Source organism: Serratia sp. CY27727, from assembly GCF_052169275.1.
GTDB lineage: Bacteria > Pseudomonadota > Gammaproteobacteria > Enterobacterales > Enterobacteriaceae > Serratia > Serratia sarumanii.
Genome location: NZ_JBJNLB010000004.1, coordinates 57,672 through 115,342, shown reverse-complemented (window position 1 = coordinate 115,342; position 57,671 = coordinate 57,672). Strand labels below are relative to the sequence as shown.

The window sequence follows — 57,671 nt, the reverse complement described above, 5'->3', positions numbered from 1 at the left end:
CGAAGCGCTGGTGGTGCCCGATACCGCCAACGACCCGCGCTTTTTCGATAATCCGCTGGTGATCGGCGGGCCGAGGATCGGTTTCTACGTCGGGCAGCCGCTGCTGTCGCTCGACGGGCTGCCGCTCGGCACCCTGTGCATTATCGACAGTCACCCGCAGCCGTTTTCCCCGGAACAACTGGCCGATCTGCATGATTTCGCCGCCGTGGTGGAGGAGTATCTGCAGAGTATTGAGCGCCACGTCTATACCGAAAACCTGAAGTCCGACCTGCGGCGCACGGAGGCCCTGTTCGAACAGACCTTCGCCCAGGCGGCGGTAGGGATGGCGCTGGTTTCGCTGCAGGGGTATTGGCTGCGGGTGAACCCGCGCATCTGCGAAATGCTGCACTATTCCGAGCGCGAACTGATGGATCGCACCTTCCAGGACATTACCTATCCGCTCGATCTCAATACCGACCTGGAAAAGCTGCAGCAGCTGTTGAAAAATGAAATCAGCACCTACTCGATGGAAAAACGCTATTTCCGCGCCGACGGCTCGATCGTTTGGGTGCAGCTGACGGTGGCGCTCAATCGCTTGCCGAACGGCAAACCGGACCATTTCATCTCGGTTATCGTCGATATCAGCGAGCGCAAGGCGGCCGAGGCCGATCTGTTCGCGTTGCAGCATGAGCTGGAGGAACGCGTCGAAACCCGCACGCGGGAACTGAACGTGGTGGTCAAAAAACTCAACGAAGAGATTGAAACCCGCGTGCTCGCCGAATATCAGCTCAGTGCGGAGAAGGAGCGTCTGCGCGCCATTACCGACAACATGCCGGCCTTAATCAGCCAGATCGACGGCAATGAACGCTACCTGTTCGCCAACAGCGCCTACAAAACCTGGTTCGGTCTGGAGGAGTCCAGCCTCAGGGGGATGACGGTGCGCGATTTCATGGGGGAAAGCGTTTATCGGATAGCAAAACCGATGATCGAACGGGCCCTCGCGGGCGAAATGGTGAGTTTTGAGAATGAGCTGCAGACCCGGCAGGGGCTGCTGATGATCCACACCACGCTGGTGCCGTGCGAAGCGCAGGGCTTTTACATTCTCGCTATGGACATCACCGAACTGAAGCGGCTGCAGCAGCGGCTGGAATATGACGCGACCCACGACATGCTGACCGGATTGACCAACCGCCGCGCGTTTCTGCGCCGGTTGTCGGGCACGCTGCAGGCCTGTTGCCATCAGCGGCAGATGGCGCTGCTGTTTATCGATCTCGACGGCTTCAAAACCCTTAACGACAGCTATGGCCATGACTTCGGCGACGCGATCCTGAAAACCTTCGCCACGTTGCTCAGCGCTTGCGCCGGCGAGCGCCACAGCGTCTCGCGTCTGGCCGGTGACGAGTTCACGGTGATCCTGTGGCCGTTGACGGATCCGCGGCGCGAGGTCAGCGAGTTTTGCGAAAACGTGTTGGCGCAACTGGCCACAATTACGCAGATCGGGCCGCAGAAGGTACGGCTTTCCGCCAGCATCGGCGCGGCCATTTCCCCACGCGGCGATGTGACGGAGGAGATGCTGCTGACCCGCGCCGACGGCGCGATGTATCAGGCGAAATCGGCCGGAAAGGGCACTTACGCCATCTGCGAGCTGTGAGCGTGCAACCGCGGCAGTGTCAGGGTAAGCTGTTTTTTCTTTTCCTGTGAGCAGAACTCCGGACTGATTGCATGGCGTCAAATCATCAACATAAAGACTGGCTCGAATTGCGACGCGATGACGAAACCGGTATTGAGAGCGTCAACGCTCACTTTCAGGGGCATGCCTACGATCCTCACGATCATGATGAAATGCTGGAAGGCGCCTTCCACAGCACGTTGACCGACGATCCGATGCTGGCGACCGCGATCCACCAGGCGTTTTTTGCGTTGCATCAGGGGGAAGGCCGGCTGGCGCGCGATCAAAGCCTGGATCAACTGCTGACGCTTTTGGCACGGCATATTCGCGTTCGGCCAACTTCCCAAAGCGATGACGCTTTAATTGAGATGAATCGCTTGCGGGACTACTTGCATGCACATATGGCGGATAATCCCAGCCTGGATGAACTTGCTCTTCAGTGCGGCCTGGATCGTTTCCGCCTGACTCGCCAGTTCACCCGGGCTTTCGGCCAGTCGCCGCACGCTTATTTGGTTCGGTTGAGGCTGCGGGCTGCACGCTTGCTGTTGGCGCAGGGGGAAGAACCGGCGCAGGTCGCCATGCAGGTGGGTTTTGCCGATCAGAGCCATTTGGGCCGCTGGTTCCAGCGCGCCTACCGATTATCGCCGGCGGCCTATCAACGCCAGTGCACAAACGTTCTATACCGTTGACTTGCCATCTCCGATGATGCGCGTTTAACAGCACAACGGAGTAGAGCGAAATATGTTTGATACCAAGATAGCGTTTATCGTGCGTGACGATCTGCCAACCTGGCAGCGGCTGAACGTGGTGGCCTTTCTGGCGACGGGCATCGCCGCCGCGGCCCCGGAAATCATCGGCGAGCGTTACGTGGATGCGCAGGGCAGACGCTACGGCGCCATTTCCGGGCAGCCGATGCTGATTTTCGCCGCGGATCTGCCGGGCCTGCAAAATGTGCATCGCAAAGGATTGGAGCGGGAATTAACGCTGATCCCCTATGTGCACGCCATGTTCGCGACCGGGCACGATGAAGCCAACCGCCAGGTTTTTCGCGCTGAAGACGCGGACAATCTGGATTTGGTCGGCCTGGCGCTGCGCGGGCCGAAGAAAGCGGTGGATAAGGCGATAAAAGGCCTGGCGCTCCACGGCTAGGGCTGGAAAGTGCGCCGCCCGGCGGCGAAAGCAGGGGGCCCGTCCCATGCCGTCTGAATGGCGGAATGGGGGTTTTGGTGGCAACACTTGAATGAGGTTCGGGCATCATTAAATGATAAGAACCGCGGTTTTTTGCGCCGTCGGCGAGGCTCTTATATATTTAGTAGCATGCCTGAGGCAGGTTAGGCATGAAACGGCGGTCGGTCGGGCCGCTGCAAGTACGACAGTTAATCCGTTCGCCAAGAGGCTGCGAGCCTGTGCTTTCGGTAGGGACAGCCGCCAATCGTTTTTACGGCGACCGAAGGCGGAGCAGCTACTCACAGGACACGAGGACACTTACCATGCATAAGAGAACACTGGCGTCACTGCATTACGAAAACATGCCTTACGATGGGGTACACTTTCATATTTTGAAACGGGAAACGCCTGGCCATACGGCGTTGCTGAAGCTGGATGCGGGCAGCCGGCAACCGGCGCGTTTTCATCCGGGCTGGGTGAAACTGATGGTGCTGAGCGGTGAACTGAAGGTTGACGATCAGACGTTGCAACCCCATGAGATGTTAATCATTCCTGCCAATACCGCCTATACGGTACAGGCCATTACGGAAGTGATTTGTCTGGCGATTTCCGAGCTGGACGGCGCCGAGCTGGCCCGTTGATGAAATAACAACTCTGGATGGAGGAGAGCCTAGGCGCTCTCCCTATCCCTTCAGCATTAAGCCGCCCCCCCGGGCTGAGCTGCCTGCTGATTGATGCGTATACCTCCTGATTATGCCACCGCGCTTTCCCTATCCATCACTTTCGGCCACGTCGCCCCCGCAACGAGCCGCCATTGCGCAGCGCATGCGCAACGCCTGCGTTTTACGCAGAACGATGAAATTTTGGTGTAAATAGTGAGTTTCTTCGCATAAGGCCCCTGGTGTGGCTTGCGACAGCGTCACTATATGGAGGATCATGCGGCCTCTCTATCAAATAAAAGACATTCGCGTTATCAAAAGGGACAAAGGCCATGGGATTCGAAGTCGACAACGCCGAAACGAAACGCATCGACCTCAGCAGCCACGAAAACTCCTCGTTCGAGGTGACGGGGCTGGTGAAACACTATCCGGCGGGCTTCGTCATTCCTTACCACTCGCATAGGCGCTGCCACTTGCTCTATTCGCAGCAGGGCGTTATGGCGGTCGAGGCGAGCAGCGGGCGCTGGATCGTGCCGCCCACCACCGCAGTCTGGCTGCGGCCGGGGGTAGAGCATCAGATCGTCATGCAGAGCAACATCTGCGTTTACGGGATTTTGGTCGATGAAATCACCGCCGCGCGTTTGCCGCTGCGCGACGGCGTCTTGCAGGTCTCACCGCTGCTGCGAGAGCTGATCGCTCAGCTGGCGACGCTGGCGCCCGAAGGGGCGGAGACCCAACGCAATGCGCTGCTCAGAGCGTTGTTCCTTGAGGAGTTGAGCCTGCAGCCGCAGCTGGCGCTGCACCTGCCTTGGCCGGCAGAGGCGAGAATGGCCGAGATTTGCCGGCAGTTGGTCATCACGCCGGCCGACGATCGCGGCATTGAGGCCTGGGCCGATTCACTGTCGATCAGCGTAAAGACCTTTCAACGCCATTTCAGCCAACAAACCGGCATCACCTTCGGCCAGTGGAAACAGCGTCTGCGGCTGCTGTCGTCCATTCCGCTGCTGTTGGCCGGCCACTCGATCATCCACGCCGCCTTCGAAAGCGGTTACGAGAGCCACAGCGCCTATTCGGTGGCGTTCAAAAAACTGTTTGGCGTTTCGCCTTCGCGCTTTACGCTATAGCCTTATGGCATAGCGCGCTTCTCCTATAGATTGAAGCAACCTAATGACGTATAAAGCAAAGCAGTCAACCTCCGAGGCCGCTTCCCGTGATAAAAATTGTCGTGTATCTGATTCTCGCCGTGACGATCGCCATTATTGCGGCCAGAGTCATTTTTCGTTTGCCGAATATCTCCCAGCGTCTGCCGCAGGCGGCATTGCCGGCGGATCCTGCCGCCCAGCTGCCGGCGCGCGCCGCCGAACTGATGGCGGCGCATCCGGGCCTGAGCGGCGTGGTACCGCTGGCCAGCGGGCACGATGCCTTCGCCAGCCGCCTGGCGCTGGCGCGGATGGCGGAAAGGTCGATCGACGCCCAGTACTACATATGGCATAACGACACCTCCGGGCAGATCCTGCTGAAAACCCTGTATGACGCGGCTCAACGCGGCGTGCGCGTGCGGCTGTTGCTGGACGATAACGGCGTCGCCATGGACGAGACCCTGGCGGCGCTGAACGCCCAGGAAAACGTCGAGATCCGCCTGTTTAACCCGTCAACCGTGCGCACGCCGAAGCTGGCCGGCTACGCCTTTGACTTTATGCGCATGAACCGGCGCATGCATAACAAGTCTTACATCGTCGACGGCGCCGTGGCGATCATCGGCGGCCGCAATATCGGCGACGAGTATTTCCAGGTCGGCGACGAAAACTATTTCCTCGATCTCGACGTGCTGAGCGTCGGCAACGTGGTGGCGGAGACCGCCGAGGTCTTCGATCGCTACTGGAACAGCGCGTCGGTGTTTGGCGTTGAGCAGATTATCCGGGGCAAAGGCGACCTTTTCGCCTTCCTGGCGCAGGCCACCGCGACCGAAAGCAGCGAACGGGCCCGCAAACTGGCGGTGCAGCTGGAAACCAGCGCGGTGCGCTTTCGCGATGGCGTCGTCCAACCGGAATTCACCCAGGTAGAGCTGGTGGCCGACGATCCGGCGAAAGGGCTGGGCAAGGCTTCGCGCGATCGTTTGATGGTGACGCAGCTGAGCAAGATTATCGGCGGCGTCGGCCGGCAATTGGATCTGGTCTCCGCCTATTTCGTGCCGGGCCGGGAAGGGGCGAGCTTTTTTGAATCGCTCGCCAAACAGGGAAAATCCATTCGCGTGCTGACCAACGCGATGAACACCACCGACGTGCTGGTGGTGCATGCCGGCTACGCCAAATACCGGCGTGAACTGCTGCAGGCGGGCGTCGAGCTGTTTGAGCTGAAGCTGCGCGCCGGCCAGCCGACGGGGCGGCAGGAACTCAAACCGCTGGGGCTGTCCGGCGCGGCGCTGCACGCGAAAACCTTCGCCATCGACGATAAACGGGTGTTTATCGGCTCGTTCAATTTCGATCCGCGATCGGCGCACCTGAATTGCGAAATGGGCTTCTTGATCGACAGCCCGACGCTGGCGGCCGACACCCGCCAGCTGTTTGATGGCCCGCTCGAATACGCCGCCTACCGCCCGGCGCTGACGCCCGCGGGCAAAATGGTCTGGAACGAAGCCTTCGAAGACGGCCACACCGAGATCCATCAGCAAGAGCCCGGCGCCGGCTGGGTAAAACGCATCGTTCTCATCGTGGCCGGCTGGCTGCCGATCGAATGGATGCTGTAACGGCGCGGCGGTAGGGAAAAGCGCCCCTGTCTCAGGCACGTTTCTTGCTTTATCCAGGAGTCTCCTCTTATCAGCAGGTTACTCCATGGCCCTTTCTGCTCTGAGCTTTGTACAGGCGTCGAAAAAAAGCGAAATCGCGGGTTTGCAACAGCTGTTGCAGCTGGGTGAACTGGTTGGTGCGGTCAGCCTGATGATCCACGCACTGCAACGGGAACGAGGCACCTCGAACATCTTCTTATGTTCTCATGGGAACACCTGGGGAAAGCAACTGAGTGAGCGGGCACTGGAGGTCCGGAAGGCAGAGGAGGCCGTCAGTCAGTGGCTTGCGTCTCAGGATCTTACCGGCCCCAACCTGGCGAATGCACCGCGATTACTCAGCCGCATTGCCTCGGTGTTGCATAGCCTCAGTACGTTACCGCAACTGCGTCAGCAGGTTCTTGGACTGTCTATCAGTCAGCCTGATGCCATGAATGCCTACAACGAGGTGATTCGCTCGCATTTGTCACTGGTTTTCGAAACGGCGGATATCTCCGGCGATCCGTCAATTTCACGGGCATTGCTGGCGATGTTTAGTTTTATGCAGGGAAAAGAGCTGGCCGCACAAGAGCGGGCCACGGCCGCCGCCGGTTTTGCGGCAGGGCATTTTGATGTCATCGCGCAACAGCAATTCACAGGCTTAATCGAGAGCCAGGAGCGCTGCTTTCAGACCTTCATGGAATTCGCGGCTCCCCGCTGTCTGGCAATGTGGCGGCAGCAGATGAACCAGGACAGCAGTGAATTTGAACGTTTCAGGAGAATTGCCTGCACGCGCGTCAGGCCTGGCGGTGAGACGACGGATACCGCATTACGCTGGTTTGACGTTGCGACGGCGCGAATCGATGGAATGAAAGTGGTGGAGGATGAGCTGCAAGCTGCGCTGATGGCCTCCTGCCGCCAGCGTATCCGTGAAGCACAGGCCGCCCTTGCGCTTCAGCAGCAGAATATTGACCAAATCCCACAGTCTGAAAGCCATTACTCCGCGCTACTCTCGCCGCAGCTTAGTCGTTCGGTTCTTGAGCTTGTTGAACAGCAGTCCCGCCAGCTGCAGGCGCTCGATGCCGAACTTTCTCAACTTCGCGTCACGCTGACCGAGCGCAAGCTGGTTGAGCGGGCAAAGGGCCTGCTGATGCAGCATCAGGGCTTAACGGAACCCCAGGCGCATAAGGCACTGCTTGAGATGGCAATGAATCAGAATAAGAAACTTTCGGAAATTGCTGACGCGATGCTTGCCGTGTCTGCGCTGTTAGGCAAAAACGGGCACAAACCGGGCCAATAACTGCACCTTCTGTGTGCAATTACGCTGTGCAGGATGTGCAGTTCCGGTGCACCAGAAAGGGCGTCAAAGCGACAGAATAAGGCTAACCCTCTGATTTTTTTTTGATACCGCAGGTTGGCACACAAGCTGCATTCTTTTTAATAGCAACAGCACTAAACCAATGGCGGTTTAGTCAGCATTACGGATAAAGGCGTCCGTTAGCGTTCAGGAAACTGAGCGCTAACTGGACGCTTTTTTTTTCATTTTTCAACCTAACGGGAAGCCCTGATGACACAAGACGACAAAAAGACTCCGGGACAACTCTCCCGCCGCTGCTTTCTTGCGGGGAGTGCGGTGCTCGGCGGCAGCATGTTGATGTCAGGATTCATGAACCGGGTCTGGGCTGCCGGTTCCGACACGCCAGAGAAGAAAGAGATTCGCGTCGGGTTCATTCCCCTGACCGACTGCTCCTCAGTGGTGATGGCGGCGGTAAAGAAATTTGATGAGAAGTACGGCATTAAAATCATCCCGAGCAAGGAGTCGAGCTGGGCGTCAGTACGCGACAAACTGGTGTCTGGCGAGTTGGATGCGGCGCATGTTCTGTATGGGATGCTCTATGGCCTGCAGCTTGGCGTGTCCGGCCCGCAGCATGAGATGGCGATGCTGATGTCTCTCAACCAGAACGGGCAGGCCATTACGCTCTCTGAGCAGTTAAAGCAGGCGGGCGTGACGGATGCTGCATCGCTACAAAAAGTGGTCCAGGCCAGTGCGAAGGGGACCTATACCTTTGCGCAGACGTTCCCGACCGGCACGCACGCGATGTGGCTTTACTACTGGCTGGCAAACGCCGGTATCCATCCCTTTAACGACGTGCGCAATGTCGTGGTGCCTCCGCCGCAAATGGTCATGAACATGAAAATCGGCAATATGAGCGGTTTTTGCGTGGGGGAACCCTGGAACCAGCGCGCGATTCAGGACGGCATTGGTTTCACTGCTGTCACCTCACAGGAAATCTGGCCGGATCATCCGGAAAAAGTGCTCGGCACAACCTCTGCCTGGGTGACTGAAAACCCGAATGCGGCTCGCGCGCTGACCGCCGCGGTGCTGGATGCCTCCCGCTGGATAGACACCTCTGATGCCAATCGTAGTGAAACCGCTCAGGTCGTTGCGGCGCGGGCGTACATCAACACGCCACTCAAGACGATTCAGGGGCGGATGCTCGGCGACTACGAAAATGGGCTGGGGAAAACGTGGAAAGATGCCCACCGCATGCGCTTCTTCAACGATGGCGCGGTCAATTATCCGTATCTCTCCGATGGCATGTGGTTCCTGACTCAGCAGAAGCGCTGGGGATTGCTGGACAGCGATCCTGACTACCTCGGTATCGCCCAAAAAATTAACCGCATTGACGTCTACAAACAAGCTGCCGCCGCGGTTGGCGGGATCAATTTGCCATCCAGCGACATGCGAAGCAGCACGTTGATTGACGGCAAAGTCTGGGACGGCAGCAACCCTGCTGACTACGCCAACAGTTTTGCAATGAAACGCTAAGTGAGGCCACAGATGTCCGTAAATTTGAAAACCAATGTCGTCACGTTGACGGAGCCTGCCGCGGTCAGCGTTGAATCGCCCGCCAGCGCAGAAGTGATCACGATCGAGAGAGCCGCCCCGGTAGCCAGAACGGATACCTTTATTGTCCGGCTTCGCGCGAGCATTCGCCGCTTCATGCAGAAAATGATCCCCGCCATTCTCGGGGCCTTCGTGCTGCTGCTCCTGTGGCAAATCGCCGCCAGTAGCAGTAAAGGCTTCCCGACGCCCGCTCAGACCTGGGAGGCGGCGAAGGTGATTTTTGCCGATCCGTTCTATATCAACGGGCCAAACGACATGGGCATTGGCTGGAATGTCCTGGCCTCGCTACAGCGAGTTGCGATTGGTTTCGGGCTTGCCGCGCTGGTCGGCATCCCGGCCGGGTTCCTGATTGGCCGCTTCAGCTTCATCGCCAGCATGTTCAACGCCATTATCTCGCTGCTGCGCCCGGTCAGCCCGCTGGCGTGGTTGCCGATTGGATTGCTGTTGTTCCAGCGCGCGGAGCCCGCCTCGTCCTGGACCATTTTCATCTGTTCTATCTGGCCGATGATCCTCAATACCGCAGAAGGGGTGATGCGCATTCCGCAGGACTATCTCAACGTTGCGCGGGTGCTGAAACTCAGCGAATTCACCGTAATGCGCAAGATCCTGTTTCCTGCCGTGCTGCCGTACATTCTGACCGGGGTGCGGTTGTCCATCGGTATCGCCTGGCTGGTGATTGTTGCGGCTGAAATGCTGACCGGCGGCGTGGGCATCGGTTTTTGGATCTGGAACGAATGGAACAACCTCAACGTGGAAAACATTATCGTCGCCATTCTGCTGATTGGTGCCGTGGGGATGTTACTGGAGCAGGGGCTGATGGCCGTTGCCCGTCGCTTAAGTTACGACAATCACTAGGAGCCCGCGATGAAAAAAGAAAAATCGATTATCAGCGTCCAGAGCGTCACTCAACGTTTTCCTTCAGCGAAAACCACCTTTCTGGCGCTCGATAACGTCAGCTTTGATATCGCAGAAGGCGAAACGGTCAGCCTGATTGGCCACTCAGGCTGCGGAAAATCGACGCTGCTGAATTTGATTGCCGGGCTGAGTCGCCCGACGGAAGGCGTGCTGCTGTGCGACAACAAAGAGATTACCGGGCCGGGGCCAGAGCGCGGGGTCGTCTTCCAGAACCATTCGCTGCTGCCATGGTTAACCGCTTTTGAGAATGTCGAACTGGCGGTGCGGCAGGTCTTTAAAGACCAGATGAACAAAAACGAAATGCACGACTGGATTTTGCACAATCTCGAACTGGTGCACATGGAGCATGCGGCCGATAAGCGTCCGGGCGCCATTTCAGGCGGCATGAAGCAGCGTGTCGGTATCGCCCGTGCCTTGGCGATGAAACCGAAAGTTTTGCTGATGGATGAACCTTTCGGGGCGCTGGATGCGCTGACGCGGGCGCATCTTCAGGACGCCGTTATGGACATTCAGGCGCGTCTGAAAACCACCATTTTGCTGATCACCCACGACGTTGATGAAGCGGTGCTGCTGTCTGACCGCGTGATGATGATGACTAATGGTCCGGCGGCGAAAGTCGGTGAAGTGTTACAGGTTGAGCTGTCACGCCCCCGCAGTCGACTGGCTTTGTCGAACGATCCTCTGTTCCACCAGTATCGCCAGCAGGTGCTGCATTTTCTCTATGCAAAACACCGGGCAGTGGCCTGATTCCATGAGGGGAGTTGTGCAATGGCTAAACCGACTCTAATCGTTATCGGCAATGGTATGGCAGGCGTGCGGCTGGTGGAACATCTCTGTGAGCTCGCACCAGATCGTTACCGTATCATGATCATTGGCGATGAAAAGCACAGTGCGTACAACCGTATCCAGCTGACGCCGGTGCTTTCCGGTGAGAAAGATTTTGGCCAGATAGTCACGCATGACGCGCAGTGGTATGAGCATCACAACATCACATTGATCGCAGGCACGGCGGCGACGGCAATCGACCGTCACGCTTGCACCGTCACGGCCGCCGGGCAGATCTATTCATACGATCATTTGGTTCTGGCCACTGGCTCACGGCCATTTCTGCCCCCCCTGCCTGGGGTCGAATTGCCGGGTATCTACGGGTTCCGCACTCAGCAGGATGTCGAAAATATTCTGCAGGGAACCTACGCAGGCCAACCGGTTGCGGTGATCGGCGGCGGCGTGCTGGGCGTGGAGGCGGCGGCGGCCCTGGCGCGGCGTGGAATGCGGGTGAGCCTGCTACATCGCGGCACACATCTGATGGATCAGCAGCTGGATGAACACGCCGGAAAACTGTTGCACGAGGGGCTCTCATTACGCGGCATCAACGTCATTTTGCAGGCTGAAACGGTGTCATTCAGCGCTGATGCCGCTGGCAACGTCAGCAGGGTGAATCTTAATGATGGGCGCGGAATAGCGGCGGAGCGGGTCGTGCTCTCTGTGGGCGTGCGGCCGGACATCGCGCTGGCACAACGGTCCGGCTTGCCGTGCGATCGCGGTATTCTGGTGAACCCGCAGCTGCAAACCGCTGACCCGCACATCTCGGCAATTGGAGAATGTTGCCAGTGGGGCGAACTCACTTTTGGCCTGGTGGCCCCGTGCTGGCAGCAGGCTGAAACGCTGGCCTCGCGGCTGGCGGGGGGCGATAAAGCCACTTCATTCGAGGTGCAGAATGTCCCGCTGCGTCTCAAGGTCACAGGCCTGAATTTGTTCTGCGCCGGTGAATTACACAGCCGCGATGGCGCTCAGACCCATACCACCTTTGACCCGTTTGACGGGCATTATCGCCGGCTGGTGCTCTGCGACAACCAACTGAAAGGGGTGTTGCTGTGGGGCGATATCAGCGATGGCCCGCAATACCTCCAGCGGATCGGCACGCCCGCTGGTCAACCGTTGCCCTTCAGCGTCTTCAGTCCCGGTAATGAGCCGGATGCCTCTGGCTTACAGCCTGTTAAATCAGAACCGTTACCCGTCGAGGTGGCGAGGAGTCATTCAATGTCGAAACCCGTATTGGTTATGGCCGGACACGGCATGGTGGGCCATCATTTTTTAGAGCAGTTGGTTGCGCGTGAGCTGCATCTGCAATACCAGGTGATTGTGTTTGCCGAAGAGGCCTCGCCCGCCTACGACCGTGTGCATTTGTCCGAATACTTCTCTGGCCGCACGGCGGAATCCCTCTCAATGGTTGAAAAGGGATTTTTCGAATCGACCGGGATTGAACTGCGTCTGGGGCACAGCATCGGGCTCGTTGATACAAAACACCGTTTTGTGGTCGATCACCAGGGGCGGCAGACGGCTTACGATGTACTGGTGCTGGCAACAGGATCCTATCCGTTTGTGCCGCCGATCCCTGGCAATGATGCGCCGGGCTGCCTGGTTTACCGCACGCTTGACGATCTTGCGGCCATTCAGGCCTGCGCGGCAAACGGCAAAACAGGCGTGGTTGTCGGCGGGGGATTACTGGGGCTGGAGGCGGCCAACGCGCTGAAACAGCTCGGGCTGGATACGCACGTGGTGGAGTTTGCACCGCGGCTGATGGGGGTTCAGCTCGACGACGACGGTGCCGCGATGCTGCGCCGTAAAATTGAAGCGCTGGACGTGAAGGTGCATACCGGGAAAGAAACCCAGGCCATTACTGCGGGCGAGGAGAGCCATTACCGGATGGTGTTTGCCGATGGCAGCTATCTGGAAACCGATCTGGTGCTATTTTCCGCAGGGATCCGCCCACGCGATCAGCTTGCGAGAGCGTGCGGGCTTGAAGTGGGGCCGCGCGGCGGCATTGTGATTGACGATCGCTGCCAGACGTCCGACCCGGCTATTTATGCGATCGGCGAATGTGCGCTGTGGAACGGGCAGATCTTCGGCCTGGTGGCGCCGGGTTATCAGATGGCCCGCGCGCTGGCGGATACCCTGACGGGCGGCGACGCCGTCTTTAAGGGCGCGGACATGAGCACCAAACTTAAGCTTCTTGGTGTTGAGGTGGCATCGATTGGTGACGCGCATGGGCGTACCCCCGGTAGCCAGAACTACAGCTGGGTAGACGGTCCGGCGGAAGTGTATAAGAAAATCGTGGTATCGCAGGATCGCAAACGGCTGCTGGGGGCGGTGCTGGTGGGCGACAGTGCGGAATACAGCACGTTGCTGCAAATGATGCTCAACGATATGCCGCTGCCAGCCAAACCTGAATCCCTCATTTTGCCTGCCGGGTCGGGCGCAGACAAACCTGTGCTGGGCATCGCAGCCCTGCCCGATAGCGCGCAAATTTGTTCCTGCCACAACGTCAGTAAAGGCGATGTCCGTAACGCCGTGAAGAACGGCTGCCACGATATGGCGGCGATAAAAGCCTGCACCAAAGCGGCGACGGGCTGTGGGGGCTGCGCCGCACTCACCAAGCAGGTGATGGAATATGCGCTGTCCGACATGGGCGTCGAGGTGAAAAAAGACATCTGTGAGCATTTCGCGTATTCGCGCCAGGAGATTTATCACCTGGTTCGGGTAGGCAATATCCGCACGTTCGGGGAACTGATTGAAAAGCACGGCCACGGCAGCGGGTGTGAAATCTGCAAACCGCTGGTCGGATCGATACTGGCATCATGCTGGAACGACTACCTGTTGAAACCGCAGCATTTGCCACTGCAGGACACCAACGATCGTTATTTCGCCAATATCCAGAAGGACGGGACCTATTCCGTCGTGCCGCGCGTTCCGGCGGGAGAGATAACCCCCGAAGGGCTTATCGCCATCGGCGAAGTCGCCAGGCGTTACAAGCTCTACACCAAAATTACCGGAGGGCAGCGAATCGACCTGTTCGGCGCGCGCCTGGAGCAACTGCCGGAGATCTGGCAGCAGCTGGTTGATGCCGGTTTTGAAACCGGTCATGCCTACGGCAAATCTCTGCGTACGGTGAAATCCTGCGTCGGGTCGAGCTGGTGTCGCTACGGCGTACAGGACTCCACCTCGCTCGCGCTGCAATTAGAGCACCGCTACAAAGGGCTGCGTTCGCCTCACAAAATCAAAATGGCCGTCTCGGGTTGTACCCGCGAGTGTGCCGAAGCCCAAAGTAAAGATGTGGGGGTAATTGCCACGGATAAGGGCTGGAACCTGTATGTCTGCGGCAACGGGGGAATGAAGCCCCGCCATGCTGATTTGCTGGCGCAGGACATGAGCACAGAGCAGCTCATTCGTACCGTTGACCGCTTACTGATGTTCTACATCCGCACCGCTGACCGGCTGCAGCGCACCAGCACCTGGATGGATAACCTCGAAGGGGGCATCGACTACCTGCGCCAGGTGATTCTGGACGACAGTCTGCAAATTGCGGATGAACTGGATCGTGAAATGTCTGCGGTGGTGGCGACGTACCAGTGTGAATGGCAGAGCACTCTGGCCTCGCCGGATCGCCTGGCGCTGTTCAGACCGTTTGTAAACAGCGAGGTCCCTGACGAAGGGGTCGTGATGGTGAGCGAACGTCAACAACTGCGGCCTGCAACGCATGAGGAGCGCAGCATGCTCGCCGTGCCTGCCGCAGAAAATACGCAGGAGCCCGCACCGGGCTGGGTGGAAGTGTGCAGCCTGAGCGCCATCCCGGCGAATGCGGGAATGGCGGCGCGCCTGGCGAGCCAGCAGATTGCGCTGTTCTATCTGCCCGGTCATCCACAGCAGGTTTTTGCGCTGAGCAATCATGAACCAGACAGCGACGCCAATGTGCTGGCGCGCGGGCTCGTGGGGGATGTCAAAGGCGAACCGGTGGTGATTTCCCCGCTCTATAAACAGCGCTTCAGCTTACGGGACGGCCGCAGCCTGGACAATTCGCCGCATGCGCTGCGAAGCTGGGCGGTGAAAGTGGAAGATGGCCGCGTCTGGGTTCAGGCACAAATGCAGGGCGTTGCGTCCGCCAAAATCATTGAAACGGTCAACCTATGAAAACAGCGTCTCCGGTCGTGAAAACCACCTGCGCCTATTGCGGCGTGGGGTGCGGCGTCAGTATGCAGCCACAGGCTGATGGCTTCGCCGCCAGCGGCGACCCGGCACATCCGGCGAATCGCGGAAGGCTGTGCGTGAAGGGCAGCGCGCTGGGTGAAACGCTGGGCTTACAGGGGCGTCTGCTCCAGCCTGAAATCCATCATCAACCCGTGAGCTGGCCGCAGGCGTTAGACGCTGTCGCACAAGGGCTACAGGCGACGATTGACGAGCATGGACCGCAGTCGGTCGCGTTTTATGGCTCGGGCCAGCTGCTAACGGAGGATTACTACGTCGCCAACAAGCTGATGAAAGGGTTTATCGGGGCGGGCAACATGGATACCAACTCCAGGTTGTGCATGGCCTCCGCCGTGGTGGGTTACAAGCGGGCGTTCGGCGCCGATGCCGTCCCCTGCAATTATGATGATCTGGAGCAGGCAGACTGCGTTATTCTGGTAGGTTCGAACACCGCCTGGGCGCATCCGGTGGTGTATCAGCGGCTGGCGAAAGCCAAAGCGGAGAGGCCGGAGATGCAGATTATCGTCGTTGATCCGCGTAAGACCGCCACCTGTGATATTGCCGATCTGCATCTGGCACTGCGTCCGAGCAGCGATGCGGCGCTGTTCTGCGGCGCACTGAACGAGATGGCAGCGCGCGGAAAACTGGATACCGCTTTTCTGCAGCACCACACGAACGGGGCAGAAGAAACCTTACAGACAGCAAAAGCGTGGAGCCTGGAGAAGACGGCGGACTATTGCGGGATCGCCTCCTCGCAATTACAGGCGTTTTATCAACGGATAGCCCGGAGCCAGCGGCTGGTCACGCTGTATTCGATGGGGATCAACCAGTCCAGTTCGGGCGTCGACAAATGCAACGCGATAATTAACCTGCATCTGGCAACCGGCCAGATTGGACACGCTGGCAGCGGGCCATTTTCGATAACGGGCCAGCCGAATGCGATGGGCGGACGTGAAGTCGGCGGGCTGGCAAACCAGCTGGCCTGCCATATGGGATTTACCGCCGAAGAGATTACACGGGTCGGGCGTTTCTGGCACAGCGATAACGTCGCGCAGAGCCCTGGACTCAATGCCATCGATCTCTTCCGCGCTATCGAGAAGGGAGAGATAAAAGCCGTCTGGATCATGGGCACCAATCCGCTGGTGTCACTTCCGGATGCCGATCGCGTGCGGGCCGGTCTGGCGCGCTGTCCTCTGGTTATTGTGTCCGACATTCTGCGTGACACGGACACCACCCGCGCCGCGCATATCCTGCTGCCCGCCCTGGGCTGGGGGGAGAAAAATGGCACGGTGACCAATTCGGAACGCTGTATCTCCCGGCAACGCGCGTTTCTGGCTGCACCTGGGGAGGCCAAACCTGACTGGTGGATCCTCAGCCAGGTTGCGCAGCGGCTGGGGTTTGCGGAGGCCTTTGCCTGGCAGCATCCGGCAGATATTTTCCGCGAACATGCGGCCTTGTCCGGCTTTGAAAATGCAGGCACTCGGGCGTTTGACATCAGCGGGCTGGCGCAGTTGTCCAATGAACAATGGGATACCCTGCAGCCGATCCAGTGGCCGGTTAATGCCGCACGGCCGCAGGGTACGCCGCGACTATTTACAGATAAAACCTTTTTTCACCCTGACGGTAAAGCACGGTTGATCGCCGTCACCCCGGCGCTGCCCGCCAGCCAGCCCACTGCGGCTTATCCGCTGATCATGAACACCGGAAGGGTGCGCGACCAGTGGCACACCATGACGCGAACCGGCAAGTCTGCTCGCCTGATGCAGCATATCAGCGAGCCGTACTGTCAGTTTCATCCGGATGATGCGCCGGGCATTCAGGCGGGTGAGTTGCTGCGTGTAACCTCATCCCATGGCTGGCTGCTGTTACGCGCGCAACCCGATCATCTCCAGCCTCGCGGCAGCATTTTCGTGCCGATCCATTGGAACAGCCATTTTAGCCGGCAGGCCCGGGTCGATGCGCTGATAGCTCCCGTTACCGATCCTCTTTCCGGGCAACCGGAAAGTAAGCATATGCCGGTCAATCTGACGAAATGGAAAGCGGCTTGGTATGCAGAGCTGTTTATTCGGGGAGAGGGGATCGCCGCGCCTGCCACCGCCTACTGGAGCCGCATCACCCAACCGGGCGTCACGCATTTTACGTTAGCGGATTCTTCGCTCCAGGAGGAGTGGATGGCGTGGCTGAATGAACATTATCCGCTGGAGGGGAAAACCTGCCAGAGCGCCCGGATGGGGGATGAGGGCTTCAACCTGCTGGTGTGGGCGCAGGGCGAACTGCAGCTGGCATTTTACGCGCGCCGAAGCCCACTGCTGCCGGACAGGCAAGCGATACTGTCTGCCTTTATCAGCCCGCCGGACACGGCACCGCAGCGGCTGGCGTTACTGGCGGGCCAGGCCGGCAGCCATAAGGCCGCCACCGGCAAAATGATTTGCAGCTGTTTTTCTGTTGGCGAAGCGCAGATTGTCGACGCCGTGCGGCAGGGATGCCACAGCGTGCAACAGCTCGGCTCAAAGCTGAAATGTGGCACTAACTGCGGCTCCTGCGTACCGGAGCTGAAAACGTTTATTGCCGGCCAGCTGGCCGCCCTGACGATGGAAGAACGCCCATGAAAACTAGCAACATGTTGCCGATAGCGCAGATTATGGCCCTGGCAGACCAACGCAGCCCGGTGCGCCGGGGTGACGTCTGGCTGGTGGGCGCAGGTCCGGGTGATACTGAACTGCTGACCCTGAAAGCGCTGCGCGTTATCCGGCAGGCCGATGTCGTGGTCTTTGACCGGCTGGTGTCCGATGCGGTGCTGGCGCTGACGCCGGACACTGCACTGCGGATCGATGTCGGCAAATCCCCGCGCAATCATCGCCTTGAACAGCATGAAATCAATATGTTGCTGGTTGATCTGGCGCTGGCGGGGCACCGTGTAGTGCGCCTGAAGGGCGGCGACCCGTTCATCTTTGGCCGGGGTGGGGAAGAAATGGCCTGCTGCCAGCAGAAGGGGATTGTGTGCAATGTTGTGCCAGGTATCACGGCGGCAATGGGCTGTGCCGCAGCCAGCGGGATCCCGCTGACGCACCGAAACCTGGCACAGTCCGTCAGGTTTGTCACCGGACATGGCCCGGAAGGGGAACCGGACGTTGACTGGTCCGTACTGGCCGCCGCGCGCCAGACGCTGGTCTTCTATATGGGGATTGCCAACAGCCCTGTTATCAGCCAGCGCTTGATTGCCCATGGCTTACCCGGCTCAACGCCCGTGGCGGTGATTGAACGCGGCACTCAGCCTCAGCAGCGCGTGCTGGTGGGCACTCTGGATGCATTAGGAAAGATCGTTGCAGAGGAGCAGGTCGAATCACCAGCCCTGGTAATTATTGGTGAGGTGGTGGGAATGTACCGGCCGATTGCCGAACTGCCTGAGAAGATATTTCCGCAGATGGGCCGTTCTGAACCGGCTTTGCCAGCCAGTCTGAAGTGGCCAGCGAAAATGGACAGCATAAGCGTTATTCTGGAATCATCCTATGACCATATCTGGCACGCAAGAGACGGTCACGATAGCTAAAACATCTAATCGAACCAAGGACACGGGAATGTTTAATCCCCGTGTTTGTGGTGAGAAAGAGGCGCAGCGGCCATGGCCGCCGCGCAGGGTGTTATTGGCTAATCGATTGCTGCAGCGCCTGAACGGAAGAAACGATGCCGGCATCAACCGACATGGTCAGGTCTTCCATTTCCAGCGATACCCAGTCGTTGTAGCCCATCATGCGCACCACCGAGAAGAATTCCTTCCACCACTGCAGATCCCGCCCGCAGCCGACGGCGACATAGTTCCAGGCGCGGCCGGCCACGTCATCGATCGGTTTGGTCTCCAGCAGCCCGTTAACCTCGACGACGCCGCGCTCAAGGCGCACGTCTTTGCCATGCACATGATGAATGGCGGGGCCAAGGGCGCGAGCCACCGCGATGGGATCTGCCCCCATCCAGAGCAAGTGACTGGGATCGAGGTTCAGGCCCACCATCGGGCCAACGGCCTCGCGCAGCCGGAACAGCGTTTCCGGGTTCCACACCAGCATGGCGCTGAAGTTTTCCAGCGCAAAGCGCTCGACGCCGCACGCTTTGGCTCGGGCGACCAGCGCCTGCCAGTAGGGGATCGCCACTTCATTCCATTGATAGTCCAGGCAGTTTTTCACCGTCGGCGGCCAGCTGACGGTATAGGTGATCCAGTTGGGGATGGTGTCATGCGGGCTGGCCGGCGGCAGGCCGCTCATCATGACGATCTTTTTCACTCCCAGCAGCCCGGCCAGCTCCAGCGTATTGTCGGTTTGGCGCTGATGGCGTTGCCCCAGTTCGCCGGGATCGAGCGGATTGCCGGAGACGTTGAGCGCGGCGATCTCCATGCCGCGGCTGGTCAGCGCCTGCAGCAGCTGCCGGCGTTTGGCGGGGTTGGCCAGCAGATCGTCGGTATCCAGATGGGGCGCCGGAGACCAGCCGCCGGTGGTCATTTCCACGCCGCGCACCCCCAGTTCCAGCAGCCGGTCCAGCATCTGCTCGAAGGGTAAATGGCCCAGGCTGTCGGTACAGAATGAGAGTCTCATGAGGCTTTCCTTATTGGTAATTAACCCAGGTGGCGCCGTTGTCGGCGGAACGAACGCAGTTTTCAATCCAGCGCACGCCTTCCAGCCCGGCGTCGATATCCGGGTAGATCAGCGTGGGCAGCGTCTGCCGATCGCCGCGCTGGCTGGCGCTGATGGCGATGGCGAACTTGAGGTAAATATTGGCCCAGGATTCGGCCAGGCCTTCGGTATGCAGCGCGCCGAGCCGCTCTTCGGCCAGGGCGATGTCGTCCAGATAGGGCATGCCGTGGTGCAGGATCTGGTTGGGCCGCCCCTGGATCTCATAGCGCAATTCGCCGGGCGCAGCGTCGCTCCACTGCAGGCTGGCGAGCGAGCCGACCACGCGGATGCTTTGGCTGTCCATCGCGCCGGCGTTGACGGCGGAGGCCCACATGCGGCCGACGGCGCCGTTTTCGTAGTGCATCAGCACCATGGCGTTGTCTTCCAGCGGGGCGCGGGAAGGAATAAAGCTCTGGCGATCGCACAGCAGGGAGGCAATCTTCATGTCGGGCATCACCAGCTGCGAGATGTAGAAGGTGTGGGTGGAGATGTCGCCCAGCACAAAAGAGGGGCCGGCGATTTTCGGATCGACGCGCCACTTTTGCGCCTCGAACTTGTCTGCGCTTTCGTTGGCATTGAAGCCGTGGGTGTACTGCAATTCGACCATGCGTATTTCGCCGATGTCGCCGTTCGCGATCATGGCGCGCATCTGCATCAGCAGCGGATGGCCGGAGAAGCCGTAGGTTACGCCGACGATCAGGCCTTTCTCCGCCGCCAACGCCTTGATTTCTCTCGCCTCCGCCGTGGTGAAGAACAGCGGCTTTTCGCAGATGACATGCAGGCCGGCATTCAGCGCGGCGCGCGTAATTGCATAGTGGGTGCCGTTAGGGGTGGCGATGGTCACCACCTCAACGCCATCTTCGCGGTTGGCTTCTTGCTCCAGCAGCTGTTGATAGCTGTCATAGCAGCGTTCGGCGGGCACGCCGAGGTTGACGCCAAACTCACGTCCACGCGCCGCGTCGATATCAAAAGCGCCGGCAACCAGCCGATAAGCGGTGTTGTCGCGCAGTGCGCCGGAACGGTGCTTGTAGCCCACCTGGCTGAGGCGGCCGCCGCCGATCATCGCCCAACGCAGCGGGCGAGGGATGCTTCTTTCACCATTTAACATGCTGACTCCTGATATTGTGGCTTTGCACTCGGGTGCAAAATGGGTTGAAAAAGAGAGTGGCAACGGTTTATTTCTGGTTCATCTGCGCAAATTGCGGGTAGTTTTCTCGCGTTACGGTGGCGTAAGGCACCCAGTTGTAAGGCTCGGTTTTGGCGTGATCCAACAGGGCGCGAGTCACTTGCACCGCGCCGATCGCCTGGGCTTTGGCATCCTGGAAAATGGTCACCGCCAGGTCGCCGGTTTTGATAAATTGCAGGCCGTCGGGCGTGCCGTCGATACCGGCAACCAGCACGCCATTCTTTTTGGCCTGCTTCAGCGCCATGATCGCGCCGATAGCCATCTCATCGTTGTTGGCGGCGATCGCATCGATCGCTACGCCGTTCAGCAACCAGCCGGAAACCACATCGACCGCTTCATTGCGCTGCCATTTGGCGGTCTGTTTCTCTACCACTTTCAGGTCTTTGTGTTTGGCGATCACCGCTTCAACCGCGCGGGTGCGTTCGCGGGTCTCTTCGTTGGAGAGGGCGCCCATCAGGATCGCCACGTTGCCGCGGTAATTCATTTTTTTCGCCAGAGCCTCCATCTGCAGGCGGCCGCTGAGCGCCGAATCGGAGCCGACGTAGGCCGTCGCGCCGCTCAGCGGCACTTCGGGTTTGCGGTTGACGAAGATCAGGGGGATCGCGGCGCGTTTGGCGGCCGCTATCATCGGCTGGACGCCTTGCGTATCAACCGGGTTGAGGATAATGGCATCCACGCCCTGATTAATCAGATCGTCCACCTGCTGCACCTGCAGGGCGACATCGCCTTTGGCATCGACGAACTGGCCTTGCAGCTGCTGCGCAGCCAGTTCCCGCGCCATTTGGCTGCGCAGGATAGAGACGAAGTTGAGATCGAAGTTGGCCAGCGCCACGCCGACCTGATAGGTCTTGGCCTGGGCGGTCACCACAAACAGCGAGCAGGCTAACATCAACAACAGTCTGGTTTTTTTCATTACGGTATCCTGTTGAGAAGAGAGGCGTTGTGTAAAAACAGTGTATTTGCAACCGGGTGCAAAGCAGGAGACAAAACGGCGATGCGTCTCTGAATGCCACCCTGAATGTCGACTATGGATAAAATTTGGTCAACTGGGGAAAGGTGAAAACAGCGTGGATGATCACAAACTGTTTACGTTTTGCACCCGGTTGCATAACGAATTGCAATCGGGTGCAAAAGCGGGACATAATTGCAGCAGGAATGCCGACGGGCGCTTAGGGGATCTGAGCGAGCAGGGTATAGTTTGACTTCACCGAAGCAGGGATCGACGCAACCATGATAAAACACCACAAAGCCACCGCCAGCGACGTCGCCGAAAAGGCCGGCGTCTCTAAATGGACGGTATCGCGCGCCTTTACGCCCGGCGCGTCGATCTCGGACAGCGCACGTGAAAGCGTACTGGCGGCGGCGGCCGAGCTGGGCTATCGGCCAAACCTGCTGGCGCGCAGCCTGTCGCAAAAACGCACGCACATCATCGGCGTGGCCATCGACGAGATGAAGAATCCGCATTCGATGATGATGCTCGATATGGTCACCAAACAGCTGCAAACCCGCGGTTACATGGCGCTGCTGTTGAACATCACCGCCGGGGAAAACTACCGGGCAGTGATGGCGATGGCCGATCAGCTGCAGGTCGATGGCATTTTGTTCCTGGCGACGGTGTTAACCCAAGAGTGGGCGGCGATCGCGCAAGATCTGCATCAGATACCGCTGGTGCAGGTATGCCGCAATACGGAAAGCGAACACATTGATGTGGTCAATATCGACGGCTACCGCGCCGGCGAAGAGATCGCCGCGCTGCTGATAGAGCAAGGGCATCGGCGCTTTGGTTACATGAAGGGGCCGGACACGCAAAGCAGCCATTTGCTGCGCATGGAAGGCTACCGCGACAAATTGATGGCCGCCGGCTTTCAGTTGGATCGGGTGCTCACCGCCGGCCACTACGATCGCCAACGCGGTTTCCAGCTGATGAGCGAATACCTGCAGGCAACGGCGGAAAGCGAACGGGTTGAGGCGTTGTTCTGCGAGAACGACGTGTTGGCGCTGGGGGCGCTCGAAGCGCTCAGGCAAACGGCGCCGTCGTCTGCGATGGCCGTGGTAGGTTTCGACGATATCGACGAGGCCGGCTCAGCCAACTGGGCGCTGACCAGCTACAGCCAACGCATCGACCGGCTGGTCGAAGAGGCCTTGAATCGCCTGATCGACCACCGCGCCACGGCAGACGGCGCCTGGCGGCACGGAGAGTTGCGGGTTCGGCGGTCGCATTTGGCTGGGAAACAGGCGTAAGGCTTCCTTTTTATGTGACGATGTCACTATTGAGGCTTGATGAGAGAAGGAATCCTGGGAATAGTCAGGTTTCACGAGTGTCATTCTGATGTAGATAGACTACCGAAGTTTGCCAGATTTCACGTAGCGCGATCAAAAAGGAGGGCATTTTGATCCATTTTGCAGAGTGGCTTAGCCACATCCAGGCGCTTGAGGTTGAACTGCACCAGCCAACAACGCGCTGCGATCCGAAGCGTGTCGCGGCATTGCTGCATGAAGACTTTGAAGAGATTGGCCGCTCAGGCCTACGTTATGACAAACGCCAGACCGTTGCGGCGCTGGAGATGGAAACGGATTATCCGCAGATTTTCGCCGAAGCTTTTAAGCTGGCGCAAATCAGTGATAGCGCCGTATTACTGACGTATAAAAGTTTTCAGCGTGACACGCAGGGCCACGCCGTGCGTTGCACAGAGCGTTCGTCGATTTGGCTTCTGACAACCAAGGTGGGTTGGCAGATGCGGTTTCATCAAGGCACGCCGACTGATGATTGAGCCAGATTTAAAAGCCGATCTAATGGAATGACAACAAGCCAGGCAGAAGACAGATGTCAGAGGGATAAAGCTGAAGGTGAGGAGAGAAGATGCTCAGGGATGGCCCCGGTGCGTATCCAGTAACTAAATTTAACATAATATACATTATGCGCACCTAGGTAATGATATGTGGGTTCTGCCGTCCAGGCCTGATCTATGGGCTTTCTCCTGCGGCCAATCATGCCAGCGCCGGCTGCTCATGCCGCTGAACTAATTCGTTTTTCAACCGGCCATAAGCCCGGCGGTCTTCTGCTGTCTGGTGTTTGTGTTGCTCAGCAACACCATGATGCTTGCGCAGATAATGTCTGAACGCCAACTGTCTGATCGCCTGTTCACTTGCTGCAGCAACGCCTGCCGGTAATGCCGTTCTCGCCACGCGGCGTAGATCTCATGTCATGCATCTTGTCATTCACACCATCCAACGCCGCCAGGCTTTCAATCTTCAGCAAGATATCAATCGTTGGTTTGGCACTGCTGTACTGCCGATATGATGAATTGCCGTTAATACGCCAGCCAATATCTCGCGTAGTTTCAGCGCTGCATCTTTATAACGCGGATCATAAGGCTCGACCGTGATGATGAGCTCTGTCATTTTCCGCTCCAATAATGATGACCGGACATGATTTCAATGGCGCATCTCTGCCGATAAGGAGTAAAAATCCCCTGCTTTTTTGATCGCGCTACGTGAAATCTGGCAAAATGTGGCTGCTACGATACTGCAGATTTCTCCAAAACGCGTCATTTAAACGGGCGCTATTTGTACGCTAAATGCGCATTGGCGTCCGTTTTCATCGTTTCGGCGCCCACCACGGCGTTGGCTATACTGAATTGGGACACATTCCAGGAGCCTCCTCATGTTTGACCATGTGAAATTTGGCGTCAGCGACTTTGCCCTTAGTAAAGCGTTTTTCCTCAATGCACTCGCGCCGCTGGGCGTAAAGATCGTTGCCGAAGGCGAACCCGGCTATGGCGTCGAACTTTGTCACGATCGGGGTAACGTGTCATTGTGCCTGTTTCAAACCGATGAAAAACCGGCGCATCTGCACCTGGCATTTGCCGCAAGCAGCCGTGAACAGGTCGATGCGTTCTACCACGCCGCGCTAAATGCCGGCGGCAAAGACAATGGCGCACCCGGTTTACGGCCCAATTACCATGCCCACTACTATGCGGCATTTGTGATCGGCCCGAATGGCCACAATATCGAAGCGGTGTGCCATAACCCGATGAGCTAATTATTTTTCCTGTTAAAATAGTACATTAACCACGAGTTAACGCATTGCATTTAACATAATAAAATTGTGACGTCGTCACTTAACGTTACCCCGTCACGTCAATCCACTCTGCTCCGGTGATGCTGGCCAGGCGTTGTGGCGCAATTCTCACGCCTGAGTTATCGCTGCCACCTGCCGGAAGCACTTCACCGTAGCTGCACAGGCTGCGATCGCAGTAAATTCTTACCGTTGCCGGTGCGGCAAAGGGGCAAACGCCGCCCGGTGGATAGCCGGTCAGCGCCTCCACCTCCTCCGCCGGCAGCATGCGCGCCTTTACGCCGAAGAATTGTTTGTACTTCTTGTTATCGATTCTGGCGGTTCCCGCCATCACCAACAGCACCACGCCGTCGTTCACGCGAAACGACAGCGTCTTGGCGATCTGCCCGCTCTCCACGCCAAAGGCTTCCGCCGCCAGCGCCACCGTAGCGGTATTCTTTGCCAGCACCGTCACCGCCGTTTCCGGCGCGTGCTCGGCCAGAAATCGCTGAACGCGCTCTATACTCATGCCCATCCTCCCGATGTTGTAAGTCATTGATAATGCCGCAGTGAGGGTTTCGGTTTTAACATCGCATGCTAAAAATGAGAATCAAAATTGTTCAAATCGGTGAATCTGAACAAAGCTTTAAGGGGCCAACGCCCTTTTTTACCTATCATTTTTCATGGAGATACCTGCATGACCACGCAAACGACAGCAAGGCCTTCAGCGGTCGCGGTGGCCGTCTATGAATGGCTCAATCCGATACCCTACGGATTTTTCACCGCTGCGCTGATTTTCGACATTATCTATGCCTGTACGGCGAATATTCAGTGGGTCAACGGTGCCAGTTGGCTGATCGCCATCGGCCTGATTTTTGCCATTATTCCCCGTCTGATTAACCTGGTGCAGGTGTGGTTCGGCAGCGGCCGGCTGCAGGGGCCATCGGTCAAGCTCCATTTCTGGCTGAACTTGCTGGCCATCGTTCTCGCCATCATCAACGCTTTCGTGCATAGCCGGGATGCGTATGCCGTGGTGCCGCAAGGTCTGGTGCTGTCTGCGATCGTGGTCGCGCTGCTGAGCCTCGCCAACATTCTGCTGGCCGTGGGCGCCCGCGCAAAATAATAAGGAGGTTTTCATGAAGCTATCATCGATCGCGATTGCGCTTTCGGCCGTGCTGGCGCTGGCCGGCTGCGATAACAGCGCCGTCATTTCACCGGAACAACAAATGGGGCCGGATCCGACGTTGCCGGCGGCGCAAGACTTCCTGATGCCGCCGATGCAGGTGCCAAAGGGCGTTGGCTGGCAGCAAAATCAGATGCCGAAAGTGGCCGAAGGCTTGAAAATCGATAAGGTGGCGGACGGTTTGCTGCACCCGCGCCAGCTGCTTACCCTGCCCAACGGCGATGTTTTGGTGGTGGAAGCCAACGGGCCGGGCACCGAAGCGGTGAGCACGCCCAAGCAGCTGATCGCCGGTTTGGTGAAGGGCCAGTCCGGTAAAGGCGGCAAAGGGGGCAACCGGATTACCCTGCTGCGCCCAACCGCCGATGGCAGCTGGGAAAAGCATGTCTTCCTCGAAGGGCTCGATTCGCCGTTCGGCGTCCAGCTGATTGGCAACACCCTGTATGTGGCCAACACCGGCAACATCATGCAGTACGCCTATCAGCCGGGCGAAACGCGCATCAGCGATGCGGGTAAAGAGTTGGCCGATCTGCCGGACACCATCAACCATCATTGGACCAAGGCCCTGCTGGCCAGCCCGGACGGTAAAAAGCTGTATGTCGGCGTCGGTTCAAACAGCAACATCACCGAAAACGGCCTGGCCGTAGAGTACCGCCGCGCCGCCGTGCTGGAAGTGGACACCGCCTCCGGCGCCAGCCGCATCTTCGCCAGCGGCCTGCGCAATCCGACCGGGCTGCAGTGGGAACCGCACAGCGGCAAGCTATGGGCCATCGTCAACGAGCGTGACGAGATCGGCGCCGATCTGGTGCCGGACTACCTGACCTCGGTGCAGGACGGCGGCTTCTACGGCTGGCCTTACAGCTATTTCGGCCAGCATGTCGATCGGCGGGTGCAGCCGGCGCGGCCGGATCTGGTGGCGAAAGCCATCAAGCCGGACTACGCTCTCAGCTCGCACGTCGCGCCGCTGGGGCTGCTGTTCTACACGGCGAACGCTCTGCCGGCTGAGTATCGCGGCGGCGCCTTCGTCAGCGAACACGGCAGCTGGGATCGCTCGCCGCTGAACGGCTACCGGGTCAGCTACGTGGCGTTTGAGCAAGGCAAGCCGGTCGGCAAACTCAAAGCGGTGGTCACCGGCTTTGTCTCCGACGACGAGAAGGAACTCTATGGCGCACCGGTAGGATTAGCGATCGACAAGACCGGCGCCCTGCTGATTGCGGATGACGTCGGCAACACCGTTTGGCGCGTTAAATCGAAATAAGCTCAAGGCGTTGTCGGCAGGCAACGCCGCGTGAAAGCCAGCTTGTCATTCTCGCATGCAAGCGTGGCGGGTATGGCTCAGTGTACTGTGTAACTTATCGTACTCTTCACGGGTAATTTTTTGCGTGGCCAGTAAGGTGCGCAAGGTTCCGTACAGAAAACCGAGCTCATACCCCCGCGTGTAGCCCTCTGCACTGTAACGGTTGATCTCACCGGTTTTGAGCGTTTCAATACCGTCATTAAGCCAGTCCAGTGCGTCCTGAGTGGTCAAATCCATCGTTGCTTCCCCTTATCAAGCGAAAAATAAAAGCCTAGCACGCCCTTGTTATTGAGTATATTTTTGCGGGTTCCATTCTCGACATATCTTGGGAATTTATAACTGGCTGCGTATCCCTTGGCCGCTTTGCATATAATTCTGCTTAAATGTGAATCACTGTTTTGATCTCATTTTCATCAACAGATCGTTGGCCAGAAATAAAAGGTTTTAACATTTCGACATAAACCAGTACAATTCCCTACCCTGTGTTAACCCTTTTTTTAGGTTGATTGTGTCGTTAATTCAGCCCTCTACATCGCGAAATCGGGCCGCCGCCTGGTTAGGGGTGTTTGCCATTCTGATGTTGTTCATTGCGCCGGTGGTCTCGCGATCCCTGGAGCATGTGCGCGCCGGAAGTGCTGGAGCGACCGTCATGGCGGATTGCGGCATGGATATGCCGATGCATCACGGGATGCACTCGCCGCCGCCTGAGCCTGAGAAAGTCTCACAGTCGCTGATGCAGCACGGCGGCGGCCACCACAACATGGCGATGATGATGGACGACAGCGCCTGCGGCTACTGCGTGCTGTTGCTGCACGCGCCGCTGCTGGACGTGAGCCACGGCCCGCTGTTCTGGTCCCAGTCGCTGGCTTCGCGCCCGCCGCCGATCCACTATCTCGTCCCTCTGTTTGCCCACGTTGTTCACACCGAATTACAGCCGCGCGCGCCCCCCATCTCTTTCCTCTGATTTAACAATAAGCCCATTGCCGTTCTCTGTATTGCCGTTGATCGTTTCAACCCGGCGGAATTAATTCGCCCAACGGTTAATCATCGAGACGACATTATTAATCCGGTTATTTCCAGGTTGATGGAATTAACCCCCGTATTTTCCGATGGTGATTTTCGCCAGGCCGCCCCACGCCTGAATAATCCCTCGACCAAACACGGAAAAAGTTAGCTTAAGGAAAGATGATGTTTAAATCGACTTATAAAAAGAACGCCGTCACCCGCGCCATTACCACCGCCATGCCGCTGTTTCTGCTGGCCGGCCACGCGGCGCAGGCGCATCAACACCCTGCCGGCGCACAGGTTAATGATGGCGACGTGATCACCGTCACCGCGCCGCTCTACTCCCCGCTGACCATCGTCACCTCGCCGAAAACCCCACGCCAGCCGGTGCCGGCCAGCGACGGTTCGGACTACCTGAAAACCATCCCCGGCTTCTCGCAGATCCGCAACGGCGGCACCAACGGCGACCCGGTGTTCCGTGGCATGTTCGGCTCTCGGTTGAAGATCCTCACCGACGGTTCGGAAATGCTGGGCGCCTGCCCAGCGCGGATGGATGCGCCGACCTCTTACATCTCGCCGGAAAGTTTCGATCTGTTGACCATTACCAAGGGGCCGCAGACGGTGCTGTGGGGGCCGGGATCGTCGGCGGGCACGGTGCGTTTCGAGCGTGAACGCCCGCGCTTCGACAAGCCGGGCATCAAGGGCAACGCCAGCGTGCTGACCGGCTCCAACGGCCGCTGGGACGAGAACATCGACGCCAGCCTCGGCGCCGAACAAGGCTACCTGCGGGTGATGGCCAACAAATCCCGTTCCAACGACTATCAGGACGGCACGAATACGCGCGTGCCATCGCGTTGGGACAAGTGGAACGGCGATCTGGCGCTCGGCTGGACGCCGGACAACGACACGCTGCTGGAAGTAACTATGGGCCGCGGCAACGGCGAAGCGCGCTATGCCGGCCGCAGCATGGACGGTTCGCAGTTCAAACGCGAAAGCCTGGGCATGCGGGTGGAGAAATCCAACATCGGCGACGTGCTGGATAAGCTGGAAGCGCAGGTCTACTACAACTACGCCAACCACGTGATGGACAATGTCACCCTGCGCTCGCCGGGCAGCGGCGGCATGGCTGGGCACGGGGGGCATGGCGGCATGAGCATGGGGATGGGCGGCCACGGCGGGCACATGATGTCCTCCGGCATGACGATGCAGCTCGATCGCCGCACCGTCGGCGGCCGCGTGATGGGCACCTGGCAGTGGCAGAACGTGAAGCTTGAAAGCGGCCTGGACACCCAAACCAACACCCACCGCAGTATGAACCGCGGCAGCTGGGAAAAAGACGCCCAGTTCAACAGCTACGGCGCCTTCAGTGAACTGACCTGGTCCACCAGCGAACAGGATAAACTGATCGGCGGCGCGCGCCTCGACCGCACCCTGGTGGAGAATTTCCGCAGCGCCAGCGCTGGGGAACGTTCGGACACCCTGCCGAGCGGCTTTATGCGCCTGGAGCATACGCTGGCCGACCTGCCGCTGATGCTGTATGCCGGCGTCGGTTATACCGAGCGCTTCCCGGATTACTGGGAGCTGTTCTCACCGAAGCTTGGCCCGAACGGCAGCAAGGATCCGTTCTCCAGCGTCAAGAGCGAGAAAACCACGCAGCTCGACATCGGCGCGCAGTACAACGGCAAACGCTTCAACGGCTGGGTCTCCGCTTATGTAGGCCGCGTCGATGATTTCATCCTGTTCAAATACGATCCGCACAACGCGCGCCTCAGCCAGGCCGATAACGTCAACGCCAACATCATGGGCGGCGAAATGGGCATGGGTTATCAGCTGAGCGAGCACTGGAAAACCGACGCCAGCCTGGCATACTCCTGGGGCAAAAACACCAGCGACGGCCGGCCGCTGCCGCAGATCCCGCCGCTGGAGGCACGCTTGGGGCTGACCTATGAGTACGGCGACTGGAGCGGCACCGGCCTGTGGCGTCTGGTCAGCAGCCAACACCGCGTGGCGATCAACGAAGGCAACGTGGTGGGCAAAGACTTTGCCGAAAGCGCCGGCTTCGGCGTGCTCTCCGCCAACGCCGCCTACAAGGTGAATAAAAACGTCAAGCTGAGCGCCGGTCTGGATAACATCCTGAACAAGACCTACAGCGAGCACCTCAACCTGGCGGGCAACAGCGCCTTCGGGTACTCGGCCAACAGCGCGGTGAATGAACCGGGCCGCACCCTGTGGGCCAAGGTTAACGTCACCTTCTAAGCGGTTCACCGGGCGATGGGCCACCGTCGCCCGGTCAGGCGATATGCGATCCGGTTCTTAGGATATGAGTTTTAAGTTTTTCCCATTCGGTTAGGCGGCGATTACTATCATCTTCAGGTTAATTATTGCCCTGGAGGGAATATGCAAAAGATCACTCGTTTTCTGGCCCTGCTCGGCGAGCTGATGATTGAAAAAGCCGAAGACGCCGCGCCGCAGGCTGCTCAGCCTGACGATCGCGACGACGCGCTGCCACCGCGTCTCGAACGTGGGGTTCCGCTGGCCGACCGCTTCCTGTTCATGTAATTCCCCTCACTGTCTTTTTGTCCGGCACGTTCCGATATTTCATTATCGGGCGCCTGCGTCTATCTTCTTTCGATGGTTCCAGCCGATTCATCATAGGAGATAGTAACGCAATGAAGATCAGAACGGTAACCCCGCAAGACGCTGAAGCCCTGACGCAGTTATTGAATGACGTGATCGGCGCCGGCGGCACGACGGCGATAGAAACGCCCCTCACCCCCGCCGAATTCAGCGAATGGTTCATCAGCGGCAGCAATGCGCTGAGCTGCCATGTCGCGGAGGTCGATGGGCTGTTGGTGGGCTTCCAGGCGCTGAGCGCAGATGATGCCCTGCCGCCCGATACTGCAGATATTGCCACCTTTTCCCGCCTGTCGCCGAAGGTGCGTGGCGTCGGCAGTGCGTTGTTCCCTGCCACATTAGCGGCGGCGAAGTCTCACGGTTTCAAGCACATCAACGCCACCATTCGGGCGGATAACGTCGGTGGCCTCGCCTACTATCACAAAATGGGCTTTCGCGATTACGATCGTTTGCCGCAGGTGCCGCTCAGCGATGGCACGCCGATCGACAGAATCAAAAAACGCTTCTCCCTTTAACCCGTTAATCCACTCACACTGAACGCACGATATGTTCGCGCAGCCACCGGTGAGCGGGATCGCGGTGCGATCGTTCGTGCCACAGCATGGTCATTTCAAAGCCCGGCACCGCCAGCGGCGGCTCAAGCCGTTGCAATAAAGGCTGGTTGCGCACCAGCCGCTCCGGTAGCATCGCCACCAAATCGGACTGCGTCAGCACCGAGAGAACGAACAGAAAATGCGGCACGGAAAGCACCACGCGCCGCGTCAGCCCCACGTCTGCCAACGCCCGGTCGGTCATGCCATAGAACCCGCCGCCGTCCGGCGAGACCATCACCTGCTCCAATTGGCAAAATTGCACCGGCGTCAGCCTGGCATGCAGTTTGGGATGGCCGATTCTGCCCACCAGCACATAGCGTTCGCTAAACAGCGTGCGCTGCCGCAGGCCGGATGGCGCCCCTTCTCGGGTATGAAACGCCAGGTCGACCTCCCCTTGCTCCATCCGTTTGGCGAGGCGCGCCGGGGCGATCTCCAGCACCGCCAGCCGGGTGCCGGGCGCCGCCGTGCGCAAACCGTTCAGCGCCGGCAGCACGATGGTGGATTCACCGTAGTCAAAGGCGGCCACGCGCCAGGTATCGGTCGCCACGGCGGGATCGAACGGCGTCGCCGGCGTTACTGCCAACTCGAGCGCCGCTAATGCCTGACGTAACGGTTCCCGCAGCTGTTCCGCTCTGGCGGTCGGGCGCATGCCGCGCGGGCCGGGCAACAGCAGCGGATCGTCAAAGATCGCCCGCAGTTTGGCGAGATGCACGCTGACCGCCGGCTGGGAGAAATTGAGCCGCTGTGCCGCGCGTGTGACGTTGTGCTCCGCCAGCAGCGCGTCGAGCGTCACCAGCAGGTTGAGATCCAGTCGCCTTAAATTATTCATAGTTATACCTGGGATAACGGTAATTCATTTCTAATATACCGACTAACACCCTAACCTGCAGCTCTCACACCAAGGAGAGCTGTTATGAATGTGCTGATTGTTTACGCCCACCCGGAGCCGCTGTCGCTGACCGGTTCACTGAAAAATTTCGCCGTTGAACGCCTGACGCAGGCCGGCCATCAGGTACAAGTGTCCGACCTGTACGCCATGAAGTGGAAAGCGGCGCTCGACGCTGACGACAGTCTGGAAGGCCCGGCAACTGCTCGTTTCGATCCTTCGCTGGATTCGCAGCGCGCGTTCGCCAACGGCATGCAGAGCGCTGATATCGAACGGGAACAGCAAAAATTGCGTTGGGCGGACGCGGTGCTGCTGCAGTTTCCTCTGTGGTGGTTCTCGATGCCGGCGATCCTGAAAGGCTGGGTGGAGCGTGTCTATGCTTACGGTTTTGCCTACGGCGTGGGTGAGCATTGCGATACCCATTGGGGTGACCGTTACGGCGAGGGGACGCTAGCGGGCAAACGGGCGATGCTGATCGTCACCGCCGGCGGCTGGGAGTCCCATTACGCCCCGCGCGGCATCAACGGGCCGATCGACGATATCCTGTTCCCGATCCAGCACGGCATGCTGCACTACCCAGGCTTCGAGGTGCTGCCGCCGTTCGTCACCTACCGTGCCGGCAAAACCGATGAGGCACGCTTTGCCGCCCTGTGCGAGCAGCTCGGGCAGCGGCTGGATAATCTGTGGAACGCCGAGCCAATCCGCTTCCGGCGGCAGAACGCCGGTGACTATCTGATCCCGCAGCTGACTTTGAAAGCGCATCTCGCGCCAGGGCAAGACGGTTTCGGCGTTCACATCGAGTAGCCGGATGCGCACGCCCTGGCGCATCCGGGGCGTGCCGTTAATTCAGGGCGGCGAGAAATGCCTGATAGCCTTGCGCACTGCGATCCAATTCGTGGGATTGCAGCGGCTCCACCGTGCCGTCCGAAGCGGCCTCCCTGCCGTAAAAGGCGAAGAACGAGGCATAGTCGGCCCGCACGTAACCGGCGGTGACTTCAAACGGCCGGAAGATTTCCTCCAGCGAATAACGATAGCGCCCGTCGCGTGCATAATCCTCTGCACGCACCCCAGCCGTGACCGCCAACGCCAGCTTCTTGTTTTGCATCTTGTAGCCGCTGCGAGAACCGTAGGCCCAGCCGTAGGTGAGCACGTCGTCCAGCCATTTTTTCAGCAGCGGCGGGCTGCTGAACCAGAAAATCGGGAACTGCAGCACGATGTTGTCATGGGCTTCGATCAGCCGCTGCTCTTGGGCGACGTCGATCTGCCAGTCCGGGTAGGCCTGATGCAGTTCGTGCACGGTATACCGCTCCGGATAGCGCCGCAGTTCCTCCAGCCAGCGTTTGTTGACCACCGAGTTCGCCATATCGGGATGGGTCACCACCACCAAGGTTTTCATATCGATTTCTCCAGTCAGGTGTCTACCGGCGCATCATAGGTTATGCTGGAACAATGTAAAATACGCACACTCACGACACATACTTACCCTGGAGAAAGCACCCAATGACCGCTGAATCCCACTGCAGCCCAACGGGCATCAGCCTTGAAGACACCGGCTTTGGCTATACGCTGTCGGTGATCAACGGCAAATATAAAATGATTATTCTCTACTGGCTGGCGTTGTATAAGCCGGTATTGCGGTTCAACGAGCTGCAGCGCTGCATCGGCACCATTTCCTACAAAACGCTGAGTTCGACGCTCAAAGAGCTGGAAAAAGATCGGTTGGTGGTGAGAAAGGAGTATCCGCAGATCCCGCCCAAGGTGGAGTACAGCCTGTCCGAACGCGGGCGTTCGCTGATCCCGGTGATCGACATGATGTGCAACTGGGGGGAGCAGCACCGGCCGGAACAGCCGGTGCCGTGAGGGGTTAGTTGTCCGTCGCCGCTGAGGTTGCCGGCGCGGGCTCATCGTGCTCGACCAGCGCGTCCGCCGGCCGGCACTGGCGCAGCGTGCGCACGCTGAAGGCCACCAGCACGCCGAGCACAGCGGCGAATGCGCCAAACGACAGCACGCTCATCAACGGGGTAAAGATCCTGCCCAGTACGCCGAGCCCCAGCGCGCCGATCGAATCGCCGGTTACGTCCTGCGCGGTGCCGAGGCTGTTCACCCGCCCCAGCAGATGATCCGGCGTGTTGCTCTGGATCAGCATGAATTGCAGGAGCGAAGCGATGGCGTTGGCATAGCCGTAGCACACCAGCGCCAGCAGCGCCGGCGCCAAGTGGCTGAATAGCCCCAGCGAAGCGATAGCAGTAAACGCGACGATGGCGGCGACCAGGATCAGCACGCCGGGCCGAGAGAAACGCCCCACCCAGCCGCTGGTCAGCGCGCCCAGCATCGCACCGAGCGGCACCGCGGAATACATCAGGCCAATTGAGGACGCGCCGACGTGGTAAGCGTCCTGCGCCAGCGCCGGGAACAGCACCCGGACGGCGCCGACGATGCTCATCAGCATCCCCAGCAGCACCACCGACCCCACCACCTTATTGCGCCAGACAAACTGGAAGCCGCTGGCGAGCGCGCGCAGCGGGTGTTCCGGCTCCTGCTGCTGCGGTAACAGCGTCGGCAGGCGTACCAGTGGGACAAGGGTGCCCAGCGTCCCGGCGGCGGCCACGGCGAACGCCAGCCCCACGCCGCCGAACACGATGATGATCCCGCCCAACGCCGGCGCCAGGATCGCGCCGATGCGCACCGTCACCATGCTCAAGGCCCCCGCCGCCGCCAGGTTTTCGCGCCCGACCAGCAGCGGGATCACCGCCATCAGCGCCGTCATGCCCAGCGCGCCGAAGAAGCCGTCCCAGGCCGCCAGCAGGTAGAGCGCCCACAGCGAAGGCGCCGGGGCGAAGGCGTTCAGACTCAGGGCGACAAAGCCCAGCCCGCAGGTGCCGCGCGCAAACAGGATCAGCTTGCGGCGATCGTAGCGATCGGCGAGCACGCCGCCCAGCATCAGGCCGATAAACATGCCCACCCCGTCCAGCGCCACCGCCACGCCCACCTGCAACGTGGAGCCGGTCATCGCCTGGATCTGGATCGGCACCCCCACCGCCAACATGCCGAGGGAAAACACCGACAGCATGCGGGCGCAGAAAATCGCGCGGAAATGCGCATTGCTTCTCAGCAAACTGAAATCAAGAAAAAAAGAAGGTCTGGCCATAGTGTCCTGCATATCATGTTTTAGTACGGGCCGGGACGCACGCCCCCCGGCCCGGTTGCGTTATACCAACCCGTATTGCTGCGTCAGCAACGAATGCAACAGCGGCCCGAGCGTCTCCAGCGAAGCCGGCGACAGAATGTCCGCGTGTTCGCAGCGCTGGTGATGGCAGATCAGCCCATCCAGATACGGCGCCCACACGGCGTCGATGTCCATCTCCGGCGGCAGCGTCTGGTCGGCGACAAACAGCGTCGCCGTGCCGTGGAAACGCCGGCTGCGCGCCTGAGACAGAATGCGCACCGCGTCGCGGTAGTTGGCGACGATGCTGTCGAACATTGCCGCCTTCTCCGCCATCAGCGCCGGATCGCCATGATCTTCCGCCATAAACTCGGCCTGCTCCTGCGCCACCTCTTTCTGCGCGTCCTCCTCGCTGGGGCCGGTCCAATCCTGGCCTTCCGGCGGATAGGTATCCAGCATGCCGAGGAACGCCACCTCTTCGCCCTGCTGCTGCAGGCGCGCGGCCATCGAGTGCGCCAGCGTGCCGCCGAGCGAATAGCCCAGCAGGTAGTAAGGCCCCTGCGGCTGCAGGCGGCGCAGATTGGCGAGATGACGATCGACCATCTGCTCGATATCCTCGCAGGTGGCGATGGCGCCGTCCGGTCTTGGCGACTGCAGGCCGATGATGGGGTAGCTGCCCGGCAGATAACGGCTCAGCCCTGAGTACTGCCAGGCGAAACCGGAAGCCGGATGCAGGCAGAACAGCGCCGGGCCTTGGCCGGCCCGCAGCTGCAGGCATTCGCCGACGCCGCGGCTCTCGGCCGAGTTGGCCGCCTGCGCGTCATCGAGCAGGTGCGCCATCTTCTCCAGGCTGCGGGCGAACATGATCTGCCCGACGCTCAATGGCCGAGGCACGCGGCGACGCAGCTCCGCCGCCAGACGCATCGCCAGCAGCGAATGGCCGCCCAGCGCGAAGAAGTCGTCGTCGGCATACACCGTCTCGCGCCCCAACAGTTCCCCGAACAGCGCCGCCAGCAGGCGTTCGCTGTCGCTCTGTGGCATGCGGCCACTCTGGTGACTCAGCTGCGGCCGCGGCAACGCCTTGCGATCCAGCTTGCCGCTGGCGCTGAGCGGGAAGCTGTCGGTCATGACATAGCTGACCGGCATCATGTGCGCCGGCAAACGCTGCTCCAGCGCCTGATGCAGCACGGCGGTATCCAACGTCACGCCCGGTTGGGCGATCAGCCAGGCGACCAGTTGGCGCATATCGGCGCCGCCAAGCCCCGTCGCGCCCTCGCCCAGCTCGATGGCGTGCACCGCCGCTTGCGCTACCCCCGGCTGCGCCAGCAGCGCCTGCTCGATTTCCCCCAGCTCGATGCGCTGGCCGCGGATCTTCAGCTGATCGTCGCTGCGCCCCAAATACTCGACGCTGCCGTCTTCCAGCCAGCGGGCGATATCGCCGGTGCGATACATGCGCGCGCCGTTGCCGGCGGGATCGGCGACAAACCGCTGCGCCGTCAGCCCCGGCCGATGCAGATAGCCATCGGCCAGCTGAATGCCGCGCAGGTAGAGATCGCCGGCGCAGCCGACGGGCACCGGCCGCAGCATGGCGTCGAGAATGCTCAGCTGGGTGTTCCAGACCGGTTTGCCGATCGGCACGCCGGCGCCGCTCACCGCCGCCAATGCCGCGCCGGACGCCGGTTGGTAGGTGACATCGACCGCCGCCTCCGTCGGGCCATACAGGTTGTGCAGCGGCGCGGTAACCAACGCCTGATAGCGGGAAGCCAGTTCACACGACAGCGCTTCGCCGCTGCAGAACACGCGTTTGAGGCTGGCGGCGGCGCGCTGTGGCGCCCGCTCGTTCAGCGCCTCCACCCATATAGCCAACATGGACGGAACGAAATGCAGCGTGGTCACGCCATAGTCATCGATCAACGTCGTCAGCGCCTGCGAATCGCGATGCGCCTCCGGCGGTGCCATCACCAGGCGCGCGCCGACCATCAGCGGCCAGAAGAATTCCCAGACGGAAACGTCGAAGCTGCACGGCGTTTTCTGCAATACCACGTCCTGCGCATCGAGCGCATACTCGTGCTGCATCCAGAACAGGCGGTTGACGATCGCCCGGTGGTTTACCACCACGCCTTTCGGCCGCCCGGTAGAGCCGGAGGTATACAGGACGTAGGCGGGATAGTCGCCGTTCCCCGCCGGCAGGCGCGCAGGCGGTTCACGCCCGCTGTCGTCCAGCGCATCGAACAGCAGCGTCGGCGCCAGCGCGGCAAAGCGGGCATCCAACGCGCTCTCGGTGATAATCAGCCGCGGCTTGGCGTCCTCCACCATGTAGGCCAGCCGCTCGTCCGGGTAGCCGGTGTCCAGCGGCAGCCAGGCGGCGCCGGTCTGCACAATCGCCGTCAGCGCCAGGCTGAGGCGCACGGAACGCGGCAACGCCACCGCGACGATATCCCCCGGCTGAATGCCGGCCGCCGTCAGCCGCTCGGCCAGCAGCGCGGCCTGGCGCTGCATGTCGCGGTAGCTGAGGCTGTGCCCGGCATCCTGCAGCGCGATGCGTTCCGGCGTGCGCCGCGCTTGATCGGCGATCGCCTGATGCAAGGTGGTGTCTGCCACCGCCTGCCCGGTGCGGTTGACCGCCGCGATCAGCGCCTGCTCCTGCGGCGTTTGCAACTGCCAGCGCGGCAGCGGCAGATCCGGCTGGGCGATCCACTGCTGCAACAGCGCCATCAGCCGCGCGGCGAAGCGCTCAGGCTGCGGCACCGAGGCGCGGTACTCCATCAGCAGGCGCAGACGCTCGCCCGGCAGCACCAGCAGCGTCAGCGGATAGTGGGTATAGCCTTTGTTGCGGATGGCGTCGCAGCGCAGCGACCCTGCGCCGCCCAGCAGAGCGTCGTTGTCCGGGTAGTTCTCCACCACCAACAGCGTATCGAACAGCGTGCCCGCCCCGGCCAGGTGCTGAATTTCACCCAATCCCAAATCGTCGTGCTCCAGCAGTTCAATCTGCCGGTGCTGCAGCTCAGTCAGCTGTTCCGTCAGCGAACGATCGTGCTGCAGACGCACCCGCACCGGCAGCGTGTTGCTGAACAGGCCAACGTGTTCCTCGACCCCTTCTATCTGGCCAAAGCGACCGGAAACCGGCGAGCCGAACACCACGTCCTGCTGGCCGCAACAGCTGGCCAACTGCAATGCCCAAATGCCCTGCATCACGGTATTGAGCGTCAACCCGCGTTCGCGACACAGGGTCAGCAAGCGCCTTTCCTCGGCCGGCGGCAACGTCATCTCCAGCTCGTGCACGCGATCGTCCTGCGTTTCACCGAACAGCAACGTCGGCCGCACGTCCTGCAGCGTCTGGCGCCAGAGGCGGCGCGAAGCTTCGGCATCCCGCGCGGTCAGGCGGCGCACGATATCGGCATAGTTCGAACGCAGCGGCGGCAACGCCTGCTCGCCTTCACGCAGGGCCAGCATCAGATCGTTGAGCACCACCGGCGTCGACCAGCCGTCGACGATCAGGTGATGCGCGTTAAGGAACAGCGTGTAGCGTTCGCTATCCCCGTGTTTGACCAGCAATGCATGCAGCATCGCGCCCGGCTGGTTGAACAGATCGCACTGCAGTTCCTGCTGCTCCAGTCGGTGCAGTGCCTGCGCTTCTTGTTCTTCGGCCAGCGGCGGCAGCGCGTGGCTGTCCAGCGGCCAATGGCTTTCCTGCGGGATCAGCTGCAACGGCTCGCCCTCGCGGTTGAATCGGGCGGCCAGCTGCGGATGGCGGCGGATCACCGCATTCAGCGCCTGCTGAAGTTGATGCGCGTCCAGTTCGCCGCAGAGGCTCAGGCGCGTCAGCGAGTTATAGCTGCCGCCCTGCTGCGCCGTCTGCGCATGGAACAGCAGGCCGTGTTGCAGCGGCAACAGCGGCAGCGCCGCGGCTAACGGCCCGCACTCCCGCTCCCAGGCGCGCACCGCTTCATCATCGACGCCCGGCTGGGCGATTTCGGCCGCCACCAACGTCGCCGCCGCGCGTTCGGGATGCCGTTCGGCAAACTCGCACAGTGAACGCACGGCGTGCTCGATGCCGCTGTGCAGCTGCGCAATGTCGCTCTCGCTGAACATTGCCTCCAGCCAGCTCCAGTTAATCGCCAGGCAGGCGCCGTCGCGCCGCTCCTCAACAAAGATATTCACTTCCAGCCCGTAAGACGGCGCCTGCTGCGCATCCTGCGCCACGGCGAAGGCGTCGCGGAAGCGGGTCTGGCTGCGCTGCGGCGTCCAGTGCGCCTCATCCTGGCTGAAACGCCCAAGGTAGTTGAATAAAATCTCCGGGGCGTTGCGCTGCGCCAGCGCCGCCAGATCGTCACGCTGCGGATGCAGATAACGCAGCTGGCCATAGCCGACGCCGCGATCGGCCACCGCGCGCGTCGCCCGTTTCACCGCGCGCACCGCCTCATTATGCTCGGCGTCATGCAGTTCGATACGCAGCGGGTACTCCGCCGTCAGCCAACCGACGGTGCGGGCCAGATCGAGGCCGTCATCCAGTTCGGCGCGGCCGTGCGACTCCAGAGAGAAACGCAGCGAAGCGGCCTGGAAACGGCGGCGGCAGGCCTGAGCCAGCGCGCACAGCATGATCTCTTCAACCTGGGCGCGATAGCTCTGCGGCAATGTGCCGAGCAGCGCGGCGGTCAGCCGGCTGTCGAGCAGCGTGCGCCGTTCGCTCACCGAGGCGATGCGATCGGTCTGCGGTTCCAGCGCGCGCCGCCCCAAACGTGGCACGCCGTCCGCCAACATCTGCCGCCAGAACGGCAGCTCGGCTTCGCGGCGTTCGACGTCGGCCCGTAAACGCGCGGACCATTCATAGAGCGAGGTTTCCTCCGGCGGCAGCGTGATCGGCTGCCCCTGCATGGCGCTGTCGGCCACTTGCCGCAGCTCGTCGAGCAAGATGCGCCAGGAAACGCCGTCGACCACCAGGTGGTGGATCGCCAGCACCAGCCCCAGGCTCTGCCCGTCACGCTGCAACAGGATCGCCTGCATCATGGCGCCGGCCGCCGGATCGAGCTGCTCGAGTGCAGCATCAAACGCCTGTTCCGCCGCTAGCTCCAGTTCGCCGGATACGGCCTGAACCTGCATGAACTCAGCGGTAGCGGCTTCCTCGATCACCAACTGGCCGCCGCGGATCCTGGCGCTCAGTGCCGGGTGCGCCGCGCGCAGCTGTGCCAACGCATAACGCAGCTGTTCCGGTTGCAGCTCGGCGGGCACACGCAGGAAAACGCCGTGCGCGAAGCGGCGATGCATATCGCCCGTCTCGGCGAACCAGTGCAGGATCGGCAGCCCGTCGATCGGGCCTTGCCGCACGCTGCGTGCGGTCTGAGAGCCAACGGCCAGCGGCTGCATCGCCTGCGCCATGCGCGCGGGGGTGTGCAGCGCGAAGATCTCGCGCGGCCGCAGCAGATAGCCTTTGCGCCGCAGGGCGGTGCCCAGCCCCATCGCCGAGATGCTGTCGCCGCCGAGCGCGAAGAAATCGTCGTCGGCGCCGACGCGCTCCATTCCCAACAGTTGGGCCATCGCGCGGCAAATCAGCCTCTCCTGCTCGGTGGCCGGTTCGCGAATGCTTTGCGCCAGCGTTTCCTGCGGTTTGGGCAGCGCCTGGCGGTCAATCTTGCCGTTGACGTTCAGCGGCAGCTCCGGCATTACCACCAGGATCGCCGGCACCATATAATCTGGCAGACGCTGCGCCAACTGCCCCAGCAGCTCGCTTTGCAGCGCCGGCGAGGCGCGACGCGCGTCATCCTGCACCGAGCAGTAGCCAATCAGGCGATAGGTGGCGCCGATCGGTTCGGCGATCACCACCGCCCGCCCCACGTCCGGCAAGGCGGCCAAGGCGCTTTCCACCTCACCCAGCTCGACGCGGAAGCCGCGCACCTTGATTTGGTGATCGGTCCGGCCAATGAATACCAGCTGGCCCTCCGCGCTCCAGCGCATCAGGTCGCCGCTGCGGTACATCACCTCGCCTTCGGCGAACGGGTTGGCGACAAAGCGCGCCGCCGTCAGATCCGGGCGCCGCAGGTAACCGCGCGCGATGCCCTTGCCGGAAATGTACAGCTCACCCGCCGCGCCGATCGGCACCGGCTGCAGGCGGCTGTCGAGCAACCAGACTGAGGTATTGGCGAGGGGACGGCCGATCACCGGCTGATCGGCGGCTGTCACCGGCGCGCCGAGGGTATCGACGGTGTATTCGGACGGGCCGTAATAGTTGTGGATCTCCACCTCCGGATGCTGCTGCATCAGGTTCCACAGCGTCGGCGTCGCCGCCTCGCCGCCGATCATCACGAAAGACGGCAGCGGGAACTGCCCTTTCAGCAGACCGCAGTCCACCAGTTGCGAGAAGAACGACGGCGTGATGTCCAGCAGATCGATCGGCGTCTGCTGGGTCTGTTCCAGCAGCGCCCAGGGGTCGCGGCGCAGCTCTTCATCGAAGATAACCAGTTCGCTGCCCATCATCATGCAGAACAGCGGTTCCCAGGAGGAGTCGAAAGAGAACGAGGCGGTATGGCCGGCGCGCAAGCGGCGCGCGTGGCGAGCCTCGAATTTTTCGATCGCCGGGCCGAACAGAGAAGCCTGGTGCGACAGGAACAGGTTCAGCAGCCCGCGGTGCGTGGACATCACGCCCTTGGGTTTGCCGGTCGAACCGGAGGTGTAAATCATGTAGGCGAGATGCGCCTCGTTCAGCGGCACACGCCGTTCGTCGTCCGTTATCGGCGTGGCCGCGGCGGCCGCGCAGCGCGCCAGGCACGGGGCGTCGTCCAGGCACAATACCTGCGGCAGATCCGGCATGTTGGCCCGCGTGTCACTGTGGGTCAGCAACATCACCGGCCGCGCGTCGTCGCACATCAGCGTCAGGCGCTCACGCGGATAGTCCAGATCGAGCGGCATATAGGCCGCGCCGCTGGCCAGCACGCCGAACAGCGCGACCAGCGTGTCCACCGAGCGCGGAATGCCGATGGCGACCACGTCTTCGGCGCCGATGCCGCTTTCGATCAGCACTCGCCCCAGCTGCATCACCCGTTCGGAGAGCTGCCGGTAGCTGAGGCGCACGTCGCCGCAGGACACCGCCAACGCCTCGGGCTGACGCTCAACCTGGCGCTGGAACGCATCCATGATCGAAACCATGCCCGCCGGCGGCGTCAGCTCAGCGCCGCGCCCCCAGGTCGCGAGTTGTCTGAGTTCCCCCTCGCCGATCAACGCCAGTTGACCGTTCGGCTGGTGCGGCTGCCGCGCCAACTGCTGCAGCCAATGGCCGATGCGCTCCGCGTGGTGCTGCAAGGTGCGCGGCGAGTATTTGGCCGGGTTGGCGACCAAAGACAGCGTCAATACGCCGCTTCGAAAACCGATCTCGAACTCCAGGTCGTCGACCGGCCCCATCGCCAGCGTATGGGTGGTGGCCGCCTGACCGTCGAACGACAAGGCGCTGTGGTAGACCTTGACGTTGACCACCGGCCCGTACAGTTCCTGATGGCCGCCGACCAGGCCGAGATCGCGCTTGATCTGCTCCGCCTCATAGCGTTGATGGCGGCGCGCCAGCTTGATCTGCGCCACGGTGGCCAGGCAGACATCCGCCAGCGACATCTCCGGCGTCACGTTCAGCAGCAGCGGCAGCACGTTGACCACCGGGCCGACCGCCGCCAGCGCCTGCGATCCCATCCGGCGCATGAAAGGAAAACCGACTGAGAAGCGGGTTTCGCCGCTCATGCGCGCCAGGTACAGCGCCAGCGCCGCCGTGACGATATCGGCCGGCTGCAGCGACTGCAGCGCGCCATCGCGCAGCGCTTCGTCAAACAGCGATTCCGGCAGCACCAGCGCCTGTTTGAGCGGCCGGGCGCCCGCCTCAACCTCCCGACTCTCCGTCGATAATGACAGCGGCGACGGCAAATCGCGCAGATGCTGGCGCCAGAATTCGGCCGCCCGCTCACGTGCGGGCGAGGTTTGCCATTGCTGAAACTCTTCCACCACCTTGCCGAACGGGGTAAACGGCGAGGCCGCCGGCGCCAGCCCGTGGCGCAGCGCGCGATAAATATCGGCGATCCGACGGGTGATGGCTTCGAAGCTGAAACCGTCCAGGGTCAAATGATGAAAGCGCTGATACCAGAACCAGCGATCGGCGCTGACGCGGATCACCGCATGGCGATAGAGCGGCCGCTCGCCGTCCGCCGGCAGATCCTGCGCCAGATCGTCGTTCATCAGCGCCAGCGCCGCCTGTTCGGCGTCCGGCCGCGCGCTGAAATCGAACCACTCCGGCGCCTGCACGCGCGCAGGATCGGCGTTCAGCGGCAAACGCTGCACCGGCTGGCCGTCCTGCGCCTCAAAGAACTGCGCCTGAACCGTATCCGCTTCGGCCAGCCCCTGACGGATCGCGCGCTCCAGCGCCGAGCGGTCGATAGCGCCGTGCAGTTCGGTGTAGTGCGCCACCGCGAAGCCGTTGCGCCGCAGCGCGATTTGGTCGGCGATCCAGATCCCCGGTTGCGCCGCAACCAGCGGATAATCCCGATACTCGACCTGAGTATCCGGCAAAGAAAGCGTTTCTGACATGGCGTCTGTCCTTTTCCTCAAACGGAATGTATCGATGTGGCTGTCTGGCGCTTAACGCGCCGCATCCGCCGCTTTCAAGGCCGCCGGCCGCATGTCCTGCCAGTGCGTTTCGATGTAGTCGATGCATTCGCCGCGCGACGCCGGCCCCATCAGCACGCGCCACCCCTGCGGCGCGTCGGCAAACTGCGGCCACAGCGAATACTGCTGCTGCGCGTTGACCAAAACGGAGAAACGGAGGCTTTCGTCATCGAACGGGTTTTGTTGTTCCTGAGTCATTTTCATTACCTGTCTGTCAAAATGTGTGGGTTATTCCATCCCGGAAAGCAGCTGGCGTACGCCGTCCACCAGGCCGCCGCGCCAGCAGAGCGCGTCATGTCCGCCGGAAAACACGCGGTAGTCGGCGCGGTGCCCCGCCGCCGTCAGCGCCTCGTGCATCTGACGATTGACGAATTCGATATCCGCCTCCCGATCGCCGGCCTGTTGGATCACGTTGAGCGCTGGCGCCGCCGCGTCGCGTTGCCGAACCTGGCGTATCAGCCAGCCTTCCTCCAGTTCGTGGCGTTTTTCGAATTGGGTAACGAATTGCACCGTAGGCCACCAGAAGGAGCCGGACTGGCTCAACACGTGGCCGAAGCGCGCCGGCCAATGCAGGCCGGCATATAACGCCGCCAGCCCGCCGTAGCTCTGGCCGGCGACGACGGTGCGCGCCCCTTCCTCGCTGAACGCTTCGCGCTTCTGCGCCTGCGGCAACAGCTCATCGATGATTGCCTGCCAGAAGGCGGCGTTACAGGGCAGCTCGTTTTCCCGGTGTTCGCCGTCGATCGCATCGATCAGCAGCCAGCACGCGGGCGGCAACCGCCCTGTTGCGGTTTCGTTCTCGATCACCGGCAGCAGCGCGTGCCTTTCGATCCAGTTTTGGCCGTCGAGCAATAACACCAGCGGGCGATTCGCTTTCACCGCCGCGTCGCCGCTGGCATACAGCCAGACGCGCCGCTGCGTGCCGAGCCGTTCGCTGTGCCACTGAAAACGCTGTAGCCGCGCCTCGTCCAGCGGCCGATCGGCGGCCAGCCAGGCGCTTTGGTCGTCGGCATCCGGCCCCTGGGCCAGGGAAACTGGGCGCGGGCGATGAGACGGCCCCAGCGAGAGGCGATTCAACGGATCGGCGATCGCCAGTGGAAACAGCGAAATCCACCAGGCGCGCTGCTGGCGATCGCGCAGCGTTTCGTCGTCGCTGAAGACGGGAGGAAGATCCCGGTCTGTGACGGGGATCAGGCTGTAGCTGCCGCGCCAGCGGCGATCGATAACGGCCGTGCCGTACCAAACGTCGGTGCCGGGCAGCCTGGTCAGGCTGCTGGGGGACGTGCTGTGGTGATCGGTTATGCCGTTGATATCGGCATAAACGCGGCGAATCGGCGAGCGCCGTTCATCGCCGGCAGGATCGCGCCATAGCCAGGTCATTTTGACGTGGCGGTCATCGTGCGGCTCGACGATGGGCGTGCCGTGAGAGGCCACCTTCTGCCACCACTCGGGCTGCCCCGCCGCCTCTTCACGCAGCCACTGCACCGCCAATCCCTCATGACCGTTGTCTGGCCTCTTTTCCGGCAAAAACTCCATAGCGCCCCTTACATAACATGAGTGATTTTTACAAAACCTGACAATCGTATTGATACTCATTATCGTTTTCAATACTATTTGTCGGATTTTTACCGTCGTGCGCACACGGCGTTTCCGTATCGACGGGTAAAGACCGCTCGCCGATATTTCGGGGTTTATCAGGGTTGCATGACACACAACGCAGGTATGCAGGAGAGAGAATGAAGATTAAAAACAAAGGGATAGACAATTCTAATGCGGAAGCGACGGCCGCCAAGCGGTTGTTGCTGGGCTCGGCGCTGGCCTTACTGCCCTTCGCGCCACACGCGTCCGCTGCGGCGGACGAGACGATTTTGGTGACCGCCGACGCGCAAAACAGCGTGACCGCGCCGGTCAAAGGGATCGTCGCCAAAGAGAGCGCCGCCGGCACCAAGACCGCCGCCGCTCTGCGCAAAACGCCGCAGTCCATCTCGGTGGTCACGCGCGAGCAAATGAACGACCAGGAACCGGCGTCGGTCGCCGACGCGCTGAACTACACCAGCGGAGTGATCACCACCTACCGCGGTAACTCTAACCGCAATGACGAAGTGATCAGCCGCGGCTTCCGCTATGCGCCCAAGCTGCTCGACGGCCTGCACTTTGGCCTCTCGAGCCAAAACGGCGGCGCCGGGCAGATCGATCCCTGGCTGCTGGAGCGCGTGGAGATGGTGCACGGCCCGGCCGGCGTGCTGTACGGCCAGGTCAGCCCCGGCGGCGTGGTGGTGATGACCAGCAAGCGCCCTACCGCCCAGAGCATTCACGAAGTCAAATTCAGCACCGGCAACCGCCATCTGGCGGAAACGGCGTTCGATTTCGGCGGCAAACTCAACGACGACAACACCCTGTTTTATCGCCTGAACGGTATCGCCAGAACCGAGCATGAGTTTGTCAAAGACAGCAAGCAGCAACGGGTGGCCATCGCGCCGGCCTTCACCTGGCTGCCGAACGAAGACACCAGCTTTACGCTGCTGACCAGCTACCAGAACGATCCGAAAGCCGGGTCGCGCAACTTCCTGCCGCGCGCCGGCACGCTGTTCCCGACCAGCGCGGGCTATGTGCCCTATGACTTCAACGTCAGCGAACCCAGCTTCAACAGATCGCGGCGCGAGCAGGCGTCGATCGGCTACAGCCTCGAGCATAACTTCAGCGATGCGCTGTCGTTTACCCAGAACCTGCGCTTCACCCACCGCGATGAAGACTATAAATATCTGGTTTATAACGTAAACTCGAAGGTCAACGACCACACCGTCACCCGCATGGCGCAGCATGAAACGCAGATGACCAACGAGTTTGGCGTGGATAACCAGCTGAAGGGGCTGTTCGACACCGGCGAGGTGAAGCACACGGTGCTGGGCGGGTTGGATTACCGCTACAGCCATATCGATTCGAAGATGTATCGCGATCGCGGCAACGACTACCCGATCGACTGGGCAAACCCGGTTCGCCCCAGCATCGATGGCAGCACGCTGGCGCTGGCTTCCAGCGATTTGAAGACGCTGAATCAGGTCGGGGTGTATCTGCAGGACCAGCTGGAGTGGAATAACTGGAACCTGCTGCTGTCCGGCCGTCAGGACTGGTCGCAGGTCAACACCCGCGATCGCACCAGCGGCGGTAAGGAGCAGACCTACAACGACGCCCAGTTCACCGGCCGTGCGGGCCTGCTTTACGCCTTCGACAACGGCATTTCGCCGTATGTCAGCTACAGCACTTCGTTCGATCCTAACCTGTATCCGAGCGCGCCGGGCGCCGATCCGCTCAAGCCGACCACCGGCAAACAAACCGAGGTGGGCGTGAAGTACCAGATCCCGGGCGGCAACACCCTGCTGACCCTCTCCTGGTTCGACATTACCCAGCGCAATGTGGCGTCTTACAACCGTCTCACCTCCGCCTACGAGCAGATCGGCGAGGTGAAATCCAAAGGGATTGAGGCGGAAGTACATGCCCAGCCGACGCCGGAGATCAAGCTGACCGCCGCCTATACCTACACCGACGTGGTGACCAAAGACTCCAACTCGGCGGACGAAATCGGCCACAGCCCGGCGGGCATCCCGCGCCACGCCGCTTCCGCCTGGGGCAGCTACAGCTTCCTGAGCGGCGCGCTGAACGGCCTGACCGTCGGCAGCGGCGTGCGTTACATCGGCGATGCGCCGGCCGACGCCATCGGCCAGTACGATGTGCCGCACTACACGCTGTACGACGCCATGGTGAAATATGACCTTGGCCAGGCCTCGTCGGCGCTGCGCGGTGCGGCTCTCCAGCTCAACGTGCAGAACCTGACGGACAAGAAATACGTTTCATCCTGCAGCGGCGAGTACGCCTGCTTCTACGGCAGCGGCCGCAGCATCATCGCTTCGGTCAACTACCGCTGGTAACCAAAATGGGCGGCCAGCGCCGCCCATTTCTTCCACCTTTCCCGCCGCCTTTACTCCTGCTTCAATTCTCGCAAGTGCTTGTACACCGTGGCGCGCCCCATCGACAGCACGTTGGCGATGTAGTCTGCGGCGCTTTTGGCCTTGAACGCCCCCTGATGATAGAGATCGCTGACCAGCCGCCGTTTCTGTTCGCGGCTCAGCGCGCCGAGCGCGGCGTTTTCGCGCCGCAGCCAGTCGTGCAGGAAGGTGTTGATCTTCTCCTGCCAGTCGTCTTTGAACAGCTGTTGGGGCTGTGGCTGCAGCCGCGTGACCGACAGGAACATGTCCAGCGCGTTGCGGGCGTCCTCGAACATCGCGGTGCTCAGGTTGATGCACAGCAGATAGCTGGGCTTGCCCTGCTCGTCGCGCGCGGCGATGCTCACGGAACGCATCTTTTTGCCGTCCCAGTTCAGCTTCTCATAGGGGCCGGTCACGCCGGCGCCGCCATCAAGCTCGAAGTCCTCCAGCCCGGCGTCATCGCCCGGTTTGCGCTTCGACAGGTTGTTGGCCAGATAGGCAATCTTGTTGGTGGCCAGATCGTGGATCACCACTTCCGCATTCGGAAAAAACAGCGCCGCGATGCCGTCGGCGACCGAGCGCAAAAGTTCGAGTTGAGAAGAAGAGTTCGGCACGCTGGGGGGTCTCCGTATAGCCCGGTTTGGTTTGCGGTTCAGCCGCTTAGCATACCGCAGTTGCCGCCGCTTGCCGAGTGGATGGCGTTGGCGTCTCCTTCACCGACGGCTGCGCCGCAAGCGCCTTTATTGTCCTTGCCGGGGATCGGTCACCCGTCCGTTTCTGGTGAATAAGCTTTTCAGCCCACTCTTCTGCCGCAACACATTAAAACAGCCTCGAATCATGCTCCTCTTTGCCAGGTAAAACACGGCGGCAGACGGCGTTTTAACAGGATTTTAACGCTGCCGAGGGGAAACGCCATTGTCAACATGGCTGTTAAATAAAATGAAACTTTTTGATCACATTCAAGCTTCTGAAAAATAGATAAAAAGGGTTTTTATGCGCTTTACATGCATAAATTATGCATGTGCTCGCTCACTGCCGACAAAAAGTAATTAACTATTCATTTATCGCCCTGCAGGCGGCGAAAAACCGCCCGCTGGCCCGATGAGCGGGGGGCTAACAACCGGCATAATTAGTGGTAAATTTAGCGTCGCAAAGTGTTATGCGCTTGCTAATCCACGGTTAAACGAAATAAATACCTCTAATATATAAAGGTTGGTTATGGAAAAGCTATCCTACGCTTCAGACAGCAGCACCACCGCTTGGGCTACATATCTGCAACAAATCGATCGCGTCGCCCCTTACCTCGGCGAGCTGTCACGCTGGGTTGATACGCTGCGTCACCCTAAGCGCGCTTTGATTGTCGATATCCCGCTGCAGATGGACGATGGCACCATCCGTCACTTCGAAGGTTTCCGCGTACAGCACAACCTGTCGCGTGGGCCGGGCAAAGGCGGTATCCGCTTCCACCCTGACGTCGATCTGAACGAAGTGATGGCCCTGTCCGCCTGGATGACCATCAAGTGTGCCGCGGTCAACCTGCCGTACGGCGGCGCCAAGGGCGGCATCCGCGTCGACCCGTTCAAACTGTCTGAAGGCGAACTGGAGCGACTGACCCGCCGCTACACCAGCGAAATCGGCTTCATCATCGGGCCACAGAAAGACATCCCTGCGCCGGACGTCGGCACCAACGCCAAAGTGATGGCCTGGATGATGGACACCTACTCCATGAACCACGGCACCACCATCACCGGCGTGGTCACCGGCAAGCCAATCCACCTCGGCGGCTCCTTGGGCCGTGAGAAAGCGACCGGCCGCGGCGTGTTCGTCACCGGCAGTGAAGTGGCCAAGCGTCTGGGCGTGCAGATCGAAGGCGCCAAAGTGGCGGTGCAAGGCTTCGGTAACGTGGGCAGCGAAGCGGCTCGCCTGTTCGTTGGCGTCGGCGCGCGCGTCGTCACCATCCAGGACCACTCCGCCACCCTGTTTAACGCCGACGGCATCGACCTGGCCGCGCTGACCGAATACCAGGCCAAGCACAAGCAGATCGCCGGCTTCCCTGGCGCCAGCGAGATCGAAAGCGAAGCGTTCTGGTCGGTCGACATGGACATCCTGATCCCTGCGGCGCTGGAAGGTCAAATCACCCGTCAGCGCGCCGAGATCCTCAGCGCCAAACTGGTGCTGGAAGGCGCTAACGGCCCGACCTTCCCAGAGGCGGACGACATTCTGCGCTCCCGTAACATCACCGTGGTTCCGGACGTTATCTGTAACGCCGGCGGCGTAACGGTCAGTTACTTCGAGTGGGTGCAGGACATGGCGAGCTACTTCTGGAGCGAGTCCGAGATCAACGAGCGTATGGACAAGATCATGACCGACGCCATGGTCCACGTCTGGAACAAGGCCGCAGAGAAAGAGTGCAGCCTGCGCACCGCCGCTTATATCGTGGCCTGTGAGCGCATCCTGACCGCACGTAAAGAGCGCGGCATCTACCCAGGTTGATGCCCGTATCCCGGCCTGCCCGCCCCGGCAGGCCGGGTTTTCCTCAGCGCAAACAGCGCTTCAACACCTTACCGGTGCTGGTCATCGGCAAACGCTCGACGAACTCGACGATGCGCGGATACTTGTACGCCGCCAGCCGTTCCCGGCTCCAGGCGATCAGCGTTTCTTCCTCGATCGGCTCCTCCGTCTCTTTCAACACCACTACCGCTTTGATCTCTTCGCCCAGCGACGGATGTTCGACGCCGATCACCGCCACCAACGACACCGCCGGGTGGCGAATCAGCGCCTCTTCAATCTCGCGCGGGTAGACGTTGAACCCGCCGCGAATGATCATGTCCTTGGCCCGATCGACGATGAAATAGAAGCCGTCGGCGTCGCGGCGCGCCAGATCGCCGGTGCGGAACCAGCCGTTTTCCAGCACCTCCGCCGTCGCCTCGGGGCGATTCAGATAGCCTTTCATGATGTTGTAGCCGCGCACCGCGATCTCCCCTACCTGATCGACAGCGTCGATCGGCTGCCCGGTGGCGTCGAGCAGGCGCACCTCCACGCCCCAGATCGGCTGGCCGATGGAGCCGGGCTTGGTCAGGCGGTGAGGATGGTTAAAGGTGGCGACCGGGCTGGTCTCAGACAGCCCGTACCCTTCGAGAATGTTGACGCCGAAGCGGCGCGAAAAATCCTCCAGGATCTGCACCGGCAGGCTGGCGCCGCCGGACACCGCCATACGCAGCGTGCTGCGCAAGCTTTCGATATCCGTGTGTTCATCCAGCGCATTCAACAGCGCCCAATACATGGTCGGCACCCCGGCGAAAAAGGTGATGCCGTGCCGTTGCATCAGCGCGATGGCCTGCGCCGCGTCGAAGCGCTCGACCAGCACCAGAGTGGCGGCGGAAGCGAACCCGGCGTTCATCTGCACCGTCGAGCCGAAAGTATGAAACAGCGGCAAGGTGACCAGGTGACGATCGGGGGTCGTCTCCGAACCGTCGAACAGCCGCACCGATCCCAAGGCGTTGAGCACCAGATTGGCGTGGGTCAACTCCGCCCCTTTGGCGCGGCCGGTGGTGCCGCTGGTATAAAGCACCACCGCGGTGTCGCTTTCGAGCGTCGCGGCCGAAGCGAATTCGGTAGCCTGTGCGGCTATCGCCGCGCTGAAACGTTCCCCCTCGAGCGGCAACCGATCGCCGATGATAAACACCTCACGGCACTGCTCCGCGTTCGCCGCCGCCCGCAGCGCTTCCTCCCCCAGCGGCAGGCCGCTGCTGCCCTCGAAACAAAACAGCGCCACCGCCGCCGAATCCGCCAGGTAATAGTCGAACTCCGCGCTCTTAAGCAGAATATTGAGCGGCACCACCACCGCGCCGCTTTTGAGAATGCCGTAATAGACAGCCGGAAACTCCGGCCGGTTCGGGCAGGCCAGCGCCACCCGTTCACCGCGCCGCACGCCGCGCGCGACCAACAGATTCGCCACCCGGTTGGCCATCTCGTTCAGCGCCCGATAGCTGAGCGGTACATCGTCCTGTATCACCGCCGGCCGTTCCGGCCAGGTGCGCGCACTCTCTTCAAGCAAGGTAGCCAGATTCAGCATCGGGGATCCTCCCTGGGGTTGAGCGGCGAGAAAAGCGCCGCAGTATCACGAGTATAGATAGGCGCTTCGCGGTTCGCATTCCCAGGGCCGCTGGGCTATACCTTAGGCAATCCCCATCCCGCAGGAGTTGTGATCATGAGCAAGAAAAAGATCCTGATGCTGGTCGGTGACTATGCCGAAGATTACGAAACCATGGTGCCGTTTCAGGCGTTACAGATGATCGGCCATTGGGTGGACGCCGTGTGCCCCGGCAAAGCCGTCGGCGACTACATCATGACCGCGATCCACGATTTTGACGGCGCGCAAACCTACAGCGAGAAACCCGGCCACCGTTTCACCCTGAACGCCGACTTCGCCACCGCCAAAGAAGAGCACTACGATGCGCTCTTGATCCCCGGCGGCCGGGCGCCGGAATACCTGCGCCTCAATCCCGACGTGATCGCGCTGGTGCAGGCGTTTGACGCCGCGAAAAAGCCGATCGCCGCCGTTTGCCACGGCCCGCAGCTGCTGGCGGCGGCCGGGGTGTTGCAAGGCCGCACCTGCAGCGCCTACCCGGCCTGCGCGCCGGAAGTGCGGCTGGGCGGCGGCCATTATGCGGAGATCGGCATCGATCAGGCGCACGTTGACGGCAATCTGGTCACCGCCCCGGCCTGGCCGGCGCATCCGCAGTGGCTGGCGAAGTTCGCCGAGGTGCTGCAGAAATAGCCGTTCAGGGGATCGCACCAGATAGCGACGACGCGGCATCCCCTTTGCAATAAACCAAAAATCGCTTGACCTTCCCAACGTTGGAAGTCGGATAACGCGGGATGAACTGCTTCCACGCAGTGAATTCCACTGTCGACTTCGGTAGGAAAGGTCAAATGATGAAAGCCAAAACCATAATCCTGATCGCAGCGGCGATAAACGGCGCTTTCGCCGTTGCCGGCTGCAAAGAAAACCCGTCTTCGGCGACACCTGCGCCGCCTCCCCGTGTTCCTGTGGCTGATGTTTTAGTCCGCCCGATAACGCCCTTTGCCGAATTCACCGGTTCGCTGGCCGCGGTCAAGCACGTTGAGTTGCGGCCTCGGGTCGCCGGTTATGTGCTGGCGGTAAATGTGCCGGAAGGTCGCCTGATAGAAAAAGGCCACCCGCTCTTTCTCATCGATCCGCGGCCATTTCAAGCCGCGCTGAACGAGGCGACGGCGCGTTTGCAAGAAGCGGAAGCCGCCTCAACGCTAGCCCAGGCCGACTATGTGCGCGCTAAAACGTTGTTCAATAAAAACGTTATCGCCCGCGATCGGTTTGATTCGGCTACCGCCATGATGAAAGCGAGCAATGCGCAGGTCAACGCAGCGAAAGCGGCGCGGGAGGCGGCAAAGTTGGATCTGGAGTTCACCCGCGTCACCGCGCCGATTGCCGGACGCGTAGGCCAGACGCTCGTCACCGAAGGCAACTATGTCACCGGCGGCGTCACGCCGCTCACCACGCTGGTCTCGGTCGATCCACTCCACGTCTATTTCGATGTGGATGAACGCACCTATTTGCAATCGTTGACCGCGTGGCGCAATAAAACGGCGCCACCTGACATTCGGGTATCGGTGGCGTTACTTGCAGACAAAACCTATTCCCGGCGCGGGCGCGTCGATTTCCAGTCCAATACCGCCGACCGCACGACGGGAACGGTGCGCCTGCGCGCGGTGATCGATAACCCGGATGGGCGACTGTCACCTGGGTTGTTCGCCAGAGTCAAGCTGGAAACCGGCGCGCCGCAGGCCAAGATCCTGATCGCCGACCAATCGATTGGCACCGATCAAAACCGGCGCTATGTCCTGGTCGTCGATGAGAATGACAAAACCGAATACCGCCCCGTTGAACTTGGCCCGGTCGTTGAAGGACTGCGCGTGATAGAGCACGGCCTGCGGCCGGGAGAACGCATCGTCGTGAAAGGGCTGGTGCGCCCCGGCATGTCAATCACGCCGCAGCCCGCCGAGATTGACGGCGCGCCTATCGAGCAATTGAACGCTGCGGGAGACGCGACATGACTTTCCCTCGTTTCTTCATTAAACGCCCGATCTTCGCCATCGTTCTCTCCATCTTGACGCTGATCGCCGGCACCGTGGCGTTATTCCAGTTGCCGCTCAGCGAATACCCTGCGGTTACGCCGCCTACCGTACAAGTGACGGCGTCTTATCCCGGCGCCAACCCGAAAGTGATCGCGGAAACGGTGGCCGCACCGCTTGAGCAAGCCATCACCGGCGTCGAAGGCATGCTTTACATGTCTTCACAGGCGGCGACCGACGGCCGAATGACGTTGACCGTCACCTTTGCCCAGGGAACAAATGCCGACATGGCGCAGATCCAGGTGCAAAATCGGGTAGCGCGCGCGTTACCCCGCTTGCCTGCAGAGGTACAGCACCAGGGCGTGGTGACGCAGAAAACCTCACCGGACATCCTGATGGTGGTGCATCTCCTGTCGCCTGACCAACGCTACGATCCGCTTTATATCTCAAATTACGCTTATCTGCAGGTTCGTGATGAACTGTCCCGCATTCCGGGCGTCAGCGATGTCCAGGTCTGGGGAGCCGGCGAATACAGCATGCGGCTCTGGCTGGATCCGGATCTGATCGCCGCGCGCGGGCTAACCGCCGGCGATGTGATCGCTGCGGTGCGCGAGCAAAACGTTCAGGTGGCGGCCGGTTCCGTCGGTCAGGCGCCCGATTCCAATGCCGCATTTCAGGTTACGGTCAATACCCTCGGCCGTCTGGCCGATGAGAAACAGTTTGGCGATATCATCATCCGCACCGGCAGCGACGGCCGGGTGACCCGCTTGCGCGACGTCGCCCGTATAGAAATGGGCGCCGATGCGTATGCGCTGCGCAGCCTGCTCGACGGCGAGCCGGCCGTCGCGCTGCAAATCATTCAGAGCCCGGGCGCCAACGCGCTGGACGTCGCTCAGGCGGTCAGAGCGACCGTCAAGCACCTGGAGGGCAACTTTCCTGCCGGACTCAGTTCACGGATCGCCTACGATCCCACGGTTTTCGTGCGGGCATCGCTCGAGTCGGTTGTGACGACCCTGCTGGAAGCGATCCTGCTGGTGGTGATCGTGGTAGTGGTGTTCCTGCGCAGCTGGCGAGCCTCGCTGATTCCGCTGCTCGCGGTGCCGGTTTCGCTGGTCGGCACGTTCGCCATCATGTACTTGATGGGCTTCTCTCTCAATACGCTGTCCCTGTTCGGTTTGGTATTGTCTATCGGCATCGTCGTCGATGACGCGATCGTGGTGGTGGAAAACGTCGAACGACACATCGAAAACGGCAAAACGCCGCAGCAAGCCGCGCGACTCGCCATGGATGAAGTCACCGGGCCGATCGTCGCCATCACCTCGGTGCTGGCCGCGGTTTTCGTTCCAACAGCGTTCCTGAGCGGTTTACAGGGCGAGTTTTACCGGCAGTTCGCGCTGACCATCGCCATTTCAACCCTGCTGTCGGCGCTCAATTCGCTTACGCTCAGCCCGGCGCTGGCGGGCATGTTGCTGCGGCCTCATCCGGCGAAACCTCGCGCTCCCGGCCGCATTGGGCGCGTCTTGCAAGCCGCTGTCCGGCCTTTCCAACGCGCGCCGGACGCGTATGCCAATGCCGTGCGTAAAACGGTGCGCGTCCGCGGGATGGCGCTGGCTATTTACGGCGGGCTGCTCGTTCTGACGTTTTTCAGCTTCCAGGCCGTTCCGCCGGGCTTCGTGCCCATGCAGGATAAGTACTATCTGGTGGGCATCGCCCAACTGCCCAATTCGGCCTCGCTGGATCGCACCGATGCGGTCGTTAAACAGATGTCGAAGATCGCGCTGGCGGAACCCGGGGTAGAAAGCGTCGTGGCCTTTCCGGGGCTGTCGATTAACGGCTTCGTCAATGTGCCGAACGCCGCCGTGATGTTCGTCATGCTCGATCCGTTTAAAGATCGCGCCACGCCCGATCTGGCCGCCTCCGCCATAGCCGGTCGGCTGCAGGCGAAATTCGCCGACATTCCCGATGGTTTCCTCGGCGTATTTCCGCCACCGCCCGTTCCCGGTCTCGGCGCTACCGGCGGATTCAAGATGCAGGTGGAGGATCGCAGCGGTGCGGGGCTCGAGTCCCTGGTTGAGCACACGCGGATCCTGATGATGAAAGCCACCGAATCGGGCCAGGTCGCCGGTCTGATGACCAGTCTGGATATCAACGCGCCGCAACTCGATGTGGTTATCGACCGCACTCAGGCGCAAAGTCAGGGTGTCAGCCTGGCGGATGTGTTCGAGTCGCTGCAAATCTACCTCGGCTCGCTTTACATCAACGATTTCAACCGATTCGGCCGCACCTACAAAGTCACCGCTCAGGCCGATGCCGTCCATCGCATGCAGGCCGAAGCTATCGGCCGGCTGCAGGTGCGCAACGCAGCCGGCGACATGCTGCCGCTGTCTTCCTTTGTCACCGTTACGCCCGGCTCCGGCCCGGATCGCATCATTCGTTACAACGGCTATCCATCGGCTGATATCTCGGGCGGTGCGGCGATGGGCGTCAGTTCCGGTCAGGCGGCTGCATTGATGGAGCGCCTGGCGAAAGAGACGCTGCCGGAAGGCATGACCGTCGAATGGACCGATCTCACCTATCAGCAAAAGCTCGCGGGCGACGCGGCGCTGTTCATTTTTCCGCTGTGCGTGCTGCTCGCCTATCTCATTCTGGCCACGCAATACAACAGCTGGCTACTGCCTTTGGCCGTGCTGCTGATCGTGCCGATGTGTCTGTTGAGCGCCATGATTGGCGTCTGGCTGCTGGGCGGCGACAACAACGTTTTCGTGCAAATAGGCCTCATTGTGCTGGTCGGCCTGGCCGCCAAAAACGCCATTCTGATCGTCGAGTTCGCCCGCAGCCTGGAGGATGAAGGCGCCAACGCGCTCGAGGCGGTGATTAAGGCCTGCCGGCTGCGATTAAGACCGATAGTGATGACTTCAATCGCGTTTATCGCCGGCGTCATTCCATTGATCTTCGCCAGCGGTGCGGGGGCGGAAATGCGCCATGCCATGGGGGTGGCGGTCTTCGCCGGCATGCTGGGCGTGACCTTGTTCGGCCTGTTCCTGACGCCGGTCTTTTATGTCGTGATTCGCGGCCTGGCGACCCGATTCGAGCAATATCGTGCCAAAGCCAAAGCCAGCCGTAAGGAGCGAGTCTGATGAAAAATCTTCGTAGAACCTTGTTATTGCCGCTGAGCGCGCTCGCCTTGCTAACCGGATG

The 57,671-nt window shown here is 60.8% G+C and carries 44 protein-coding genes (2 of these 44 cut by a window edge); 30 read left to right on the top strand and 14 right to left on the bottom strand.

The features are described 5' to 3' along the window. From ACJ8HB_RS13080 to cobA, 13 genes are all read left to right on the top strand, one after another. A protein-coding gene (locus ACJ8HB_RS13080) for a diguanylate cyclase domain-containing protein (RefSeq protein ID WP_047567481.1) crosses the window boundary here: on the top strand, positions 1–1,630 show its 3' portion. 251 nt of this gene lie to the left of the window's left edge; only the last 1,630 of its 1,881 coding nucleotides appear in the window; its start codon lies beyond the left edge, outside the window; it ends in the stop codon at positions 1,628–1,630. A 71-nt stretch (positions 1,631–1,701) separates the two neighbouring features. Beyond that, on the top strand, positions 1,702–2,337 hold the full coding sequence (locus tag ACJ8HB_RS13075; RefSeq protein ID WP_094860076.1) for a helix-turn-helix domain-containing protein: 636 nt from the start codon (positions 1,702–1,704) through the stop codon (positions 2,335–2,337). A gap of 52 nt (positions 2,338–2,389) precedes the next feature. Then, on the top strand, positions 2,390–2,797 hold the full coding sequence (locus ACJ8HB_RS13070; protein ID WP_033653160.1) for a DUF2000 domain-containing protein: 408 nt from the start codon (positions 2,390–2,392) through the stop codon (positions 2,795–2,797). Positions 2,798–3,138: 341 nt separating this feature from the next. Next, the gene (locus ACJ8HB_RS13065) at positions 3,139–3,456 is read left to right on the top strand and encodes a cupin domain-containing protein (protein ID WP_015377878.1); all 318 of its coding nucleotides are present in this window, start codon (positions 3,139–3,141) and stop codon (positions 3,454–3,456) included. 350 nt (positions 3,457–3,806) lie between these two features. Continuing rightward, a complete protein-coding gene (locus ACJ8HB_RS13060) occupies positions 3,807–4,598 on the top strand; it encodes an AraC family transcriptional regulator (RefSeq protein WP_049196970.1) in 792 nt (263 codons plus the stop codon). Between the two features lie 86 nt (positions 4,599–4,684). Next, positions 4,685–6,220 (top strand): phospholipase D family protein, encoded by a 1,536-nt coding sequence (locus ACJ8HB_RS13055; protein ID WP_047567475.1) that lies wholly within the window; start codon positions 4,685–4,687, stop codon positions 6,218–6,220. Between the two features lie 85 nt (positions 6,221–6,305). Further along, entirely contained in the window at positions 6,306–7,535 is a 1,230-nt protein-coding gene (locus ACJ8HB_RS13050) for a nitrate regulatory protein (protein WP_033653155.1), read from the top strand. 267 nt (positions 7,536–7,802) lie between these two features. Further along, entirely contained in the window at positions 7,803–9,065 is a 1,263-nt protein-coding gene (locus ACJ8HB_RS13045) for a CmpA/NrtA family ABC transporter substrate-binding protein (protein ID WP_047567472.1), read from the top strand. A gap of 12 nt (positions 9,066–9,077) precedes the next feature. Then, on the top strand, positions 9,078–9,998 hold the full coding sequence (gene ntrB, locus ACJ8HB_RS13040) for a nitrate ABC transporter permease (protein WP_094860077.1): 921 nt from the start codon (positions 9,078–9,080) through the stop codon (positions 9,996–9,998). 9 nt (positions 9,999–10,007) lie between these two features. Continuing rightward, positions 10,008–10,805 carry an ABC transporter ATP-binding protein gene (locus ACJ8HB_RS13035; protein ID WP_094860078.1) on the top strand — a complete coding sequence of 266 codons (798 nt, stop codon included), beginning with the start codon at positions 10,008–10,010 and terminating at the stop codon, positions 10,803–10,805. 21 nt (positions 10,806–10,826) lie between these two features. Next, positions 10,827–15,026, top strand: a complete 4,200-nt coding sequence (nirB, locus tag ACJ8HB_RS13030) for a nitrite reductase large subunit NirB (RefSeq protein WP_094860079.1) — start codon at positions 10,827–10,829, stop codon at positions 15,024–15,026. Continuing rightward, complete coding sequence (locus ACJ8HB_RS13025; RefSeq protein WP_047567467.1) at positions 15,023–17,689, top strand: nitrate reductase; 2,667 nt, start codon at positions 15,023–15,025, stop codon at positions 17,687–17,689. The genes nirB and ACJ8HB_RS13025 overlap by 4 nt, the downstream gene beginning before the upstream one ends. Before the next feature lie 11 nt (positions 17,690–17,700). Further along, complete coding sequence (gene cobA / locus ACJ8HB_RS13020; RefSeq protein ID WP_080298868.1) at positions 17,701–18,630, top strand: uroporphyrinogen-III C-methyltransferase; 930 nt, start codon at positions 17,701–17,703, stop codon at positions 18,628–18,630. 91 nt (positions 18,631–18,721) lie between these two features. Here the strand turns inward: cobA and ACJ8HB_RS13015 are convergent, their stop codons facing one another. The 3 genes from ACJ8HB_RS13015 to ACJ8HB_RS13005 all read right to left on the bottom strand — a co-directional run bounded on the left by ACJ8HB_RS13015 (position 18,722) and on the right by ACJ8HB_RS13005 (position 21,840). After that, complete coding sequence (locus tag ACJ8HB_RS13015; RefSeq protein WP_047567464.1) at positions 18,722–19,663, bottom strand: sugar phosphate isomerase/epimerase family protein; 942 nt, start codon at positions 19,661–19,663, stop codon at positions 18,722–18,724. A gap of 10 nt (positions 19,664–19,673) precedes the next feature. Further along, complete coding sequence (locus ACJ8HB_RS13010) at positions 19,674–20,849, bottom strand: Gfo/Idh/MocA family protein (protein ID WP_047567461.1); 1,176 nt, start codon at positions 20,847–20,849, stop codon at positions 19,674–19,676. Positions 20,850–20,916: 67 nt separating this feature from the next. After that, complete coding sequence (locus tag ACJ8HB_RS13005; protein ID WP_047567458.1) at positions 20,917–21,840, bottom strand: substrate-binding domain-containing protein; 924 nt, start codon at positions 21,838–21,840, stop codon at positions 20,917–20,919. 317 nt (positions 21,841–22,157) lie between these two features. On the opposite strand from ACJ8HB_RS13005, the gene ACJ8HB_RS13000 reads away from it, so the two are divergent. Both ACJ8HB_RS13000 and ACJ8HB_RS12995 read left to right on the top strand, forming a co-directional pair. After that, positions 22,158–23,168: a LacI family DNA-binding transcriptional regulator gene (locus ACJ8HB_RS13000; protein ID WP_047567456.1), complete on the top strand. Its 1,011-nt coding sequence runs from the start codon at positions 22,158–22,160 to the stop codon at positions 23,166–23,168. Between the two features lie 149 nt (positions 23,169–23,317). Further along, positions 23,318–23,698, top strand: a complete 381-nt coding sequence (locus ACJ8HB_RS12995; protein ID WP_047567454.1) for a nuclear transport factor 2 family protein — start codon at positions 23,318–23,320, stop codon at positions 23,696–23,698. Between the two features lie 481 nt (positions 23,699–24,179). Here ACJ8HB_RS12995 and ACJ8HB_RS12990 read toward each other — a convergent pair whose 3' ends face one another. After that, a complete protein-coding gene (locus ACJ8HB_RS12990) occupies positions 24,180–24,329 on the bottom strand; it encodes a GrpB family protein (protein WP_080298824.1) in 150 nt (49 codons plus the stop codon). A 262-nt stretch (positions 24,330–24,591) separates the two neighbouring features. Between ACJ8HB_RS12990 and ACJ8HB_RS12985 the strand changes: the two genes are divergently transcribed. Continuing rightward, positions 24,592–24,969 carry a VOC family protein gene (locus tag ACJ8HB_RS12985; protein ID WP_047567452.1) on the top strand — a complete coding sequence of 126 codons (378 nt, stop codon included), beginning with the start codon at positions 24,592–24,594 and terminating at the stop codon, positions 24,967–24,969. 85 nt (positions 24,970–25,054) lie between these two features. On the opposite strand, the gene ACJ8HB_RS12980 is transcribed toward ACJ8HB_RS12985, so the two are convergent. Continuing rightward, the gene (locus ACJ8HB_RS12980; RefSeq protein ID WP_047567450.1) at positions 25,055–25,513 is read right to left on the bottom strand and encodes a YbaK/EbsC family protein; all 459 of its coding nucleotides are present in this window, start codon (positions 25,511–25,513) and stop codon (positions 25,055–25,057) included. 168 nt (positions 25,514–25,681) lie between these two features. On the opposite strand from ACJ8HB_RS12980, the gene ACJ8HB_RS12975 reads away from it, so the two are divergent. Further along, complete coding sequence (locus ACJ8HB_RS12975; RefSeq protein ID WP_033648337.1) at positions 25,682–26,107, top strand: DUF2231 domain-containing protein; 426 nt, start codon at positions 25,682–25,684, stop codon at positions 26,105–26,107. Positions 26,108–26,120: 13 nt separating this feature from the next. After that, positions 26,121–27,422: a PQQ-dependent sugar dehydrogenase gene (locus ACJ8HB_RS12970; protein ID WP_047567449.1), complete on the top strand. Its 1,302-nt coding sequence runs from the start codon at positions 26,121–26,123 to the stop codon at positions 27,420–27,422. 45 nt (positions 27,423–27,467) lie between these two features. On the opposite strand, the gene ACJ8HB_RS12965 is transcribed toward ACJ8HB_RS12970, so the two are convergent. After that, positions 27,468–27,698, bottom strand: coding sequence for a hypothetical protein (locus ACJ8HB_RS12965; protein ID WP_047567447.1), 231 nt, complete (start codon positions 27,696–27,698; stop codon positions 27,468–27,470). 340 nt (positions 27,699–28,038) lie between these two features. On the opposite strand from ACJ8HB_RS12965, the gene ACJ8HB_RS12960 reads away from it, so the two are divergent. From ACJ8HB_RS12960 to ACJ8HB_RS12945, 4 genes are all read left to right on the top strand, one after another. Continuing rightward, on the top strand, positions 28,039–28,425 hold the full coding sequence (locus ACJ8HB_RS12960) for a DUF2946 domain-containing protein (protein ID WP_236658276.1): 387 nt from the start codon (positions 28,039–28,041) through the stop codon (positions 28,423–28,425). A gap of 224 nt (positions 28,426–28,649) precedes the next feature. Further along, positions 28,650–30,722 carry a TonB-dependent copper receptor gene (locus ACJ8HB_RS12955; RefSeq protein ID WP_047567443.1) on the top strand — a complete coding sequence of 691 codons (2,073 nt, stop codon included), beginning with the start codon at positions 28,650–28,652 and terminating at the stop codon, positions 30,720–30,722. A 141-nt stretch (positions 30,723–30,863) separates the two neighbouring features. Then, positions 30,864–31,025: a hypothetical protein gene (locus ACJ8HB_RS12950; RefSeq protein ID WP_016927696.1), complete on the top strand. Its 162-nt coding sequence runs from the start codon at positions 30,864–30,866 to the stop codon at positions 31,023–31,025. Positions 31,026–31,135: 110 nt separating this feature from the next. Then, a complete protein-coding gene (locus ACJ8HB_RS12945) occupies positions 31,136–31,615 on the top strand; it encodes a GNAT family N-acetyltransferase (RefSeq protein ID WP_047567441.1) in 480 nt (159 codons plus the stop codon). A gap of 13 nt (positions 31,616–31,628) precedes the next feature. Here ACJ8HB_RS12945 and ACJ8HB_RS12940 read toward each other — a convergent pair whose 3' ends face one another. Then, complete coding sequence (locus tag ACJ8HB_RS12940; RefSeq protein WP_047567439.1) at positions 31,629–32,522, bottom strand: LysR family transcriptional regulator; 894 nt, start codon at positions 32,520–32,522, stop codon at positions 31,629–31,631. Between the two features lie 84 nt (positions 32,523–32,606). Here ACJ8HB_RS12940 and ACJ8HB_RS12935 point away from each other — a divergent pair, with 84 nt between their 5' ends. Continuing rightward, the gene (locus ACJ8HB_RS12935) at positions 32,607–33,383 is read left to right on the top strand and encodes an NAD(P)H-dependent oxidoreductase (protein ID WP_047567437.1); all 777 of its coding nucleotides are present in this window, start codon (positions 32,607–32,609) and stop codon (positions 33,381–33,383) included. A gap of 37 nt (positions 33,384–33,420) precedes the next feature. Here the strand turns inward: ACJ8HB_RS12935 and ACJ8HB_RS12930 are convergent, their stop codons facing one another. Next, positions 33,421–33,975 (bottom strand): NAD(P)H-dependent oxidoreductase, encoded by a 555-nt coding sequence (locus ACJ8HB_RS12930; protein ID WP_033634565.1) that lies wholly within the window; start codon positions 33,973–33,975, stop codon positions 33,421–33,423. A 104-nt stretch (positions 33,976–34,079) separates the two neighbouring features. Between ACJ8HB_RS12930 and ACJ8HB_RS12925 the strand changes: the two genes are divergently transcribed. Continuing rightward, a complete protein-coding gene (locus ACJ8HB_RS12925; protein ID WP_094860081.1) occupies positions 34,080–34,439 on the top strand; it encodes a winged helix-turn-helix transcriptional regulator in 360 nt (119 codons plus the stop codon). 4 nt (positions 34,440–34,443) lie between these two features. Here the strand turns inward: ACJ8HB_RS12925 and entS are convergent, their stop codons facing one another. Genes entS through fes form a run of 4 tightly spaced genes read right to left on the bottom strand, consistent with a single transcriptional unit; the run spans position 34,444 to position 45,912 of the window. Next, entirely contained in the window at positions 34,444–35,727 is a 1,284-nt protein-coding gene (gene entS / locus ACJ8HB_RS12920) for an enterobactin transporter EntS (RefSeq protein WP_047567433.1), read from the bottom strand. A gap of 60 nt (positions 35,728–35,787) precedes the next feature. Next, on the bottom strand, positions 35,788–44,298 hold the full coding sequence (locus tag ACJ8HB_RS12915; protein WP_094887899.1) for a non-ribosomal peptide synthetase: 8,511 nt from the start codon (positions 44,296–44,298) through the stop codon (positions 35,788–35,790). A gap of 51 nt (positions 44,299–44,349) precedes the next feature. Then, a complete protein-coding gene (locus ACJ8HB_RS12910) occupies positions 44,350–44,574 on the bottom strand; it encodes an MbtH family protein (protein ID WP_033648496.1) in 225 nt (74 codons plus the stop codon). 30 nt (positions 44,575–44,604) lie between these two features. Continuing rightward, positions 44,605–45,912 (bottom strand): enterochelin esterase, encoded by a 1,308-nt coding sequence (fes, locus tag ACJ8HB_RS12905; RefSeq protein ID WP_236658247.1) that lies wholly within the window; start codon positions 45,910–45,912, stop codon positions 44,605–44,607. A gap of 200 nt (positions 45,913–46,112) precedes the next feature. On the opposite strand from fes, the gene ACJ8HB_RS12900 reads away from it, so the two are divergent. Beyond that, positions 46,113–48,302: a TonB-dependent siderophore receptor gene (locus ACJ8HB_RS12900; protein WP_043147484.1), complete on the top strand. Its 2,190-nt coding sequence runs from the start codon at positions 46,113–46,115 to the stop codon at positions 48,300–48,302. 50 nt (positions 48,303–48,352) lie between these two features. Here ACJ8HB_RS12900 and ACJ8HB_RS12895 read toward each other — a convergent pair whose 3' ends face one another. After that, a complete protein-coding gene (locus ACJ8HB_RS12895) occupies positions 48,353–48,973 on the bottom strand; it encodes a helix-turn-helix transcriptional regulator (protein ID WP_033648347.1) in 621 nt (206 codons plus the stop codon). 604 nt (positions 48,974–49,577) lie between these two features. On the opposite strand from ACJ8HB_RS12895, the gene ACJ8HB_RS12890 reads away from it, so the two are divergent. Continuing rightward, a complete protein-coding gene (locus tag ACJ8HB_RS12890) occupies positions 49,578–50,852 on the top strand; it encodes a Glu/Leu/Phe/Val family dehydrogenase (RefSeq protein ID WP_033634571.1) in 1,275 nt (424 codons plus the stop codon). Positions 50,853–50,895: 43 nt separating this feature from the next. On the opposite strand, the gene ACJ8HB_RS12885 is transcribed toward ACJ8HB_RS12890, so the two are convergent. Continuing rightward, the gene (locus ACJ8HB_RS12885) at positions 50,896–52,434 is read right to left on the bottom strand and encodes a long-chain-fatty-acid--CoA ligase (RefSeq protein ID WP_047567425.1); all 1,539 of its coding nucleotides are present in this window, start codon (positions 52,432–52,434) and stop codon (positions 50,896–50,898) included. A gap of 135 nt (positions 52,435–52,569) precedes the next feature. Here ACJ8HB_RS12885 and ACJ8HB_RS12880 point away from each other — a divergent pair, with 135 nt between their 5' ends. The 4 genes from ACJ8HB_RS12880 to ACJ8HB_RS12865 all read left to right on the top strand — a co-directional run. Further along, a complete protein-coding gene (locus tag ACJ8HB_RS12880; protein WP_041035150.1) occupies positions 52,570–53,139 on the top strand; it encodes a DJ-1/PfpI family protein in 570 nt (189 codons plus the stop codon). 155 nt (positions 53,140–53,294) lie between these two features. Further along, entirely contained in the window at positions 53,295–54,455 is a 1,161-nt protein-coding gene (locus tag ACJ8HB_RS12875; RefSeq protein ID WP_269454185.1) for an efflux RND transporter periplasmic adaptor subunit, read from the top strand. Continuing rightward, complete coding sequence (locus ACJ8HB_RS12870) at positions 54,452–57,610, top strand: efflux RND transporter permease subunit (protein WP_094860084.1); 3,159 nt, start codon at positions 54,452–54,454, stop codon at positions 57,608–57,610. The genes ACJ8HB_RS12875 and ACJ8HB_RS12870 overlap by 4 nt, the downstream gene beginning before the upstream one ends. After that, positions 57,610–57,671, top strand: the beginning of a protein-coding gene (locus ACJ8HB_RS12865; protein WP_060428258.1) for an efflux transporter outer membrane subunit. 1,417 nt of this gene lie beyond the right edge of the window; the window shows 62 of its 1,479 coding nt (coding positions 1–62); its start codon is at positions 57,610–57,612; its stop codon lies beyond the right edge, outside the window. Before ACJ8HB_RS12870 ends, ACJ8HB_RS12865 begins: the two co-directional genes overlap by 1 nt.

Coding starts and splice junctions, on each gene's coding strand:
- ACJ8HB_RS13075 (WP_094860076.1), top strand. CDS start 1,702: ATGGCGTCAAATCATCAACATAAAGACTGGCTCGAATTGCGACGCGAT.
- ACJ8HB_RS13070 (WP_033653160.1), top strand. CDS start 2,390: ATGTTTGATACCAAGATAGCGTTTATCGTGCGTGACGATCTGCCAACC.
- ACJ8HB_RS13065 (WP_015377878.1), top strand. CDS start 3,139: ATGCATAAGAGAACACTGGCGTCACTGCATTACGAAAACATGCCTTAC.
- ACJ8HB_RS13060 (WP_049196970.1), top strand. CDS start 3,807: ATGGGATTCGAAGTCGACAACGCCGAAACGAAACGCATCGACCTCAGC.
- ACJ8HB_RS13050 (WP_033653155.1), top strand. CDS start 6,306: ATGGCCCTTTCTGCTCTGAGCTTTGTACAGGCGTCGAAAAAAAGCGAA.
- ACJ8HB_RS13045 (WP_047567472.1), top strand. CDS start 7,803: ATGACACAAGACGACAAAAAGACTCCGGGACAACTCTCCCGCCGCTGC.
- ntrB (WP_094860077.1), top strand. CDS start 9,078: ATGTCCGTAAATTTGAAAACCAATGTCGTCACGTTGACGGAGCCTGCC.
- ACJ8HB_RS13035 (WP_094860078.1), top strand. CDS start 10,008: ATGAAAAAAGAAAAATCGATTATCAGCGTCCAGAGCGTCACTCAACGT.
- nirB (WP_094860079.1), top strand. CDS start 10,827: ATGGCTAAACCGACTCTAATCGTTATCGGCAATGGTATGGCAGGCGTG.
- ACJ8HB_RS13025 (WP_047567467.1), top strand. CDS start 15,023: ATGAAAACAGCGTCTCCGGTCGTGAAAACCACCTGCGCCTATTGCGGC.
- cobA (WP_080298868.1), top strand. CDS start 17,701: ATGTTGCCGATAGCGCAGATTATGGCCCTGGCAGACCAACGCAGCCCG.
- ACJ8HB_RS13015 (WP_047567464.1), bottom strand. CDS start 19,663: ATGAGACTCTCATTCTGTACCGACAGCCTGGGCCATTTACCCTTCGAG.
- ACJ8HB_RS13010 (WP_047567461.1), bottom strand. CDS start 20,849: ATGTTAAATGGTGAAAGAAGCATCCCTCGCCCGCTGCGTTGGGCGATG.
- ACJ8HB_RS13005 (WP_047567458.1), bottom strand. CDS start 21,840: ATGAAAAAAACCAGACTGTTGTTGATGTTAGCCTGCTCGCTGTTTGTG.
- ACJ8HB_RS13000 (WP_047567456.1), top strand. CDS start 22,158: ATGATAAAACACCACAAAGCCACCGCCAGCGACGTCGCCGAAAAGGCC.
- ACJ8HB_RS12990 (WP_080298824.1), bottom strand. CDS start 24,329: ATGACAGAGCTCATCATCACGGTCGAGCCTTATGATCCGCGTTATAAA.
- ACJ8HB_RS12985 (WP_047567452.1), top strand. CDS start 24,592: ATGTTTGACCATGTGAAATTTGGCGTCAGCGACTTTGCCCTTAGTAAA.
- ACJ8HB_RS12980 (WP_047567450.1), bottom strand. CDS start 25,513: ATGAGTATAGAGCGCGTTCAGCGATTTCTGGCCGAGCACGCGCCGGAA.
- ACJ8HB_RS12975 (WP_033648337.1), top strand. CDS start 25,682: ATGACCACGCAAACGACAGCAAGGCCTTCAGCGGTCGCGGTGGCCGTC.
- ACJ8HB_RS12970 (WP_047567449.1), top strand. CDS start 26,121: ATGAAGCTATCATCGATCGCGATTGCGCTTTCGGCCGTGCTGGCGCTG.
- ACJ8HB_RS12965 (WP_047567447.1), bottom strand. CDS start 27,698: ATGGATTTGACCACTCAGGACGCACTGGACTGGCTTAATGACGGTATT.
- ACJ8HB_RS12960 (WP_236658276.1), top strand. CDS start 28,039: ATGTTGTTCATTGCGCCGGTGGTCTCGCGATCCCTGGAGCATGTGCGC.
- ACJ8HB_RS12955 (WP_047567443.1), top strand. CDS start 28,650: ATGTTTAAATCGACTTATAAAAAGAACGCCGTCACCCGCGCCATTACC.
- ACJ8HB_RS12950 (WP_016927696.1), top strand. CDS start 30,864: ATGCAAAAGATCACTCGTTTTCTGGCCCTGCTCGGCGAGCTGATGATT.
- ACJ8HB_RS12945 (WP_047567441.1), top strand. CDS start 31,136: ATGAAGATCAGAACGGTAACCCCGCAAGACGCTGAAGCCCTGACGCAG.
- ACJ8HB_RS12940 (WP_047567439.1), bottom strand. CDS start 32,522: ATGAATAATTTAAGGCGACTGGATCTCAACCTGCTGGTGACGCTCGAC.
- ACJ8HB_RS12935 (WP_047567437.1), top strand. CDS start 32,607: ATGAATGTGCTGATTGTTTACGCCCACCCGGAGCCGCTGTCGCTGACC.
- ACJ8HB_RS12930 (WP_033634565.1), bottom strand. CDS start 33,975: ATGAAAACCTTGGTGGTGGTGACCCATCCCGATATGGCGAACTCGGTG.
- ACJ8HB_RS12925 (WP_094860081.1), top strand. CDS start 34,080: ATGACCGCTGAATCCCACTGCAGCCCAACGGGCATCAGCCTTGAAGAC.
- entS (WP_047567433.1), bottom strand. CDS start 35,727: ATGGCCAGACCTTCTTTTTTTCTTGATTTCAGTTTGCTGAGAAGCAAT.
- ACJ8HB_RS12915 (WP_094887899.1), bottom strand. CDS start 44,298: ATGTCAGAAACGCTTTCTTTGCCGGATACTCAGGTCGAGTATCGGGAT.
- ACJ8HB_RS12910 (WP_033648496.1), bottom strand. CDS start 44,574: ATGACTCAGGAACAACAAAACCCGTTCGATGACGAAAGCCTCCGTTTC.
- fes (WP_236658247.1), bottom strand. CDS start 45,912: ATGGAGTTTTTGCCGGAAAAGAGGCCAGACAACGGTCATGAGGGATTG.
- ACJ8HB_RS12900 (WP_043147484.1), top strand. CDS start 46,113: ATGAAGATTAAAAACAAAGGGATAGACAATTCTAATGCGGAAGCGACG.
- ACJ8HB_RS12890 (WP_033634571.1), top strand. CDS start 49,578: ATGGAAAAGCTATCCTACGCTTCAGACAGCAGCACCACCGCTTGGGCT.
- ACJ8HB_RS12885 (WP_047567425.1), bottom strand. CDS start 52,434: ATGCTGAATCTGGCTACCTTGCTTGAAGAGAGTGCGCGCACCTGGCCG.
- ACJ8HB_RS12880 (WP_041035150.1), top strand. CDS start 52,570: ATGAGCAAGAAAAAGATCCTGATGCTGGTCGGTGACTATGCCGAAGAT.
- ACJ8HB_RS12875 (WP_269454185.1), top strand. CDS start 53,295: ATGATGAAAGCCAAAACCATAATCCTGATCGCAGCGGCGATAAACGGC.
- ACJ8HB_RS12870 (WP_094860084.1), top strand. CDS start 54,452: ATGACTTTCCCTCGTTTCTTCATTAAACGCCCGATCTTCGCCATCGTT.